This is a genomic window from Phenylobacterium sp. (assembly GCF_004799395.1).
Lineage (GTDB): Bacteria > Pseudomonadota > Alphaproteobacteria > Caulobacterales > Caulobacteraceae > Phenylobacterium.
The window spans coordinates 1-43896 of sequence record NZ_SSMZ01000087.1 but is presented as its reverse complement, the minus strand read 5'-3'; the positions used below and the strand labels follow the sequence as shown (position 1 = coordinate 43896).

Below are 43896 nucleotides of genomic sequence, written 5' to 3'. Positions count from 1 at the left end.
ATGGTCATGGTCATGGTCATGGTCATCGTGAACGTGGTGATCGTGGTCGTGGTCGCAGTGCTCGTCGTGCACGTGCCCGGCTTCGCCGTGGACGGGGTTCAGGAAATCCGGCTCGATCTGTTCGATCCGCGCCAGATCGAAGGATCCGCGGCCCAGCACCTGGTCCAGGGGCACGTTCGACCGCTGAGCGCGGTGGATCGGCGCCAGCGGGTTCAGCCTGCGGATCGCACGCTCGACCTCCCGAAGCTCGGCCTCGGTGACGAGGTCGGTCTTGTTCAGGATGATCTGGTCGGCGAACGCCACCTGCTCGGCGGCCTCCTTCGAGTCGGCCAGACGTAACAGCAGGTGCTTGGCGTCGACCACGGTGGTGACGCTGTCGAGCTCGGTCTTCGCCCGCACGTCGTCGTCGACGAAGAAGGTCTGGGCGACAGGGCCAGGATCGGCCAGGCCAGTGGTCTCCACGATGATCGCGTCGAAGCCGCCCTTGCGCTTCATCAGGCCGGAGACCACCCGGATCAGGTCGCCACGCACCGTGCAGCAGACGCAGCCGTTGTTCATCTCGAAGACTTCTTCGTCGGCGCCGACGATCAGGTCGTTGTCGATACCGACCTCGCCGAATTCGTTGACGATCACGGCGTAGCGCTTGCCGTGGTCCTCCGAGAGGATGCGGTTGAGCAGCGTGGTCTTGCCGGCGCCCAGATAGCCGGTGAGCACGGTGACGGGAATCTTGCGGACCGAGACGTCGTTCATGGCGCGTACTTAGGGGCCGCCTAGTCCTTGAGCAATGCCGCGGCGATCTTCTCGCGGGTCATGGGCAGGTCGCGGACGCGCGCGCCGAGGGCGTGGGCGACGGCGTTGCCGATGGCCGCCATCACCGGACCCTGGCTGACCTCGCCCAGGCCGCAGGGCCGTTGGTCTCGCGTATCGATGAGCTCGATCTCGATGGGCGGGACATCCGAGAAGCGCAAGATCGGATAGTCGTCCCAAGTGGTGGAGGCGATGCCCGCGCCGCCCAGTTTCACCTGTTCCTTGAGCGTCCAGCTGCCGGCCATGATCATGCCGCCCTCAATCTGGTTCCTCGCCCCGTCGGGGTTGACGATCAGGCCGCCGTCGCAGACGCACCACAGATTGAGGAGCTTCACCTCGGTCTCGACGTCGACTTCGGCCGCGCAGGCCACCATCGCGCCGCGACCGCGGTGCCGGTCATAGGCCAGGCCCAGGCCGCGGCCCGTCCCGATCTCCCAGCGCCTCGCCCAGCCGCATATCTCCGAGAGCCGCGTCAGAACCGTGCGGCCACGCGGCTCGGCGAGCATGCCCAGCCGATAGGCCAGGGGATCCTGGCCGGCGGCCTCGGCGATCTCGTCGACAAAGCACTCGCTGGCGAAGGTGTTGGGCGCGCCGCCCAGGCTGCGCAGGGACGAGGAGCGGATCGGCGTCTCGATGACGTGCTCCAGCGTACGCGTCGTCTCGATGGCGTAGGAGGGAGTCGCGTTCAGCAGGCCGCCGGAAAAGCGTGAGCCGTCGGGCATCAGGCGCTGCGGGGGAGGCGGCGGGGCGACGTAGCCGGGAAGCGCGCTCTCGGCGACCGCTGTCCCGCGGGCGCCTGTGTGCGGCGTGTTCCAGATCTCGGCGGTGTAGTCCACGAGCCGGCCCGAGGCGTCCAGTTCTGCGGAAAGCTCCATCAGCATGGCCGTGCCGACCGGGGCGAAGCCGAACTCGTCCTCGCGCCGCCACTGCACGCGGATCGGCTGGCCGGGACGCCGCATCGCGATCAGGGCCGCATCGATCGGCGGATCGTCGGCGCCGTTGTGGCCGTAGCAGCCGGGGCCCTGGCCGTGGATCACCTCGATGGCTTCGGGCGCAAGACCCGTGATCCGCGCCGCCAGGGCGCGCATCGGATAGACGCCCTGGTTGTGCGTCCAGATCGTCAGCCGGCCGTCCTTATACTGGGCCAGTCCGGCTGACGGACCGAGGGAGCCATGGCTGAGGAAGGGTTTGCCGTAAGCGGCGGCGATACGCCGGCGGTTGGACGGCCCAGGCTTGGCCGCCCCGGCTGCAAAGTCCTCATGCGGCAATGTTTTGAGCGCGGCGGCCTCGGAGAGCGCCGGATCCATCGCGCGCACACCTTCCCAGCTGGCGGCGGCCTCAGCGGCGGCGTGGGCGCGGGCCGCGTCGGCCTCGGTGTCGCAGATCAGCGCCACGAAGGCGTGGTCCACCAGGATGTCGACCTCCGGGACGGCGCGCCTGACGGCGGCCTCATCAAGGCTCCGGAGGCGCGCTTGCGGGCTGGGCTGGCGCAAAACCCGTGCGTGCCGAAGGCCGGGCAGGGTCAGGTCGTGCAGGAAGGCCGCGCCGAACAGCTTGGGCGGCAGGTCCATGCGGGGTTCGCTCCGGCCCATGAGCCGCATGCGTTCGGGCGCCTTCAGCGACGCGTCGCCGGTGGCCTCGCGGGCGAGGTCCACCTCACCGGCCAGACTCCAGTAGTCCAGGCCGGTGGCCTGGCCGCCCCTGAGGAAAGCCCCGTCGCGGACGTCGAGTTCGGCGGCGTCGCATCCCAGCCTGCTCGCCGCTGCGGCCGCGAACAGGGCCCGGACTTCGGCGCAGGCGGCGCGGATCGCCGGGCCGGAGAACTCGATCGACATGGAGCCGACCGTGAGGCCCTCGTCGGGGATCTCGCCGGTGGCGGCATGGACGACGTTCAGGCGGTCGAAGGGCACATCCAGCTCGTCGGCCGCCATCTGCGCCAGGGCGGTGAGGACGCCCTGGCCATACTCCATCCGTCCGAAAGCGATGCGCGCGCGCCCGTCGGCCTCGAAGCGGGCCCAGCGGTCAAGTCGCGGGTTGGCGGCGAGCATGGGCGGGATCATGCGCCCGCGCCTTCGCGCATCCGCGCCGCCGCCAGCGCCACGGCGTCCATCACCCGGTTATGCACGCCACAGCGGCAGAGGTGCCAATCCAGCGCCCGGGCGATTTCTGCGCGGGTAGGATCGGGATTGCCATCCAGCAGCGCCTTGGCGCCGATCAGGATGCCGGACAGGCAATAGCCGCACTGGCCGGCCTGCAGCTCCAGGAAGGCGGCCTGCAGGGGATGCGGCGCTTCCGGCGTCCCCAGGCCCTCGACGGTCACGATCCGTTTTCCGGCCAGGGCGCCGATCTCGGTGTGGCAGGCCGCGGCTACCTTGCCGTCGACCAGCACCGCGCAGGCGCCGCACTGGCCGGCGCCGCAGCCGAAGCGTGCGCCGAAGAGGCCGAGCTGGCCGCGCAGCACATCCAGCAGCAGGTCGGACTCCTCCGCCTCCACCGAGGTTGTGAGCCCGTTCAGGGTGAATTGGATGGTCTGACGCACACCGGTCTCCGCTTGGCCTTTGGCAAGTACATCGCCCCGACGGCGGGGTGGCAACCTTGATGCGCCTCAAAGCGCCGCTCGCCTCGGCAGGATCTAGATGTTATAGAATAACACAGCATGACCGCCGCCGACCCCAACTGCGCCCATTCCACCCTCGACGGCTATCAGGCCGACGGCGCCTACCTGGGCGCCGACCATAGCCGCAACGAGCGGCGCACCCGGATCGTGATGGGCATCTGCATCGTCACCCTGATCGCCCAGGTGACCGGCGGCCTAGTGTTCCGCTCCATGGCGCTGACCGCCAGCGGCCTGCACATGGCCGCGCACGTAGCGGCCCTGCTGGTCGCCTCCGGGGCCTATGCGCTCGCCCGGCGACACGCGACGAGCCCGCGCTTCGCCTTCGGGACCGGCAAGATCGGCTACCTGGCGGGGTTCGCCAATGCGGTGGTGCTGGGCATGACCGCCGTGCTGATCGCCGTGGAGAGCATCCAGCGCCTGTTCACCCCGGAGACCGTCGACTATGGCTCGGCCATGCCGCTGGCCGCCGGCGGCCTAGCGGTGACCCTGGTCTGCGTCTGGCTGTTGAAGCCAACCGAGCGCGGCCGCCACGACCTCAACATCTCCGCGGCCCACCTGCACCTGTCAGCCGACGCCATGGTCGGCGGGCTGGCGATCGCCGGCCTGATCGCGGGCCAGCGCCTGGGCTGGGCCTGGGCCGATCCGGCGGCCGGCTTGATCGGCGCGGCCCTGGTGGCGCAGTTCGCCATCAGCCTGGTCCGCCGGGCGAGCGCAGCCCTGCTGGACATGAACCCCTCGCCCGAGCTCACCGCCGAGGTCCGCGCCCGGCTGGAGGCCGAGGGAGAGGAGGTGACGGACCTGCACATCTGGAACCTGGGGCCGGGCCACAACGCCGCCGTCGCGGTGGTGAGCGCGCCCGATCCACGCCCAGCGGAGGCCTATCATCTGCGATTGAAGGGCCTGGAGGGCCTCAGTCACGTCACTGTGGAGGTGCGCAGCGCGAATCCGCGCTAGTTTGCTTCCGATGAGTGGCTTCCTTTCCCGAACCTGGCGTCGCGCGAGCGCGCGGCCGGTCACCCTGCTGGCGACGTCCATCGTCCTGCTGGCCGCGACCTTCGCCGGCGGCTGGTGGGGCGCGGCGCGCCTGACCCCGCAGAAGATCGCCTACACCAAGGGCCCGCCCGCGCCCGTCCGCACTCGCGACGCCCCGCCCGCGCCGGCGGAGCTGCAGGCCACGCTGGAGCGGATCGTCCAGGGCTATGGCGAGCCGGTCGGCATTGCGGTCAGCGACGTGACCTCCGGCTGGACGGCTTCGGTGGCCGGCCGCGAGACCTTTCCGCAGCAGAGCGTCTCCAAGCTCTGGGTGGCGCTGGCGGTCATGCAGGCGGTGGACGACCATCGCCTGTCGCTGGACCAGAACGTCGTCATGCACGCCGAGGACCGCTCCGTCTTCTACCAGCCGCTGGCCTCGCGCATCCGCGGACCGAACGGTCTGACCATCACGCTCGCCGATCTGATGCGCCACGCCCTGATCGAGAGCGACAACGCCGCCAACGACATGCTTATCCGTCAGGTCGGCGGGGCCGGCGTGGTCACCCAGGCGATCGCCGACAAGCATCTGGCGGGCCTGGCGGTGGGTGGCACCGAGCGTGACGTCCAGACCAAGACCGCCGGCCTGGAGTGGCGGCCGGAATACGGGCAGACCTGGATCTTCAAGCAGGCGCGCGCCAAGCTACCGGACGACGTCCGCGACCAGGCGCTGGCCAACTATCTCGCCAATCCGCCCGACGGGGCGACTCCGGACGGCATCACCACGGCGCTGGCGGCGCTGAAGCGCGGCGAGTTGCTCAGCCGTGCGTCTACCGACTTCATGCTCGATCTGATGGGCGAGGCGCGTACGGGCGTCATGCGCCTGCGCGCCGGCGTCGAGCCGGGCTGGAGCCTAGCGCACAAGACAGGCACTGGCCCGGACTGGCGCGGCGCTTCGGTGGGGATCAACGACGTCGGCCTGCTGACCGCGCCGGACGGGCGAACCTATGCGGTGGCGGTGATGGTGCGGGAAACCAAGCAGCCGCCGTCAGCGCGCCATCGACTGATGATCGGCGTCGCCCGGGCCATCGAGGCCTACTGGCGCGACAGCGGCTCCGGCGCGGCGGGCGGACCGTTGCGAGCTTCCGGCGTCGTGCAGACCGATTAGGCCGAGCCGCGGCGTCGAAGGCCTAGCTTTCCACGTGACCCTTCACCAGCTTCAGGTGAACCTTGGTTCCGGTCGGGTCGGTGGTGTCGATTCCGACCTTCGGATCGGTGGGGAAGACCTGGCAGAGGCTGCCGAACAGGCGCGGCTTCGACTGGCTCATGCAGACCTTGTCGTCCTTCACGGTCCACTTGCCGGCGAGCGCGAGACCTCGGCGGCTCTTGCCCGTCCAGCCGCCGTCCGGCTGCAACCAAATCTTCCGCGAGCGTCCGTCCGGATCTACCGAGACGATCGTGTTGCCGAACGCGGAGCCGACGTTGGCGGCGCCTGGCGACGCGCTGGCCGCGAATGCAGGCGAGGAGAGCGCCAAGACGGCGGGAATCAGGAGAGCGAGGGTTTTCATGTCCCGTGAACGCGTGAACCGCGGATTCGGCGCCGGGCTTGATGTTCAATTCACTTAGAGCGCCGCTTTGATTGCAGGCGCGCGGCTACCCCTCGACCTTCTCCACGTGGCCCTTCACCAGCTTCAGGTGGATGGGCGTGCCGGTGAGGTCCTTGGCGTCGATGCCCTTCACGGGATCGGACGGGAAGGTCTGGCAGAAACTGATCGGCAGGGTCGGCGGCTTGGACTGCTTGAGGCAGACCTTCTCGCCCTTGGTCGACCAACTTCCCGCCAGAGGATTACCGCGCCGGCTGAGGCCCGTCCATTTGCCGTCCGGCTGCAGCCAGATCTTCTGCGAGCGGCCATCGGGATAGATCGACATGACGGTGTTGCCGAAGGTGGTCTCGACCTTGGGGGCGGTCTTATCGGCGGTCTTGTCGGCGGTCTTGTCGGCGGGCTCCCCAGCGGTCGCCGCGGTCGCCAGCGCCAGTAGGGGTATGAGGATCGGAAGGCGGGTCATGCGCCCTTCAACGCGCAAATTCCGGATTCGATACGCCATTATTTTCCACCCAAAGCGATCGTCGGCAAGACCGAGGCCTGTTCGGCGTCCAACTGGGCTTTGCGGAATCGGGTGCGCACGCCTGAGTCCTTGCCGAATTCCATCAGCTGGTCGGTGGCCGGCGTGTAGGCGGGCCAGGTCCCGGCGCCGCATTTGGGAACGCTGGTCTTGGCGAAACTGGCCCAGCAGGCGTGCATCAGGTTGGCGACCTCCTGGTCCTTGGCGCTGACCATGCTCATCGGCGTGCGCCGGCCCCAGTAGTCCCAGACGTACTGGATCTCGTCGGCGTGGCTGGCGCGGGTCTTGGTCGCGGGGAACCGTGAGCCGACATAGGAGAAGTAGTAGAGCCAGCTGGGTTTGCCGCCGGAGGTCTCCGCCGCCACCCAGCGCGCCGGGCCGCCCATGACCCGGTCGGTGAACACGGCGCGGGCGAAGATGTCGGGACCGGCCGCGGCCTCGGCCGTGTAGGCGGGCTTCACGGCCTCGGGTATTCGCGTCAGCGCCGCCTCGCCCAGGGTCATCGAGCCCATCAGCGAGTCCTCGCCGGAGTTGGAGCCGATGATCAGCGGGACGTCGGGGACGTGGCCGCGGGCGATGGCCTGGCTGTCGGTCTCCGTCATCAGCTTGCCGTCGATGAACGGGCCGTAGTTTCCGTTCACCGCCGCCAGCTTGTCCGCCGGAAGCGCGCGCAGATCCGCGGCCGTGGCTGTCGGCGGAACGCCAGCCTTGGCCAGCGCCTCGGCGCCGATCTTCTCCTGGTCGGCCAGGGTCGAGGGACTGGTCCAGCCCAGCCCGCTTTCCACGATGGCTTTCTGATAGAGACCCTTGGCTGAGGGTGTGGCCAGAATCGCCAGCGTGCTCATACCCCCGGCGCTCTCGCCGAAGACAGTGACGTTCTTCGGGTCGCCGCCGAAGGCCGCGATGTTCCGCTGCACCCACTTCAAGGCTGCGATCTGGTCCATCAGGCCGTAGTTGCCCAGCGGCTCACCGGGCTTGGCGGCCTTGGTCAGGGCCGGATGGGCGAAATAGCCCAGCGCGCCCAGCCGATAGTTGATCGCCACCACCACCACGCCGTCGCGGGCGAAGTTCTCGCCGCCGTAGATCCAGCCAGCGCCGGTGCGGTGACCCCCGCCGTGGATCCATACCATCACTGGGGCGCCCTTCGCATTTTTCGGGGCGAAGACGTTGAGCTGCAGGCAGTCTTCCGCGGTCGGCCCGTTGGCGCCGCCGGAGTTGGGCGAGCCGTCAGCGTTCATCGGTTGCGGGCAGGAGGGTCCGGCCTCGGCGGCGGGACGCGGCGCGGTCCAGGGCTTCATCGGTTGCGGTGGCGCCCAGCGCAGGGCGCCGACCGGCGGCGCGGCGAAGGGGATGTTGCGGAAAATATCGGCCTTGTCGGCGGCCACGCCGACCACCGGTCCGCTATCGATCTTCACGGTGACCGATTGGGCGCTGGCGGCGCCGGCGACGAGCGCCACGGCGGCGCCCAGGATAGCGGCGATCCGCATCATCGAAGTTCTCCCCGCCGGCATGCGCCGGCCTGACGGCGCGAACCTTCCGGCTCTGCGGAGCGAGGGTCAAGGCGGGCTTTCGGAACTTGACTCTTCGCGTCCCGGTTCTAGAACAAAAGTGGAACGAAAGGAGTCCGCAAAGCCATGTCCGATTTTCGCGGACTCGAAGCCGTCCGGGCGAAGATCGCCGCCATCGAGGCGACCGCGCGGGCGGACCATGGCGTCCTGCCCTTCGGCGAGGCGCAGATCGACGGCCGCCTTCCGGGCGGCGGCCTGCCGCTCGGCCGCTGGCACGAGGTCTGCGGCGACGGCATGGAGGTGGAAACGGCCGCGGCGCCCACCGCCTTCACCGCGCTCATGGTCGCGCCGCTGGCCCGACGGGGCGAAGTAGTCTGGGTGCTGCGCCGCGACGACCTGTGGGCGCCGGGCCTCCTGGGCCTGGGCTTTCCGCCGGAGCGGCTGATCCAGGTCTGCGCCCGCGACGAGGCCGAGGCCCTGTCGGTGATGGAGGATGCGCTCGGAACCGTCGGGGTCGCCGCGGTGGTGGGCGAGGTCGAAGCCGCCGACCTGACCGCCGGTCGGCGTCTGCAACTCGCCTGCGAGAAGCGCCAGGCCACCGGCTTCGTGATCCGTCGGCGGCCCTATGGCGGGCAGGCCAGGCGCGAGGCGACCGGCTCGGCCGCATCCACCCGCTGGCGGGTCGCCTCGGCCCCCTCTGAGCCGCCGGCCGGGGAGTTCGGCTTAGGCGCCCCGCGCTTCCGCGTCGAACTGGAACGGTGCCGCGGCGGACGAACCGGCGCCTGGCTGATGGAAGCGGCGGCAGCTTACGATTCTGGGGCCTATAGCTGGGAGACCACGGATGTCGCGCATCCTCTGCGCCTGGTCGCCGACCTGGGCGATCGCCAACTGGCGCCGGCGCAACGCACCGCTGTCGCAGCCTAATCCTCCACCCTTCGCTCTGCTCGAAACCGTGCGGGTGGTCCGGCGGCTGTCGGCGGTGAGCGTCGAGGCGGTCCGCCTGGGCCTGCGGGCGGGCCAGAAGGCCACCGACGCCGCGGCCCTGGTCCCGGACCTCGTGACCGCCGAGGCGGAGCCGCAGGCCGACGCCGAAGCCCTGGCGGCGCTGGCCGACTGGTGCGTGCGCTTCTCTCCCGCCGTGGCCATCGACGCCCCGGACGGCCTGTTCCTCGACGTGACCGGGGTCGACCACCTGTGGGGCGGTGAGGCGGCCATGCTGACCGACTTCAGCACGCGGCTGGCGGCCAATGGCCTGCCGTTCCGCTGCGCCATCGCCGACACGCCGGGCGCGGCCTGGGCGCTGGCCCACTACGGCCAGGACGGCGCCATCGCCCCGCCGGGCGGCCAGGCCGAGCTGCTGAAACCCCTGCCGCCGGCGGCGCTGCGGTTGGACACCGAGACCTGGGCCCAGGTGGAGCGGTTGGGCCTGCGGCGGCTGGATCAGCTGATGTCGATCCCGCGCGGGCCGTTCGCCCGCCGCTTTGGCCGCGCGGCCTTGACCCGCCTCGACCAGGCGCTGGGCCGCGAGCGCGAGGCGCTGACCTTCCGCCGCCCGCCGACCCCATGGTTCGCCCGCCTGGCCTTCGCCGAGCCGATCAGCGCCCCGGAGGACATGGCCCGGGTCACCGTCGACGTGACCGCCAAACTCTGCGCGCGGCTGGAGACCCAAGGCCGCGGCGCCCGGCGCTTCGAGATCGCCTTCCACAGGGTGGACGGCAAGGCCCTGCCGCTCAGCATCGGCCTGTCGCTGCCCGGGCGCGACCCCACGCGGATCGCCAAGCTGTTCGCACCGCGGCTGGACACCGTCGACCCCGGCTTCGGGATCGAGGTGGTGACGCTCACCGCCCAGGACGTGGAGCCGATCTCCGGACGTCAGGCGCGGCTGGACGCCGCGCGCGAGGCCAGTGTCGAGGAGGGCTTGGCCCCCCTGGTCGACCGGCTGGTCAACCGCCTGGGCGCCGAACGCGTCTGGCGCGCCCAGCCGGTGGAAAGCCATGTGCCGGAGTTGGCCGTGGGTCGCGAGCGGCCTTTCGCCCCGGCCGCCGGCGGCAAGCCTGCCGAGGTCCGGACCTGGAACCGCGAAGCCCCGCGCCCGGCGCGTCTCTTCCGCCGCCCCGAGCCGGTGGAAGCGGTGATGGCCCTCACCCCGGACGATCCGCCCAGCCAGTTCCGCTGGCGCGGCCAGCTGCACCGCGTGCGCCGCGCCGAGGGGCCCGAGCGGGTCGGCGAGGAGTGGTGGAAGGGCGCCATCGAGGACGTCCGCGTCGAGCACGTGCGCGACTACTACCGGGTCGAGGACGAGACCGGCGCGCGCTTCTGGCTGTTCCGCGCCGGCCTCTACGGCGATCCCGACGTCCTGCCGAAGTGGTGGCTGCACGGGGTGTTCGGATGAGCGTCCGCTACGCCGAGCTGCAGGCCGCCACCAACTTCTCCTTCCTGCGCGGCGCCTCGCATCCGTGGGAGCTGATGGTCGCCGCCAATGCCCTGGACATCGAGGCGGTGGGGATCTGCGACCGCAACACCCTGGCCGGCGTGGTGCGCGCCTGGTCGGCGAAGAAGGATCTTCCGGCGGGCTCGAAGATCCGCGACCTGACGGGCTGCCGACTGGATTTCGCCGACGGGACGCCGAGCCTGCTGGTCTATCCCTCCGACCGCGAGGCCTATGGCCGCCTGACGCGCCTGCTTACCGTCGGCCAGCGGCGCGCCAAGAAGGCCGAGTGCGAGCTGCATTGGGCCGACTTCCTGGACCACGCCGAGGGCCAGCTATCACTCGTGGTGGCTCCCGACCGCCTCGACGGGGCCTTCGAACGCGACCTTGGACGGATCGCAGGCGAGCTGTCGGGGAACGTCTGGCTGGCCGCCTCGCGCCGCTATGGCCCACGCGATCTGCAGCGGCTGTCGAAGCTGGCGGATCTGGCCCGGAAGACCGGCGCCCCGATGGTCGCCACCAATGACGTCCTCTATCACGGCCCGGAACGGCGGCCTCTGCAGGATGTGCTGACCTGCATCCGCGAGACCTGCACGATCGCCGAGGCCGGAATGCGCCTCGAAGCCAACGCCGAGCGGCACCTGAAGTCCCCCGACGAGATGGCTCGCCTGTTCGCCAAGTTCCCCGGCGCGGTGGAACGCAGCGCCGAGATCGCCGGGCGGATCGGGTTCGACCTCGGCGAGCTGCGTTACGAATATCCCGACGAGCCGGTGCCGCCGGGCAAGACCGCCATCCAGCATTTGCGCGACCTGAGCTGGGAAGGTGCGGCCTGGCGATATCCAGCCGGCGTTCCCGACAAGGTGAAGAAGCTCGTCGCCTACGAACTCGATCTGATCGAGAAGCTCGACTACCCGAACTACTTCCTGACCGTCCACGACATCGTCCGGTGGGCCCGCGAACAGGACATCCTCTGCCAGGGCCGCGGCTCAGCGGCCAATTCCTGCGTCTGTTTCTGCCTGGGCGTGACCTCGGTCGATCCCACCAAGGAAGACCAGGACCTGCTGTTCTCCCGCTTCATCTCGGAGAACCGCGGCGAACCGCCGGACATCGACGTCGACTTCGAGCACGAGCGGCGCGAGGAGGTGATGCAGTACGTCTACCGCCGCTATGGCCGCGACCGCGCCGCCATCGTGGCCACCGTGATCCACTACCGGCCGCGCATGGCGATCCGCCAGGTGGGCAAGGCGCTAGGCCTCACCGAGGACATCACCGCCGCGCTGGCCAACACCGTCTGGGGCAGCTGGGGCGACAACGTCGCCGACGACCACATCCGCCAGGTGGGACTCGATCCGCAGAACCCGGAAATCCGCCGCGCCACCGCCATCGCCGAGCAACTGATCGGCTTCCCGCGCCACCTGTCGCAGCACGTCGGCGGCTATGTGCTGACCAAGCGGCGGCTGGACGAGACCGTGCCGATCGGCAACGCCGCCATGAAGGACCGCACCTTCATCGAGTGGGACAAGGACGACATCGACGCGCTGAAGCTGATGAAGGTCGACGTCCTGGCGCTGGGCATGCTGACGGCGCTGAAACGGTCCTTCGACATGCTGCCGCCGCTGCCCGATGGCACGGCGATCACCGACATCGCCCACATCCCGCAGGGCGACTCAGGCGTCTACGACATGCTCTGCAAGGCGGATTCCGTGGGGGTCTTCCAGGTTGAGAGCCGCGCGCAGATGTCGATGCTGCCGCGGCTGAAACCCCGAAAATTCTACGACCTGGTTATCGAGGTGGCGATCGTCCGTCCCGGCCCCATCCAGGGGGACATGGTGCATCCCTACCTGCGCCGCCGTGACGGGACGGAAAAGCCGGAATTCCCGGCTCCCTCGCCCGAACACGGCCCGCCGGATGAGCTGAAACAGGTGCTGCTCAAGACCCATGGCGTGCCGCTGTTCCAGGAGCAGGCCATGCGGCTGGCCATCGAGGCGGCCAAGTTCACCGACGACGAGGCCGATGGCCTGCGCCGGTCCATGGCCACCTTCCGCGCCGATGGCAGGCTCTGGACCTACCGCGAGAAGTTCATCGAGGGGATGGTGGGGCGCGGCTATCAGCGTGACTTCGCCGAACGCTGCTTCAAGCAGATCGAGGGGTTCGGGGCCTACGGCTTCCCAGAAAGCCACGCGATCAGCTTCGCGATCCTCGTCTACGTCTCGGCCTGGGTGAAGCATCACCACCCGGAGGCCTTCTGCGCCAGCTTGCTGAACAGCCAGCCGATGGGCTTCTACCAGCCGGCCCAACTGGTCCGCGACGCGCGCGAGCATGGCGTGGAGGTGCGGCCGCCCGATATCGCCGTCAGCGACTGGGACTGCACCTTGGAGCCGGCTTCTGGCGATCCTTGCTCGCCGCGCCGGGCGCTGCGCCTGGGCCTGCGTCAGATCAAGGGCTTCCGGAAGGAGGAGGCCGAGACCTTCATGAACGTCCGCGCCGGCGGTCTCACCACCATCGAGGATTATGTCCTGCGCTCAGGCCTTACGCGGCGCGGCCTGGAACTGCTGGCCGAGGCCGACGCCTTCCGGTCCCTGGGCCTCAGCCGCCGCGAGGCGCTTTGGACGGTGAAGGGTATGGCCGACGAAGTGGGCGCGGAGAAGACCGCCCCGATCATCGCCCGCCAGAGCGTCAAGGAGGCCCAGGTCCTGCTGCCCTTCATGAGCCTGCCCAAGGAGGTGGCCGAGGACTACCGCACCACCAGCCTGTCGTTGAAGAAGCACCCGGTCGGCTTCTACCGCGACGACCTGGCTGCCATGCGCGCCGTCCCCTGCGCGGCGCTCATGGGGATGAGCAACGGCCGCAGGGTTTCCGTGGGCGGCCTGGTGCTGGTGCGCCAACGGCCGGGCACCGCCAAGGGCGTGGTGTTCCTGACGCTGGAGGACGAGAGCGGCATCGCCAACATCGTCTGCTGGAAGGACGTCTTCGAGGCCAACCGCCGGCTGGTCATGGGGGCGTCCTTCCTGGTGGTCCACGGCCAGGTGCAGGAGGCGAGCGATGTGATCCACGTGGTCGCAGAAAGCTTCACCGACCTTTCCGACAAGCTGGGCGAGATGCGCGACCACGAAGACGCTCCCGGCGCCAAGCCTCCGCCGCCCCACGCGCGGGCCGACAACCGCCTGGTCCGCAGCCGCGATTTCCATTGAGGCTTGGCGGCGGGGCTTTGGCCCGCCATGCTCAAGCCATGACGACGGCGAAGAAGCCTCGAGTTCCGCGCGGCCCCAACGCCGAGCGCCGGGCCGCGACCCGGGCCAAGATCATGGACGCCACGGTTCGCTGCCTGGCGGAGTACGGCTATGCGGCCACCTCGACGCCGCTGGTGGCCAAGATCGCCAAGGTCAGTCGCGGCTCCCTGCTGCACCAGTTCCCCACCAAGATCGACTTGATGCTGGCCGTGGCCGAGCACGCCTCGCGGGTGCGCGGCGCCACCGTGCGCGAAAACCTGAGCCCCTATCCCGAAGGCCCCGACAGGTTCCTGCACGGTGTGGACGCCGTCTGGGCGTCGCTGCAGCGGGTCGAAGCCATCGCGCTGATGGAAGTCACCGTCGCCGCACGCAGCGACAAGGAACTGGCGGCCCGCTACCCAGAGTTCGCCGTCGACCTCGACGCTCTGCTGCACCGCGCCCGCGTCCGCATGGCCGAGAACCTGGGCATCCCGGAACGCCAGGAGGAGATCGAGACCCTGGCGCATCTGACCCGCGTCGCCCTTGAGGGCCTGGCCATGAGCTCGGTGTTCATCGGGCGCCAGACGGATGACGCCGCCAGGGTCGTGGCTCTGCTGAAGCGGATGCGCCAGCAGGTGATCGACGGCCTGGTCGCCGAGGCCGCGAAGGCCAATCTCTGATTTGTAGTCTACGTTGACCACAGGATGGGCTGAGGCCTAAGCTGCACGGCGGACGGGGGCGTTCATGAGCCAGGCGTGCGCCCCGCGAAATCAAAGCTGGCGGGGAGCGGCCGAATGACCACGGGGCAATCAGAGTCCAGTCGCAGACACTTGCTGATCACGGGCGCGGCGCTCGCGACAGCGGCCGTGGCTGGGAAGGCTGCCGCCCAGGCGCCGAGCCCGCCCGCCGCCGCACCCTCGGGCCTCGCCGCCGGCGGCGGCTCCTCGAAGATCTTCCAGGTCACCGACACCGCCACCGGCAAGGTGCAGGGCATCGCCAATGGCCCGGTCTGGGAGTTCCGCGGGATCCCCTATGGCGCGCCGACCGGTGGCAAGAACCGCTTCATGCCGCCGCAGAAGCCCGCGCCCTGGAAGGGTGTGCGCGAGTGCTTCGCCTTCACCTCCATTTGCCCCCAGACCCAGGCCGACATCCGCGGCGAATACGGCCAGTTGATCATGTGGGACCGCCAGGTGGGCGGCATGGGCGAGGACTGCCTGTCGCTGAACGTCTGGACGACCAACGTCGACCGCGGCGCCAGGAAGCCGGTTTTCGTCTCGTTCCACGGCGGCGGCTTCGCCACCGGCTCGGGCAACGCCCCGGGCTTCGACGGCAAGGACCTCGCCTACTACGCCGACGCCGTGGTGGTGACGGTGAACCACCGCCTGGCGTGCTTCGGCTACACGAACCTGGTGGGCGCGGGGGCGCCGGACGCCTTCAAGTATGCCGGCGTCACCGGGGTGCTGGACCTGATCGCTTCGCTGGAGTGGGTGAAGGCCAATATCGAGAGCTTCGGCGGCGATCCGAGCCGGGTGATGATCTTCGGCCAGTCGGGCGGCGGGGCGAAGACCTCGACGGTGCTGGCCATGCCGCCGGGCAAGGGCCTCTATCACCGCGCGGCGATCCAATCGGGCGCGGCGCTGCGCCTGGTCACGCCGGAGGCCGGTGCGGCCACGGCGGAGAAGCTCCTGAAGCAGCTCGGCATCTCCAAGGCCAACATGGGCGACCTGCAGAAGGTCTCCTGGCAGCAGATCCTGGAAGCGCAAACGGCGGCGGGCGGCAACTTCTCGCCCGTCATCGGGACGGACGCCCTGCCGCACCACCCCTTCGATCCGAAGGCCCCGGCGGGGTCGGCTGATGTGCCGATCATCGTCTCCACCTGCCTGGAGGACGCCGCGCTCAGCCTGACCAACTTCGACCTCACGGAGGCCGGCCTGAAGTCGCTGTTCGACCAGCGGTTCGGCGGCAAGGGGCCAGAGCTCCTGGCGCTCTATCGCCGCTACGACCCGGGGGCGACGCCGTTCCTGATCCAGGCCCAGGCCTTGACCGATTCCGGCCTGCGCCGTTCGTCCTACACGCTGGCGCAGCGCAAGGCCGAGCTCGGCGCGGCGCCGGCCTACATGTACGAGTGGAACTGGCGCTCGCTCGCCTACGACGGCAAGTTCGGCGCGGTGCACGGCATCGACGTGTCGGCCACCTTCCACTCCTACCGCGACGGATTCTTTGCGGGCTCGACCCCGGCCAAGAAGATGGCCGACCGGCTTGCATCGAGCTGGGCGGCCTTCGCGGCGACGGGCGATCCCAACAACAGCCATATCCCGCCGTGGAAGCCCTATGACGACAAGGGCCGCGCGGTGATGATCTTCGACAACGACACCCGGCAGGAAATGAACCCGCGCGCCGAGATCCGGGCCTGGTGGGACGCCCACCCGCCGGCGCCCGGCGCACGCGGCTGAGGCCGCGAGCCGCGCCGATAAAGGCCAACAAGAAGACATGGGAGACGAACGATGGACCGGAAGAAGACCTCGGAGCTCAGCCGCCGCGACCTGATCCAGGCGGGCGCCGTCGCCGCGAGCGTGGCCGGCGCCATCGCAGCCCCGGCTAAGCCGGCGCTGGCCCAGGCCGCGCCCGCTGAACCGCCCGCGCGCATCCTCGGCGGCGGCGGCGCGCCAGGGGGCGTCTTCTGGACCGTGGAAACCACCTCGGGGAAGGTCCAGGGCATCGCCAACGGGCGGGTGAAGGAGTTCAAGGGCATCCCCTACGGCGCCTCCACCGGCGGCAAGAACCGCTACATGGCCCCCAAGAAGCCGACGCCCTGGGCCGGCATCCGTAACTGCATCGGCTACGGCCCGATCTCGCCGCAGACCCCGGCGGCGCTGGACAGCGACTATTCCATGATGATCGCCTGGGATCGCCACGTCGGTCCGGGCGGCATGGGCGAGGACTGCCTGAACCTCAATGTCTGGACGCCTAGTGTGAACGACCACGCCAAGCGCCCGGTGCTGGTCTCCTTCCATGGCGGCGGCTGGGCGACCGGCTCCGGCAACGGCCCGATGTACGACGGCGCCCAGATGGCCCGGCTGGGCGACGTGGTGGTTGTGACCGTCAACCACCGGCTGGCCGCCAACGGCTACCTGCATCTGACGGGCCTGGGCGCGCCTGCGGAGTTCGCCAACGCGGGCAACTGCGGTGTCATGGATATGGTCGCTTCCCTGCGCTGGGTGCGCGACAACATCGAGCGCTTCGGCGGCGACCCTGGCCGAGTGATGGTCTTCGGCCAATCCGGCGGCGGCTCGAAGACGTCCACCCTGCTGGCCGTGCCGTCGGCCAAGGGCCTGTTCCATCGCGCCGCGGTGCAGTCGGGTTCGACGCTGAAACAGGCGACGCCGGAGGAGGCGACCACCGAGGCTGCCAAGCTGCTGAAGACGCTGGGCATCGCCAAGGGCGATGCGGCGGCGATCCAGAAGGTCCCGTGGCAGAAGCTGCTGGAGGCCCAGGTTGCCTCCAACGGCAACTTCCGGCCGGTGATCGGCGATGCGACCCTGCCGCACCACCCCTTCGATCCGGCCGCGCCGCAGGAATCGGCCGACGTGCCGGTGATCATCTCCACCACCCTGCACGACGCGGCCCTGCGGCTGACCAACTTCGACCTCACGGAGGACGGGTGCGCGGCGCTGTTCCGCCAGCGGTTTGGCGCCAAGGGCGGCGACATCCTGGCCGCCTACCGCCGGGAGAATCCCCGCCAGACGCCGTACCTCACCCAGGCGGAGGCCTTCACCGACGCCACGCGCGGCAACTCCCAGATCCAGGCGCTGCGCAAGGCCGCGCTCGGGAAGGCGGCGACCTACATGTACGTCTGGGACTGGGAGACCCCGGCCTTCGACGGCAAGTTCGGCGCGGTGCACGGCCACGACGTCGAGGCGAGCTTCCATCTGTCGCGCAACCCGATCGGCGGCGCCGGCATGAAACCCGGACGTCAGATGAGCGACCGGCTGTCGGCGACCTGGGTAGCCTTCGCCACCTCCGGCGATCCCAACAACAGCCTGATCCCGCACTGGCCGGCATATGAGAAAGGCCACCGCGCGACGATGGTGTTCAACACCGAGATGAAGGTCGTGGACGACTACCGCGGCGATTTCGTGCGGACGATCGCCGACGCGGTCCCCGGGACGCCGGACCCGCGGACGGCCTAGGACTGGCGTCTTGTTGCGGCGGGTGTCGGATTGGCGTGCTAATCTCCGTCCTTGGTGTGGGAGGACCCCATGACCGAAGCCATTCAACTGCTGGTTGGCACCCGCAAGGGCGCCTGGATCTATCGTAGCGACGCGCAGCGCCGGACTTGGAGCGTCCAGGGCCCGATGTTCCTGGGCAGTATCGTCAACCACCTGGTGCTCGACCCGCGGGACGGTAGGACCTTGCTGATGGCGGCGTCCACTGGACACCTGGGCCCGACCATCTTCCGCTCCATGGATGACGGAGAAACCTGGGCCGAGGCCAAGACGCCGCCGGCCTTCCCCAAGTCCGACGATCCGAGGGCGCGATCGGTGGACCACAGCTTCTGGCTGGAGCCGGGCCACGCCAGCGAGCCGGGCGTCTGGTGGGCCGGGGTTTCGCCGCCCGGCCTGTTCGAGAGCCGCGACGGCGGGGCGACCTGGGCCAGCATCGCGGGCTTCAACGACCATTCGAACTACTGGGACTGGTGCCCGCCGGAGGCCGGGACGCCGGACGGGTCGTTGCTCAACCAGGTGGTCATCGACCCGCGCGATGCCGCCCACATGTACGTCGCGACTTCGAGCGCCGGGGTGTTCGAGACCACCGACCGCGGCGCGACCTGGCGACCACTGAACCAGAACGTCCGCTGCGACTTCCTGCCCGACCCCTATCCGGAATACGGCCAGGACGCCCACTACATCGCGCTTGCCCCCAGCAATCCCGACCGCCTCTGGCAGCAGAACCATTGCGGCGTCTACCGCCTGGACCGGCCCGGCGAACGCTGGGAACGGATCGGCGAGGCCATGCCGAAAGAGGTGGGCGACATCGGCTTCACCGTGGTGCCGCACCCCCGCTGCGCCGACACCGCCTGGGTCTGGCCGATGGACGGGACCGACGTCTGGCCGCGCACCAGCCCGGGCGGACGGCCTGCCGCCTACCGCACCCGCGACGCAGGGAAAAGCTGGGAACGGCAGGACGCCGGCCTGCCCGCCGAACAGGCGTGGATCACCGTCAAGCGCCAGGCCTTCTGCGGCGACCGCTGCGACCCCGTGGGGCTCTATTTCGGCGCCACCAACGGGGAGATCTGGATGAGCGAAGAGGGCGAGAACTGGCGCCAGATCGCCGGCCGCCTGCCGGAAATCTATTCGGTCGTCGCGGCCCCGATCGCCTAGGCGCCATGACCCGCGTGATGATCCCATCCCAGCTCACCGCCTACACCGCCGGCGCCACGCGGGTGGAGGCCTCGGGCGCGACGGTGGGCGCGGTCCTGGCTGACCTCGACCGGCGCTACCCCGGCCTGAGGTTCCGGGTGATCGACGAGCAGGACCGGGTGCGCAAGCACATGCGCCTGTTTGTCGGCCAAGCCGAGACCCGAAGTGTCGCCCAGGCGCTGGGGCCCGGCGACGAACTGCTGATCTTCGGCGCGCTGAGCGGGGGCTAAAACCGCAGGGACCGGGCGGTGCGACAGCGGGGCTTGAGCAACCTCGGGATCTCCGAGCTATCGGGACGGTTTGGCCGTCAAGATTGGGCGATAGCATGGGGAGTCGCATGCACCCTCTGCCATTCATGCGCCTTGTCATGGATTCGAGTTCTTGTTATGTTCACATTAAGCCTATATGCGGCCGAAAGTCGAAGAATTTCGCATGTCAGGACGGCTGGGCGCGCGCGCTTTGGGGTAGCGCGACCTGAAGGCTTCGATCGCGGGGCGAAGCGGAGCCTGTAGGCGGGGCTGCGGTGGTCAGGCAGCGTCGTGACCGAGGTCGTTGCTCGATTCCAGACCCTGGTCGCCTCCAACGGAAGCGTCATGCAGCCGCCGATCGACTGGCGACGCCATCCCCATGATCTGCTCGAAGGAGCTTCCCAGCAGGAACGCTGCAGCGTGGCTGAAGCGCGGTCGGCTCAGAGCGTATAAGACCGACCGCCCGTCACGGCGTGCAGTGACGAGACCGGCGTTCGCCAAGACATTGAGGTTCGCCGACGTTGTGCTCTGCGCTTGGCCGGTCTGGCGAGCGACCTCACCCGCCGGCACACCCTTTGCTCCGGCGGACACCAACAGCTGGAAAATGGCGAGGCGCCCTTCGTGGCCGAGGGCACCGAAAACCTTAGCTGTCCCTGCAGCGTCCATGCAGCGCCCTTCGTCGCCTCTAGATCGAGGCGCAAGGAAATGTAGCGCGCCAGACCTGACTCGTCGAGGCAGGCGGAGGGCCTGGCGTTCTGGAGTCCTGGTCGGTCGGCGGCACACAGATCGTCATGGCGAAGCGAGAGCTCCCCAGGATAGCCGCGAGATCGCGAAGCTATATCACCCGCGGCACCCATCCCGGCCGCGGGTCCTTCGCATATGGCGAATCGAACGGCCTGATCTGGAGCGTCTCACGGACTTGGTCGATGCGGGCAGTCCACAGCGGCTCCCAGGAGACCAGGAGCAGCAGTTGGGTGGCGCGGCCGTGCGCCCAGCCCTTGAAGAAACAGTCCAGCAAGACCTCCACATTTGACGGATGGTTCGCCGCCGCCGAGGTCAAAGTAACGGCGCTGGCCAGCGCGGAATAGTGGTGGCCCACCTGACCCATCAAGAAGCCGCCGAACGCCACCCGGTCGAGCCCGCGAGACGTGTAGCCGGCGACCAAGGCCCACAGCGGCATGGATTGGATGACCTCCACATTTATGTAGTTGAGCGGAGGCGGCATGTGTCGAAGGTAGGGCAGGACACTCGACCAGTAGGGATCGAACAGAGGGCTGCCCGCCCTCATAAGCTCTTCGCTCAGCGCGTAGCCCAATGCGGCCGGCGGGAAACGAGAAAGCCATTCGACGTCGTGGGGGGCGGCGTTTCCCTTGGCGGCGGCCTCCATGACGCCTGGAAACTTCAGGGCGGCTGCGGCCATGCGATTGTTTATGCGCGGGTCCAACTCACCGGCCAGTTCCATCATCCTTTGCGCGTACCGACGACGAGCGCCCGCGGCCGGCGTGGCGATATCCCAAAACGCACTCCACCAAGCCGGCGATAAGACAAGCGGCTCAATCGTCTGGGTCGGTGCCGGGTAAGCCTCTCCGCCGAGCCAGCCGGCTGCGGCCGCATCGTAGATGGCGGTCATGCGCTCGGGCGCCGCTGCGGCGACGTGCACCGCCGTGGCCGCCAGGGCGCGCAATCCCTCGTCGGTCACGCTCTGGCGCAGGTCACGCGCCAGCGCACGGGCATCGCCTGGGCCGACTGCCGCGATTTCTGCGAAAACGTCTCTATCGATTTTTGCCAAGCCGCTCTCCAGCCTACGCCATTAGCGTACGACAAAGTGCGCACAGTCTAGCCTCTCAGACGCCAACCTCCGTGGCGCAAAGGCGGACGTTGCGAAGGCCCGCTTTCAGGCACCGCCCATACTGCGGGTCATCGGGCGGCGCCATCAGAACCGCAGCGCCCGGGCTTCCTTGACGTGCGGCAGGGCTTGGATCTTGCCGATCAGCTCGTCGCTGGGCGCCTGGTCGACGCCGACCAGCGCGATGGCGTCGTCGCCGGCGGAGACCCTCCCTAAGTTGAAGGTGGCGATGTTGACGTCGGCCTCGGCCAGCAGGCGGCCGAGATTGCCGATGAAGCCCGGCTTATCGAGGTTGTTGACGTAGAGCATGGTCGGGCTGAACGGGCTGTCCAGGTCCATGCCCTTGACCTCCACGACGCGCGGCGTGCCGGCCAGGACGGAGCCGGCGAAGGAGCGCTTGCCCTTCTCCGTGGTGACGGTGATGCGGATCAGGCTCTCGTAGATCGGGCTGTCGTCCTGGCGGCTCTCGGAGACGGTGATGCCGCGCTCCTTCGCCACCGCCGGCGCGGAGACCATGTTGATCTCCGCCAGCATGGGCCGCATGACGCCGGCCAGGGCCGCGGCGGTCATCGGCTTGGCGTTGAGCTCGGCCACGTCGCCCTCGTAGGCGATGTCGATGGCCTTGATGCCGAAGTCGACCATCTGGCCGGCGAAGGCGCCGAGCTTTTCGGCGAGCGCGATGAAGGGCTTCAGGCGCGGGGCTTCCTCGGCGGTGACCGATGGGCTGTTCAGCGCATTGGTCACCGCGCCGGTCAGCAGGTAGTCGCTGATCTGCTCGGCCACCTGCAGGGCGACGTTTTCCTGGGCCTCGTTGGTCGAGGCGCCGAGGTGCGGGGTGGCGACGAAGTTGGGCGCACCGAACAGCACGTTCTCCTTGGCCGGCTCGGTGACGAAGACGTCGAAGCCTGCGCCGCCGATGTGGCCGCTCTCGAGGCCGGCGCGCAGGGCCGCTTCGTCAACCAGGCCGCCGCGGGCGCAGTTGACGATCATCACGCCCTTCTTGGTCTTGGCGAGGTTCTCCGCCGAGAGGATGTTGCGGGTCTTGTCGGTGAGCGGGGTGTGCAGGGTGATGATGTCGGCCCGGGCCAGGAGCTCGTCGAGCTCGACCTTCTCGACGCCCAGCTCCTGGGCGCGCTCCTGCGACAGAAAGGGATCGTAGGCCACGACCTTCATCTTCAGGCCCAGCGCGCGGTCGGCGACGATGCCGCCGATGTTGCCCGCGCCGATCAGGCCCAGCGTCTTGGCATAGAGCTCCACGCCCATGAACCGGCTCTTTTCCCACTTGCCGGCCTGGGTGGAGGCGTCGGCGGCGGGCATCTGGCGGGCCAGCGCGAACATCATCGCGATGGCGTGCTCGGCGGTGGTGATTGAGTTGCCGAACGGGGTGTTCATCACCACGATCCCAGCGGCGGTGGCAGCGGGAATGTCGATGTTGTCGACGCCGATCCCGGCGCGGCCGATGACCTTCAGGTTGGTGGCCGCGGCGATGACGTCCTTGTTGGGCTTGGTATCGGAGCGGACGACGAGGCCGTCGTAGTCGCCGATGACCTTGATCAGGTCTTCCTTGGAAAGGCCGGTCTTCACGTCGGCGTCGACGCCGCGCTGGCGGAAGATCTCGATGGCGGCGGGGCTGAGGGAATCTGCGATGAGAACGCGGGGCATGGGAATATCCTTTTCATGGACCGCTCATCCCGGCGAAGGCCGGGACCCAGATGGAATGGCTGGAAGCTGGCTCTATGAGCTCTAAGCCAAGCCCTTCAGCCTCTGAGTCTCGAGATCTGGGTCCCGGCCTGCGCCGGGATGAGCGGAGATTTTGGGAGGCCTCGATCAGGCCGCGGTGAGTTCGGCGGAGACCGACGCGAAAGCCCAGTCGAGCCAGGGCGTGAGCGCGTCGAGGTCGGACGTATCCACCGTGGCGCCGCACCAGATCCGAAGACCCGGAGGCGCGTCGCGGTAGCCGCCGACGTCGAGGGCCACGCCCTCCTTTTCGAGGAGCGCCGCCAGCTTCTTAGCGAATTCCGCCTGCGCGTCTTCGGAGAGCGACGTCACCACCGGGTCGATGACCTTCAGGCACACCGAGGTGTTGGAGCGGATCGCGGGATCCGCGGCCAGGAACGAGACCCAGCCGGTCTTCTGCGCCCAGGCTTCCAGCACGCCCAGGTTGGCGTCGGCGCGGCGCTTCATCTCCGCCAGGCCGCCGATGGAGGCGGCCCACTTGAGCGCGTCGACCGCGTCTTCCACGGCCAGCATGGACGGCGTGTTGATCGTCGCGCCTTCGAAGATGTCGAGGGTGACCTTGTTCGCCCCGTCCTTTTTGGAGGTCATGCGGAACAGCTTCGGCATCGGCCAGGCCGGCGTGTAGGTCTCGAGGCGGGCGACCGCGCGGGGCGACAGGATCAGCACCCCGTGGGCGGCCTCGCCGCCGAGAGCCTTCTGCCAGGAGAAGGTCACCACATCGAGCTTGTCCCAGGCGAGGTCCTGGGCGAAGGCGGCGCTGGTGGCGTCGCAGATGACGATGCCCTCGCGATCGGCGGCGATGAAGTCGCCGTTGGGCACCCGAACGCCGGAAGTCGTGCCGTTCCAGGTGAAGACCAGGTCAGCGTCCTTGCGGACCTTGGTCAGGTCCGGCAGTTCGCCGTACGGCGCATCGAGCACCTCGGCCGCGATCTTCAGCTGCTTGGTGACGTCGGTGACCCAGTCCTTGCCGAAGCTTTCGAAGGCCAGGAGCTGCACCGGCCGCGCGCCCAGCATCGACCACATGGCCATCTCCACGGCGCCGGTGTCGGAGCCGGGGACGATGCCGATCAGGAAGTCGTCGGGGACCTCAAGCACCTCGCGGGTGCGGTCGATGGCCTCTTTGAGGCGCGCCTTGCCGAGCTTGGAACGGTGCGAGCGTCCCAGGACGGCGTTGCGCAGATTTTCGGGGGTCCATCCAGGACGCTTTGCACAAGGTCCGGATGAAAATTCAGGGCGCGCCGGCCGCATGGCCGGCTTCGCGGGGATCGTCATAGCAATGTCTCCCATCCTTACAGATGGACTGCGCCCCGTTGGGAGGGCGTGGCCCGCGGGCCAAAAGCCCCCGTTCCCGCCGCAGCGCAAGAGAAGATTTCTGATGCGACCTTTAGCGCCGCGCGGTCAGGCGGGCGCCACTGCGTCTCGCCGCCACGCCAGCGCGGTGCCGATCGTCAGGCATCCGAGGATTGCGAAAAAGACGACATCGTTGACGATCACATGGAGCATGTCCCGGGGCCGCTCCAGCACGAAGTAGTAGGCGTGGAGGCTGAACTGCATGGCGTAGAGCAGCATGACGGCGCCTTGCCAGAAGCTGGCGTAGCGCACCGCCACTCCGAGGAACGCCAGAGCGGTCAGGGCGTCGATGACCAGATTGGCGAGCTGATCCTGAAACCGGGTCTCGTTCACGATGTAGGCGAGCGTATTCGCCAGAATGATGGCCGCCCCGATTCGCTCCGCCCGTCCGCCTTTTGTGAAGGCGAACACGCAGGCGAACACCGCGAACAAATCGGTCAGGGCGGCAGACAACATGCTGCACCCCTTAGCTCTCTAAGGGGTGCAGCAATAGTTAAAGTGCGGAATTGTTGGGTTTAGCGGACTGCGCGAAGCGTCGTTTCGGTCGTGTCGACCGCACTCGGCGGCTTCTCGCCGGCCATCTGGGTGCGGACACCCAGGCGGAGTTTGGCTTCGTTCAGTTCGTTGTGCACGGCGACCATAGCCGTGCGGGCTTCGCTGAGCGCCTTCATGGCGTCCATCAGCTTCACTTGCACGTCGTCGGCGAACACCATCGAGGTGTTCACTTCCTTGCGCGCCATGAGCACTTCGCTCATCAGTTCGGCGGCTTCCGAGAGTGCGCCGTCAACAGCGGCTTCGGTTACGAACAGCTTCTTGGCCACTCGCTGCGCCACAAACGCTTTTTCCATTAGGATTCCCCAAACAAGGTGAACAACCACAATTCACGGTAAATAGAAGGTTAAGCTTCGCGCAACCGATTCATGGGTTGTTAACCATAATTTCCTCCCCGGACGGTTGTATCTGTGTCTTCGAGGTAACAGTTTCGCCGACCCGAGGTATGGGACCGGGGTCAGCGATCGGTCTGCCGGGAAGCGAAACGTTAGGATTGTTGGTCTAGAGCGAGGGTCCCCGTGCGGCCCATCGCGAGAGTCATGACCCCGACGAACGGCACATCCGGCGCTGCGCCGACCGCCACCTTCCACGCCCGCGTCGCCGGGGTGGGTCTCGTCACGACCCTCGTGGTGCTGGTGGCGGCGTGCCTGACCTTCATGCTGCAGCAGTGGGCGGTGGCGCGGACCCAGTCGCACCAGATGTACGCCAGCCTGGCGCAGATCACCGCCACCACCGAGGCGCCGGCGATCGCCAGCGGCGACAAATCCTCCATCCAGGCCGCGCTGCAGGCCCTGGCCGGCAGCAAGAAGATCGCCGCCGCCCGCCTCACCGCCCCGAACGGCGCGGTCCTGGCGAGCTTCCAGCGCCCGGCCGGCGCGGCGGCGCCCAAGTCCGCGTCGGCCGCTCCGGGGCCGATCGAGGTGATCCGCACCGACGTCGTCGCCAACGGCCGCACCGTCGGACAGCTGGCGCTCAGCGTGTACAGCCCGACGCTCGGCGCCCTGCTCCCGCAATTCATCGCGCTGACCGCCGCCCTGCTGTTCGGCGGCGTGGGCGTGGCGCTGTTCCTGGCGCGCGGCATGGCGCACCGGGTGATCGCCCCGGTGCAGAGCCTGTCGGACGCCATGCATCAGGTCGCCGCCGGCGGCAATTTCGAGCCCATCGAGGTCAAGGCGCCGGACGAGCTGTTCCGCGGCCTGACCTCCAGCTTCAACCACCTGCTCGGCAAGCTGGGCGAACGGGAAGAAGACCTGAAGGGCGCGATGCGCGACCTGGAGGCCGCCCGCGACGCCGCCAACGCGGCCAATGTACTGAAGACCCAGTTCCTGGCCAACATGAGCCACGAGATCCGCACCCCGCTGAACGGCGTCCTGGCCATGGCCGAGGTGATGTCCATGGGCGAGCTGGCCGATGTTCAGCGCGAACGCCTGGGGATCATCCGCCAGTCGGGCAGCCTGCTGCTGGCGGTGCTGAACGACGTGCTCGACCTGTCGAAGATCGAGGCCGGCAAGCTCAGCCTGGTGAGGGAAGATTTCGACATCGCCGCCACGCTCTCGCCCACCGCCGAGACCTTCCAGGTGCTGGCCCAGGGCAAGGGGCTGGAGTTCGGCTTTACGATCAGCGACGCGGCCAAGGGCTGGTGGCGCGGCGACGCCGACCGGCTGCGCCAGATCGTCGGCAACCTGTTGTCCAACGCCGTGAAGTTCACGCCGCAGGGCTCAGTCAGCGCCGCCGTCGAGGTGACCCCGCAGGGCGACACCCTGCGTCTGGTGGTCCGCGACTCCGGCGTCGGCATCGCGCCGGAGAAGCTGCCGGCCCTGTTCGAGAAATTCACCCAGGCCGATAACTCCGCCACCCGCCGGTTCGGCGGCACGGGCCTGGGCCTGGCCATCTGCCGCGAGCTGACCCAGATGATGGGCGGCTCCATCGACGTGGAAAGCCGCGAGGGCCACGGCTCGACCTTCACGGTCGACCTGCCCCTGACCCGCGGCGAGGCCGCCGGCGCGGCCCAGGCCGAGGCCGCTCAGACCGACGGCGACCGCAACATCCGGCTGCTGGCCGCCGAGGACAATCCCACCAACCAGCAGGTGCTGGCCGCGGTGATGGAGTCGCTGGGCATCGACATCGACATCGTGTCCGACGGCAAGCAGGCGATCGACGCCTGGCGGGTCGGCGGCTACGACCTGGTGCTGATGGACATCCAGATGCCCATCATGGACGGCATCGAGGCCGCCCGGCAGATCCGCGCCACCGAGCTGGACGAGCAGCGCAAGCGCACCCCGATCGTGGCGCTGACCGCCAACGCGCTGACCTATCAGGTCGAAGAATACATGGCCGCCGGCATGGACGGCCACGTGGCCAAGCCGATCGAGATCGCCAAGCTCTATGAGGCGATCAGCGCCGCGCTCACAGCCGCGGCCACCGGCGCCTCCGGCCGCACCCCGGCCGCCGCCGCGACCCAGGTCGCCTGAGACCCATCGCAGGCTGAACGCCGGACAACGCGGCCCTCAGGTCCGCGTCAGCCGGCGCATGTTCCTATCGGCTCCATGGCGACTGGAGCGCCATCCCCCGGCCAAGGCTCGGGCGGCGCGCGCGATGCGACCCCCGAGCCGGTCCGGCGTGCCGGAGCGCCCCGGGGCCGGATAGAAGCCCCGGGGCGTTTTCGCGGTGCGGGTTAGGGCCCGACCCGCAGCGTTCCGTCCAGCACCGTCACCGCCTGGCCGCGCAGCAGCACACGCTCGCCGGCGAGTTCGCAGTCGAGGTCGCCGCCGCGGCCGGGGTAGGCTTGCAGGAACTTGACCCGGGCCCGGCCGAGCTTACCGGCGAAGAGGGGCGTGAGAATGGTGTGCAGGGAGCCGGTCGCCGGGTCCTCCGGGATGCCGGAGCCGGGGGCGAAGAAGCGGTCGACGACATCATAGGGCCGGCCCGGATCGGCGAGGGCGGCGATGCCGACATTACCGCGCCCGCCGGTGGCGCCGCTGGAGACGGCCTCAAGGGCCACGAGGTCGGGCGCGCAGGCGTGCACGGCGGCCTCGTCCTTCAGCAGGGCGACCAGATAGGTCGAGGCCCAGACCTCTGCCGGCTCGACGCCCAGGGCCTCGGCCAGGCCCGCCGGCGCCGCGACCTTCGTCGGCGGCTGGGCGGGGAAGTCCATCTCATAGCCTTTGCTGACGCGGTGCACGGTGAGCGGGCCGGACTTGGTGTCGAAGGTGATCGTCCCGGCCGTCACGCCCAGCTCGGAGAACAGCACATGGCCGGAGGCCAGGGTGGCGTGGCCGCACAGCGGCACCTCCAGCGCGGGCGTGAACCAGCGTAGTCCGAAGCGGGCCGGATCGTCCGTCTTCAGCAGGAAGGCGGTCTCGGCCTGATTGTTCTCCGCCGCTAGCGCCAGCATCCAGGCCGCATCCGGCCAGGCGGCCATCGGCTCGAGCACGCAGGCCTGGTTGCCGCGGAAGGCGGCGGCGGCGAAGGCGTCGATGGTCCACTGGCGCATGGCGGGCTCCGAAAAGGCGGAGCTTGCCAATAGCGGCCTGCCGGAAAGAAGCAAGAAGGAATTAGTCGATTGGCTAATTGATTATCTGAAGCTCGGGCCAGCGGGCGGCAGCCGCCGCGGCGGTGCGGGCGAAGCCGGCGGTCTGGCGGATCGGGTTGGGCCGCAGGCGCAGCGCGAACAGGTCCTCCAGGCCGAAGGGCGCGGCGACGGTCAGCCGGCCGTCCTTTTCCAGGCGCACCCCCACCGAGAAGGTGGCGCTGGTGAACCGCTCCAGCGCCTCGGCGGTACAGCCGAGCGACGCATAGGGCTCGCCGAATTTGCCCTCGAACCACAGATGCACGCGGGCCTGGTTGCGCACCTCGACCAGCTCCCGCAGCGGCGGCTCAAAGGCGGCAGCCACCCGCCGGATCACCGCGTCCTCGGCATCGTAGGAGACGTCGGAGGCGTCGTGGTAGCCGAGATCGTAGTCCTTGATGCCGTAGTCCAGGTCGCGGCCGGTCAGGTGATTCAAAACCCGCTGGTAGACCGCGCCTGAGAAGATAAGCCAGTCGGGCAGGTCGAGGTCGCGGGCGGTCTCCAGCACCTGCATCAGGCGCGGGCCGCTGCGGACGATGGCCTCCAGGCGCAGTTCGAGGCTTTCGCTCACGCCCTGCCCCGTAACGGCCAGCCGTGGTCGAGCGGACCCTGGCCGCCGCCGAAGCCTGGCGCACGCGCGATGGCCTCCTGCACATAGGCCCAGGCCAGCGCCACCGCCTCGGTCAGCGGCAGGCCCTGGGCCAGGCCCGCCGCGCAGGCCGAGGCCAGGGTGCAGCCGGTGCCGTGGGTGTGGCGGGTCACCTGCCGCTCGGCCTCGAACACCGTCTCGCCGCTGGCGGTCAATAGGATGTCCACGACGCGCTCGCCTGGCACATGGCCGCCCTTCATCAGCACGGCCTGCGCGCCGGCCCTCAGCAGGGTCTCGCCCGCGCGGCGCAGGTCGTCGGTCGTGGCCACCGTTTCGCCGGTCAGGGCCTCGGCCTCGGGGGCGTTGGGCGTCAGGAGGGCCGCGCGTGGGATGAGCAGGCTGCGCATCGCGCCGGTGGCCGCCGGCGACAGCAGCGCCGCGCCGCCCTTGGCGATCATTACCGGATCGACCACCGCCGGGACGTGGGCTGCCGAGTCCAGCAGTCGCGCCACGGCCTCGACCACGGAGAGATCGCCCAGCATGCCGGTCTTGATGGCGTCCGCGCCGAGGTCGTCCAGCACCGCACGGCCTTGCGCCTCCACGATCTCCGCCGGGATCGGATGCACGGCGCTAACGCCAAGGGTGTTCTGCACCGTGACCGCAGTGATCGCCGTGGCCGCATAGCCGCCCAGCGCCGTCACCGTCTTGACGTCCGCCTGGATCCCCGCGCCGCCGCCAGAATCCGAACCGGCGATGATCAGGACTCGGCCCAGGGAGGTCATGGCCCCGGATAGCGCGGCTCCGCTCGATTTGCACCGCTCAAACATATCCCTTGACGGTTATATATCCAAATGCGAATATATTGACATGACGCCCTTCGAAGCCATCGCCGAACCCAGCCGCCGGCAGATCCTCGACCTGCTGCGCGGCGGCGAACGGCCGGCAGGCGACCTGGTGGAGGCGACAGGCCTCAGTCAGCCCGGGGTATCGAAGCATCTGCGGCTGTTGCGCGAGGCGGGCCTGGTCAGCGTGCGGCCGGACGGCCAGCGCCGGCTCTACCGCCTCGAACCCGGCGAACTGGCCGAACTCGACGCCTGGCTGAAACCCTTCCGAGCATTCTGGGCCGAACGCCTCGACGCCCTCGAAGACCACCTGGAGAAAGAACAATGAGCACCGCACCTAACCTGATGCCGAAGCCCCTGCTGAGCGACGCGCCCCTGGGCGAGGTCACCCGCCAAGGCGACGCCCTGCAGCTGATCTTCCGCCGCCGCTACGACAAGCCCATCGAGAAGGTCTGGGCCGCCCTGACCACGCCGGAACGCCTGGCCGACTGGTTCGCCACCGCCGAAGTCGACCTGCGGGTCGGCGGGATCATCCGGCTGGGCTGGAACGGGGTCCACAAGACCGATGTGACCATCACGGTGTGCGAGCCGCCACGGGCCCTGGCCTGGCGCTGGACGATCGGCGAGCGCGACACCCTGGTGCGTTTCGACCTCGCGCCGGAGGGTGATGGCTGTGCGCTCACCCTCACCCACTCGGGCCTCAGCCCAGACGGCGCGCGCGACGGCGGCGTCCGGGCCGGCTGGCACGCCCACCTCGAGGCTCTGCCCGACGCGATGGAGGGCCGCGCCACGTCCTGGGACACCAAGACCGCCCGGGAGGAAGCCCTGGCCGCGGCCTACCCGAAGCCGCCGGCGTAGCGACATGACCGCCGTCGAACCCCTGGGCCAGGTCCGCCGCACCGGCGAGACCTATGAGCTGGTGTTCGAGCGCCGCCTCGCCCGGCCGATCGAGAAGGTCTGGGCGGCGCTGACCACGCCCGAGCGTCTCGCCGACTGGCTCGCCAACGCCGAGATCGAGCTGAAGGTGGGCGGCCGGCTCGAGCTCTATTGGGAGGCCCACGACTATCGGATGCGTGGGACGATCACGGAGCTCGATCCGCCCTATCTGATCGCCTGGACCTGGCCCGCCGACCAACATCCCGCCTCGGTGGTCCGTTGGGAACTGACGCCTGACGGCGACGGCTGCCGCCTGCGGCTCATTCAGAACAACCTGAATGGGCCCAGCCTGCTCGGCGTCGCCGGCGGCTGGCACACGCACCTGGAGTGCCTGCCGGGAGCCGCCGACGGGCTCAACACCCCCTGGCGCGCCGAGCGCGAGCGGGAGATCGCCAAGCTCTACGCCGACGTGGTCCCCGCCTGAGCGATGGCGGCCCAGACGCGCAAGGCCTGCAAGGTCTCGCGCACGTCGTGGACCCGCACCGCGGCCACGCCGGCCGCGGCGCCGGCCAGGGCGCCGGCGATGGAGCCGCCGAGACGCCGATCCGCCGCCGCGTCGTTGTCCAGGGCGCCGATGAAGCTCTTGCGGCTGACGCCCAGCAGGACCGGAAATCCCAGGGCCACGATCCGGTCGAGGCCGGCGATGAGCGGCAGGTTGTGGCGGATGCGGTGCTTGCCGAAGCCCACGCCGGGGTCGAGCCAGATGCGGTCCTGCGCTACGCCAGCGGCCATGGCCTCGGCGGCGCGCCTGGCCAGGAACGCGGCGACCTCCTCCACGACATCGTCGTAGTGCGGCTCGGCCTGCATGGTCCCGGGTTCGCCCTGCATGTGCATCAACACCACATCGCAGCCGAGCTCGGCGGCCACGGCCAGGCTGTCGGGCGATTGGCGGAGCGCCGTCACGTCGTTCCACATCGTCGCCCCGGCCTCGATGGCGGCGCGGGCCACGGCCGGCTTCACGGTGTCGATGGAGACCGGGATCGCGCTCTCGGCGCGGATCGCCCGGATCAGGGGGACGACACGCTCGATCTCGGCGGCCTCGGCCACCGGCTCCGCGCCCGGCCGGGTGGACTCCCCGCCCACGTCCAGCATGTCAGCGCCCTCGGAGATCAGCCTTCGCGCCTGGGCCAGCGCCGCCTCAGGCGCAGCGAACCGCCCGCCGTCGGAGAAGCTGTCCGGCGTGACGTTGATCACGCCCATCACTTTGACAGGCTGGGAGGCGGTGGGGATCATCGCTGCGCTGGATAACGAAAAAGGGCGGCCCCGTCGCCGGCGGCCGCCCCAATTCGCATCGTCTCTGGGCTGGAGCCTTACGCCGGCTCCGGCTTCGGCGAGATCGGCACCGCCACGGCGGGACCCATCGGCCGCTTGGCGTCGGCGTCCTCGCGGTTCGGGGCGACGCCCTTCAGCGCGCCGATGATCTCGTCGCCGCTCAGGGTCTCGTACTCGAGCAGGGCCTTGGCCAGGATGTGCAGGTCCTCGAGCTTCTCGGTCAGGATGCGCTTGGCCTCGTCGTAGCCGTTCTGCACCAGGCGCTTCACCTCGGCGTCGATGACGTTGGCGGTGTCTTCCGAGACGTTCTGGGTGCGCGACACCGAGTGGCCAAGGAAGACCTCTTCCTGATTGTCGCCGTAGGAGACCAGGCCCAGTTTGTCGGAGTAGCCCCAGCGCGTGACCATGTTGCGGGCCAGACCGGTGGCGGCCTGGATGTCGCTGGAGGCGCCAGACGTTACCTTGTCCTTGCCGAAGATCAGCTCCTCGGCGACGCGGCCGCCCATCATGATCGCCAGACGCGAGGTCATCTGCTCGAAGTTCATGGAGTAGCGGTCGCCTTCCGGCAGCTGCATCACCATGCCCAGAGCCCGACCGCGCGGGATGATCGTGGCCTTGTGCACCGGGTCCGCCGAGGGGACCGTCAGCGCCACCAGGGCGTGGCCGCCCTCGTGGTAGGCGGTGTTCTTCTTCTCTTCCTCGGTCATGACCATCGAGCGGCGCTCGGCGCCCATCATGACCTTGTCCTTGGCCTCTTCGAAGTCGCGCATGGTGACCATGCGGCGGTTCTTGCGCGCGGCCATCAGGGCGGCTTCGTTGACCAGGTTGGAAAGGTCGGCGCCCGAGAAGCCGGGGGTCCCGCGGGCGATGACCTTGGTCTCGACGTCGGCGGCCAGCGGCACGTTCTTCATGTGCACGCGCAGGATGCGCTCGCGGCCATTCACGTCCGGGTTCGGCACCACGACCTGGCGGTCGAAGCGGCCGGGACGCAGCAGCGCCGGGTCCAACACGTCGGGACGGTTGGTGGCGGCGATCAGGATGATGCCTTCGTTGGCCTCGAAGCCGTCCATCTCGACCAGCAGCTGGTTCAGCGTCTGCTCGCGCTCGTCATTGCCGCCGCCGAGGCCTGCGCCACGATGGCGGCCGACGGCGTCGATTTCGTCGATGAAGATGATGCAGGGGGCGTTCTTCTTGGCCTGCTCGAACATGTCGCGCACGCGGCTCGCGCCGACGCCCACGAACATTTCCACGAAGTCAGAGCCGGAGATGGTGAAGAACGGCACGCCGGCCTCGCCGGCGATGGCGCGGGCCAGCAGGGTCTTGCCGGTGCCGGGCGGGCCGATCAGCAGCGCGCCCTTGGGGATCTTGCCGCCCAGGCGCTGGAACTTCTGCGGGTCCTTCAGGAAGTCGACGATCTCGACGACCTCTTCCTTGGCCTCTTCGACGCCGGCCACATCATCGAAGGTGACTCGGTTCTTGTTCTCGGTCAGCAGGCGGGCCTTGGACTTGCCGAAGCCCATGGCGCCTCGGGCGCCGCCCTGCATCTGGCGCATGAAGAAGATCCAGACGCCGATCAAGAGCAGCACCGGCAGGCTCTGCAGGAGGAAGCCCACGAGCGTCATGCCGCCGGCGGCCTTCACCGAGATGTTGGCGCCCTGGCCTTCCAGCCGGCGCACCAGCTCGTCCTGGTTGTTCGGCGTCACCGCCGTGAAGGACTTGTTGGTGTTGTCGGTGACGATCACCTGGCTGCCGCGGATCTCCGCGGTCCGCACCTGGCCGGAGTTCACCTTGCTGAGCAGCTGGGAATAGGTGATCTCGCCGGCGTTGGCGCCCTTTTGGCCACCGCCGGTGACCATCGAATAGAGGCCGATCAGGACGACGACGATAACGCCCCAGATGGCTAGATTGCGCAGGTTCATTGGTATGGACCGCCTCGAAAAGGGCTTGGCGCCGAAACTCCCAAGATAGGAGCCTTGCCGCCGTTTCACCAGTTGGCCGGACGACGCGCGACCTAAGACCGCGCCTTCGCCGTAGTTACGACCCCAAATACGAAGGGCCGCGCCTGAGAGACGCGGCCCCTAGATAGGCATGACTTTACTGAATTAAGCGCTACCGAAGGCCCTTAAGAAACCCTACCGCGTCGGCGCAGGCTTCTTCGGCGCGGCGATCAGGCCTTCGCGCTGAGCGCGTTTGCGGGCCAGCTTACGCGCCCGGCGCACGGCTTCCGCCTTCTGGCGGGCGCGCTTTTCCGAGGGCTTTTCGTAATGGACGTGCCGCTTCATTTCGCGGAACGAGCCTTCGCGCTGCATCTTCTTCTTCAGCGCCTTCAAGGCTTGGTCGACGTTGTTGTCGCGGACGAAAATCTGAACCAGGGTTCTCTCTCCTGTTGATCGCTGGGCGCCCGGCCCCCTCAGTCCCGGCTAGGGGCGGCGGCGAGCGAACAAAAAGGCCTATTTTAGAACGATTTCGGGTCCCCAAGGCTTGTGGCCTTCGGGATTGAGCGCGGCGAGATATCAGAAGAGACCCTGGATGTCCACGCCGCACACGAGGGTTTTCGCCTTCGCGCCGAGGTGGCGTAAGAGAGCGACATGGCCCGATCCGCCTCCAAGCCCGCCCCTGAAGCCGCCAAGGCCGACTGGGCCGAGACCGCCGAACAGCAGGTGCTGGACGCCGCGCTGAAGATCGTCGCGCACGAGGGTTGGACCTCGCGGCTGGCCGTCATGGCCGGCAAGTCGTGCGGCCTTTCGGCGGGCGAGACTGAGCTGTTGCTGCCGCATGGCGCGGCTGATCTCGCCGCCCTGCTCTCCCGGCGGCACGACGCCGCGGCGATGACGGCCCTGGCCAAGATCGATCCGAAGACGCTGAAGATCCGCGAGCGCATCGCCCGCGGCGTGGAAGCCCGGCTGAACGCGGCCGACGCCGACGAGGCCGCCGTGCGCCGCCTGGCGGGCTTCCTGGCCCTGCCGCCGAACCTGACCCTTGGCGCGCGCCTGACATGGGAGAGCGCCGACGTCCTCTGGCGCTGGGCCGGCGACACCGCCACTGACGAGAACCACTATTCCAAGCGCGCGCTGCTGGCCGGCATCCTGACCGGCGCGCTCGCCGTGCGCCTGTCGTCAGGACCCGCCGCGGCGCTCGCCTTCACCGACCGGCGCATCGAAAACGTCATGGCCTTCGAGACCTGGAAGCGGACGACGAAGTTCAAGCCGTCAAAATTCCTCGACGAAGCAGCAGCGGCGATGGGTCGGATCAGGTATCGCTGAGGTCGTCCCTCCTCTTCAGGCGAGGGTGGACGAGGCGAAGCCTCCGACGGGTGGGGGCCTGCGGGGCCAGGGCTCCGATGTCCGCGCTTGAACGCGACTTCCCCGCCCTGGCCGCTTCGCGGCCTGTCCCTCCCCTCAGGAGGAGGGATGAGTCCTAGAGTGGTTTCACCCGGTTGATGTGGCCCATCTTGCGGCCAGGCCGGGCGCCACGTTTGCCATAAAGGTGGATGCGGGTCTCGGGCTCGGCGGCGTATTTCGCCCAGCCGTCAGCCTCGTCGCCCAGGAGGTTGAGCATCTCCACCTGGGCGATGGCGTGGGTGGGGCCCAGCGGCCAGCCGGCGACGGCGCGGATGTGCTGTTCGAACTGGTCGACCTCGCAACCGTCCTGAGTCCAGTGGCCGGTGTTGTGCACCCGGGGCGCGATCTCGTTCACCAGCAGCCGCCCGTCGGCCATCTCGAACAGCTCGATGCCGATGACGCCCACATAGTCGAGGCCGGCCAGGACGCGCGCGGCGATCCGTTCGGCCTGATCGACTATGGCCTGGCTGGCGCGGGCAGGGGCGATGGAGCGGCGCAGGACGCCATTCTCGTGGTGGTTCTCGGCCAAGGGGTAGACCGACGTCGCCCCGTCGCGACCGCGCGCGGCGATCACCGACAGCTCGCGCACGAAATCGGCGGCGGCCTCCAGGATCACCGGGGCGCCGCCCAGGGCCGCGAATTCCGCCGCGGCGTCAGCGGCGTGCTCTACCCACCGCTGGCCCTTGCCGTCGTAGCCCTCGCGCCGCGTCTTCATCAGCGCCGGGACGCCAACGCTGGCGGCCGCCTGGACGGCCTCCTCAGGCGTGCCGGCAGGCGCGAAGGCGACGGTCGGCGCGCCGTGGGCGTTGAGGAAGCTCTTCTCCTCGAACCGGTCCTGGGCGACGGCCAGCGCGCGGGCGCCGGGAGCGACCTCGATCCCGCGCTCGGCCAGCCAGGCCACGGAATCCGCCGGCACGTTTTCGAATTCGTAGGTGACGAGACCCGTCGCGGCGGCCAGCTCAGCCAGCGCCGCCTCGTCCGTATAGTCGCCGACGATCAGCTTCACCGCCACACGGCCGGCGGGACTGTCGGCCTCGCGCTCCAGCACCACCACGTCGAAGCCCAGGCGCGCGGCGGCCAGCGCCAGCATGCGGCCGAGCTGGCCGCCGCCGAGGATGCCGATGGTCGAACCGGGCGCTAGCGGGTTCACGCGTCCTCGACGGTCTCGGGGATGCTGTCGGTCTGGCTGACGGTGAAAGCCGCCAGCCGCTTGGCGATGGCCTCGTCGGACAGCGCCAGGATCTTGGCCGCCATCAGGCCGGCGTTCTTGGCTCCGGCCTCGCCAATGGCGAGCGTTCCCACCGGGATGCCGGCCGGCATCTGGACGATGGAGAGCAGGCTATCCATCCCCTTCAGCGCCTTCGTCTCGATCGGCACGCCCAGCACCGGCAGCTCGGTCAGGGAGGCGGTCATGCCGGGCAGGTGCGCGGCGCCGCCGGCCGCGGCGATGATCACCTTGAAGCCCGCCGCCTTGGCGCCCTTGGCGAAGGCGTACATCCGATCCGGCGTGCGGTGGGCGGACACCACCTTGGCCTCATAGGCCACGCCGAGGGCGTCGAGCATCTCGGCGGCGTGGCGCAGGATCGGCCAGTCGGATCGGCTGCCCATAATGATGGCGACGGGCGCTGACGCGGCGCTCATGTCGATCCGACCCCCATATACGAAGGCGGCGGAGTATAGGCGCCGACTTTGCAGGGGCAACCAAGGACAGCTAGATTCACCAAATCGTCTGCTGCGTTCTTGATTCCACCGTCCGCTCGGGAAATTGGCCATGAAGATCACCGGCGCACGCAACGAGCCCTTCTCGGCCATGAGGCGCCGCGCCCTGGCTCAGGCCGGCGCCCAGGTGCGCCCCTCGATCCCTGTTGATTCCGCAGAGTTTCTGGGCATCTCCGAGGTGGAAATGACGCCCGCGGTCAAGGCCGCGATCCAGGCCCTGATGAGCGAGATCGACGACCTGCGCGGCGAAGTCGGCCGCCTGAAGGGCCGACTGGCGGAGACGGAAGAACTTGCCGACCGCGACGCGCTGACGCCGCTTTTGAACCGCCGGGCGTTCGTGCGCGAGCTCGGCCGCATCCGCACCTTCGCCCAGCGCTACGGCTCGCCAGCCAGCCTGGTCTACATCGACCTCGACGATCTGAAGGGCGTCAACGACCGCCTGGGCCACGCCGCCGGCGACGCGGCGCTGAAGGCGGTGGCCGACCGCTTGCTGTCCCAACTGCGCGAAAGCGACATCGTGGGTCGCATGGGCGGCGACGAGTTCGCCGTGATCCTGGCCCAGGCCGATCAGGCGACCGCCGAGGCCAAGGCCGCCGCGCTGGCCCGCGCCGTCGAAGCCGAGCCCCTGCAATTCGGCGAGTGGTCGGCGCCCCTGCACATTTCGTGGGGCGTGCGCGAGATCACCCAGGACCTCGAGCCCGAAGGCCTTGTGGCCGATGCGGACGCGGCCATGTTCGCCCGCAAGCGGGAGCGGAAGAGCGCCTAGAGTTCCTCCCCTTCGGGGGAGGCGGCCCGATGGGCCGGAAGGGGCTTCTGCTCAAACCCAGGAGCCCCCCCCTCAGTCAGCTTCGCTGACAGCTCCCCCGACGGGGAGCAACTGGTTCACGCAATGATGTCCGGGTTCAGCTGGTCCTCGATGCGGGCGATCTCGTCCTTCAGGGCCAGCTTGCGACGCTTCAGCCGGGCGACCAGCAGCATGTCGGGGAGCGGCGACAGCGAGATCGCCTGCACCGCGGCGTCGAGATCGGCATGCTCCTGACGAAGCTCGGTGAGCCTCGCGTTCAGGGCGGCTTCGGAAAGGTCGTCGTTCATGGGCGCGCGAGGTTCTAGCCCAAGGCCGCGGCGAGCGCAGCCAGCGCGTTGGCGGGCGCAGGCGTTCCCCAGGCGCCCGAGGCGGCTTCCAGGGCGGCCAGGGCGTGGGCGCCGCCGTGCTCGCCGGTCATGGCTTCCAGCGCCTCCATCAGCACCCGCTCGGTGCGCAACTCCACGGCCTTCACCTCCTCGCGCAGGCGCACCCGCTCGCCGTCGTCCACTCCGTCGAAGGCCGGCTTCAGCGCGCGGCGCAGGTTGCGGATCGGGACCAGCGCCAGCGCCTCCCAACGATGCGCCAGGTCGGCGGCGCGGGCCAGCACGTCCGGATCGGCGGCCTCCGCCCAGACGGCCCACAGCAGGAACGAGGTGTTCTGGCCGTGGTCGTCCTGCAGCGAAAGACAAGCTTCGGGCGCGCCAGGCCGGGCGTAGGCCTTCAGCGTCCAGTCCCACAGCGACATGCTTCAGCTCTCCGCCTGCAGCGGCCCGACGTCCCGGCCCCACCGCTTAACCGGCGTCCATGACAGTCCGAAGAGATCGAGGGCGCGTCCCACCGACTGATCGACCATGGCCTCTAGGTTGGCGGGCCGGGCGTAGAAGGCCGGCATCGGCGGCGCGATCACCGCGCCCATCTCGGCCAACCGCACCAGGGTGCGCAGATGACCCAGATGCAGCGGCGTCTCGCGCACCATCAGCACCAGCGGCCGCCGCTCCTTGAGGGTCACGTCGGCGGCGCGGCTCAGGAGCGACGAGGTCACCCCGGTGGCGATCTCGCTCATGGTCCTGACCGAACAGGGCGCCACGATCATGCCGAGCGTCTTGAACGAGCCTGAGGCGACGGACGCGCCGATGTCGGAGACCTTGTGCGCCACGTCGGCCTTGGCGCTGACGTCGGCGGGCGAGAGCGCGGTCTCTTGCGACAGCGTGAGCGCCGCGGCCTTGCTCATCACCAAGTGGGATTCAATCCCCAGTTCGCGGCAGGCGTCGAGCGCGCGCAGGCCGTAGACGATCCCCGAGGCGCCGGAAATCCCCACCACCAGCCTTGGTTTCTCGGCCCCCGGCATAAAATCGCCCCTAACGCGCGAACGGCGGCCTTCGTCTCAGCTGCGCCGGCTGCAAACATATGTGATCTGACAGCCGCGCATAGCGGGTGTTCACTGGCCTCTCCAACAGCAAGGAGGTCACTCGTCATGGCGTTGGAAGCCCGGATCCGCGAACTCGGATCCCGTCACCAGTCCCTTGAAAACGCGATTCAGGACGAACTGAGCAGGCCCGCCGCAGACGACATCCGACTGAAAGAACTTAAGCGACAGAAGCTGAAGCTGAAGGAAGAAATGGAAGCCCTGCGCGAGCAGATTCACTAGCGCTTCCTGGGACGATCCCTCCCTAACCGGGAGAGCAGACGCCAACGGTGCGTTGGCAAGGGTGGGAGGTCCCGCAAGGACGCTCCCACCCGTTCTGTGCGCGCTAGTCCTCGTCGTCCTCGTGATCGTGATCCTCGAAGACCGAGGCGGCGGTATGCTCGTGGTGATCGTCCTCGGGCTCCTCATCGGCGATCACGCCGGTCTCGGAGGCCGGCATCAGGGTCGGGCCTTCCGGCTCGACGATGCCTTTGCGCTTGTCGTCGCGGGCCTTCTTCTCGGCGGCCTTCTTGACCACCGCGTCCAGCTCCATCTGGGTCGAGAGGCCCAGCGTCACCGGATCGACCGGCTTGATGTTGGCCGAGTTCCAGTGGGTGCGGTTGCGAACCTGGTCGATGGTCGCCTTGGTGGTGCCGAGGATGCGGGCGAGCTGGGCGTCGGCCACTTCCGGATGGTTGCGCAGGAACCAGGCGATGGCGTCCGGGCGATCCTGGCGGCGCGACACAGGCGTGTAGCGCGGGGCCTTCTTCTGCGGCTTCAGATATTCCGCGTGGCGGCTCTTGAGCGCCACCAGCTTGTGCTTGGCGTTCTTCTCGGCGAGGTCGAGCTCTTCGCGGCTCAGCTGGCCGTTGGCGATCGGGTCGGCGCCGCGTATATCGCGCGCCACTTCGCCGTCGGCGATGCCCTTCACTTCGAGCGGGTGCAGGCCGCAGAACTCGGCGATCTGTTCGAAGGTGAGGGAGGTGTTGTCGACCAGCCAGACAGCAGTCGCCTTCGGCATCAGGACATCGGTGCTCATGGTGTTATCTTTTCGCGTCTTTTCCGTGGGTCGGAAATGAAGGCGCCCGGCCTTTCGGCCGGGCGGTGAGGGGCGATCTATAGGCCCGATCAGCGGTTTGGGAAACTTAGATTGTCGCCGCGCCGCGCGCGGCGCGCACGCTGGGGCGGTCCGGCCGCTTCGCCCGACGGCCGCCGCCCGCTAGAGCGGTTCGCGTCCCAGGATGCGGAGACCATAGCCGCCGGACCCCGGCAGGACGGTCTGGGACGAGGTCAGCAGCTTCATGTCGCGCACCCCCAGGTCGATGAGGATCTGGGCGCCGACGCCATAGTCGCGCAGCACGTTCTCGGTCTGGCTGGCCTCCGGCTGGCCGTAGCGTTCCGAGAGCCAGGCCGGGTTGCTGTCGCGGATGAACACCGCAGCGCCGGCGCCGTCATAGGCGGCGATGGCGGCCAGCGCCCGCGGCACATAGTCCCGCCGGGCCTCCACATGGCCCAGCATGTCGGCGGCCATGTCGACGCGGTGCATGCGCACCAGGGTCGGCTTGTCGGGATCGATCTTGCCCTTGGTCAGGACCACATGCTCGGTGCCGTCGAGGATGTTGCGGTAGATCACCATCCGGAAGCGGCCGCCGTAGGAGGAATCGAACGGCGTCTCCAGCACCCGCTCCACTTGCCGCTCGGTGCGGCGGCGGTAGGCGATCAGGTCGGCGATGGCTCCGATCTTCAGGCCGTGCAGCTGGGCGAAGGCGACCAGATCGGGAAGCCGGGCCATCGACCCGTCATCCTTCATGATCTCGCAGATCACGCCCGCCGGGTTCAGGCCCGCCATGCGGCTGATGTCGACGGCGGCCTCGGTGTGGCCGGCGCGGACCAGAACGCCGCCATCCTTCGCCACCAGCGGGAAGATGTGGCCAGGCGAGACGATGTCATCCGGGCCCTTCGTCGGATCCACGGCGACGGCGATGGTGTGGGCCCGGTCGTGGGCAGAGATGCCGGTGGTCACCCCCTCGCGCGCCTCGATGGAGACGGTGAAGGCCGTACCGTGGCCCGACTGGTTGTCGCTGGCCATGGGCGGCAGGCGCAAGGCCCGGGCGCGCTCGGCGGTGATGGAGAGGCAGATCAGGCCGCGGGCGTGCTTGGCCATGAAGTTGATCTGCTCGGGTGTGGCGAACTGGGCGGGGATGATGACATCGCCCTCGTTCTCCCGGTCCTCGGCGTCCACCAGGATGTAGGGCCGCCCGTTGCGGGCGTCCTCGATGATGTCCTCGATCGGCGAGATGGCCGAGGAGAAGGCGTCGGGATCGGGCGGGACGGGACCGGCCCCTACGTCCTTGGCGGACGGCACGAGGTACGGGCGCTTCATCTGTCGGCTCCCTGCAGTTGGGCGCGGCGCATCTGGGCGAACTCCATCACCTGGTCGGCGACCGTGGCGATCTGGCCGGCGTCCCGGGTCTCAAGGCATTCGCCCGACGCGTCGAACAGGTTAGCCGCGCTGAGCGCAGCCCCATAGGGCGTCGGCCAGCCCCGCATGGCATGTATGATGCCGCGCACCGCCATCAAGGTGGCGCCGCCGGCCTGAGGGCCCGCCGCGGTCACAATGACGCCCACCGGCAGGCCGTGAAAATAGGGGCGTTCGTCGCGGCTGGTCAGCTCCAGGGTGTCGAGCGCGTTCTTCACGACCCCCGACAGCGAGCCGTGATAGCCGGGCGTCGCCAGGATGATCCCGTCGGCGTCGCGCACCGCCTGGGCGAGCTCCGCCTGCTCGGCGCTGGGACCGGCCGGTCCGGGGTTGAAATGCGGCAGGCGCTCGAGGAACTCCCCACTGAACAGCCGCGTGCGCGCGCCGCCCGCCTCCGCCTGGCGCAGCGCCAAAATCAGCGCCCGCTCGGTGGCGGAGCCTGCGCGCGGCGTGCCGCCTATTCCCACGATGAGGGGGCCGCTCATGCGCTCTCCGTCTGCGGTGCGAACACCTTCTTGAGCTCGGTCTTGACGATCTTGCCGTTGGCGTTGCGGGGCAGCATTTCCGGCCAGAAGACCACCTTCACGGGAACCTTGAAACCCGCGAGCCGCGCGCGGACGAAATTGCGCAGCTCGGCCTCGGTGGCGGTCTGGCCGGGCTTCAGGTGCACCACCGCGCCGGGCTCCTCGCCCAGGGTCTTGTGCGGAATGCCGACGATCGCCGCGTCCATCACCGCCGGATGCTCATAGAGGGCGTTCTCCACCTCCACGCAGTAGATGTTCTCGCCGCCGCGGATCAGCATGTCCTTGGCCCGGTCGATGATGAACAGGAAGCCCTCCTCGTCGATCCGCGCCAGGTCGCCCGTGCGCAGCCAGCCGTCGACGAAGGTCTCCGCCGTCGCCTGCGGCTTGTTCCAGTAGCCCTTCACCACCTGCGGGCCCTTGCACCACAGCTCGCCGACTGCGCCCACCGGCAGGATCGTCGCGCCATCGGCCGGATCGCGGATCTGCATCTCCCCCACCGGCGCGGCCGGCCCGGCGCTATCCGGCCGGTTCTCGTAATCCTTACCCAGGTGCGAGGTGAAGGTGGCGGTGGTTTCGGTCATGCCCCAGCCGTTGCCGGGCTGCGAGCCGGGGAACGTCTCGGCGATCTTGCGAACCAGCTCCGGCGCCGAGGGCGCGCCGCCATAGGTCACCGCCACCAGGGACGAAAGGTCGTACTTGCTGCGCGCGGGATGCTCGATCAGCTGCCAGGCGATGGTCGGCACGCCGCCGGTGGAGGAGACCTTCTCGCGCTCGATCAGCCGCATGGCGGGCTCGGCGTCCCAGCGGCGCATCAACACGATCTTGCCGCCGGCGTTCATGGTCGGGCCGAGCGTCGCCGACAGGCCCGTGGCGTGGAAGAACGGCACCACCAAGAGCGTCACCCGCTGCGGCAGCTTGTGCGGGTCGCTCTCCGGCAGGGGCTCGCCGGCGCGGACGAAGTTGCGCACCGCTGAAATGCCGCCCGCGCCGACGTTGGAGGTCATGTTGCGGTGGGTGCCGAGCGCGCCCTTGGGCTTTCCGGTGGTGCCGGAGGTGTAGAGGATGGTGGCGTCGTCGTCGGGACCCATGTCCACGTCGGGCAGCGGCCGGCCGGGCAGATCCTTCCAGCCGTTCACCGAGCCGATGACGTCTTCCAGGCGTGCGAGCTTGGGGTGCGACAACGCTTCGGTCGCCCTCGAAACATAGACGCGGCCCAGCTCGCCCAGGCTGTCGAGGTATTCGGAAACCCGGCCCAGCCGCTCATCGTCGACGATGGCGACCTTGGTCCCGGAATCCGCCAGGCCGTACTCCAGCTCCGGTCCGGTCCACCAGGCGTTCAGCGGGGTGACGATGGCGCCCGCGAGGATGCCCGCGAAAAAGGCCACCGGCCATTCCGGCAGGTTGCGCATGATCACCGCCACCCGGTCGCCCTTCCGGACGCCGTCGACCTGCAGCTGATGGGCCAGCGTGATCGTGGCGCGGGCGAAGGCCTCGTAGGTGGCGCGGTCTTCGTCGTAGACGAGGAACTCGCGGTCAGGGAATCCGCGCGCGTTCTTGAACACCTCGCGCAGGGTCGGCGGCGCGTTCTTCCAGACCCTGGT

At 69.0% G+C, this 43896-nt stretch carries 44 protein-coding genes; 17 read left to right on the top strand and 27 right to left on the bottom strand.

Annotation, left to right across the window (positions count from 1 at the left end):
• The 3 genes from E8A12_RS06360 to E8A12_RS06350 form a co-directional block, all read right to left on the bottom strand.
• The coding region (locus E8A12_RS06360) for a GTP-binding protein (protein WP_293367076.1) at nt 1-750 on the bottom strand (750 nt) is incomplete at its 3' end.
• Nucleotides 751-770: 20 nt separating this feature from the next.
• Nucleotides 771-2867 (bottom strand): molybdopterin cofactor-binding domain-containing protein, encoded by a 2097-nt coding sequence (locus E8A12_RS06355; RefSeq protein ID WP_293367074.1) that lies wholly within the window; start codon nt 2865-2867, stop codon nt 771-773.
• Nucleotides 2864-3346 carry a (2Fe-2S)-binding protein gene (locus E8A12_RS06350; protein ID WP_293367072.1) on the bottom strand — a complete coding sequence of 161 codons (483 nt, stop codon included), beginning with the start codon at nt 3344-3346 and terminating at the stop codon, nt 2864-2866. The genes E8A12_RS06355 and E8A12_RS06350 overlap by 4 nt, the downstream gene beginning before the upstream one ends.
• A 117-nt stretch (nt 3347-3463) precedes the next feature.
• Between E8A12_RS06350 and E8A12_RS06345 the strand changes: the two genes are divergently transcribed.
• Nucleotides 3464-4378, top strand: coding sequence for a cation diffusion facilitator family transporter (locus E8A12_RS06345; protein ID WP_293367070.1), 915 nt, complete (start codon nt 3464-3466; stop codon nt 4376-4378).
• A 10-nt stretch (nt 4379-4388) separates the two neighbouring features.
• Nucleotides 4389-5561, top strand: a complete 1173-nt coding sequence (locus E8A12_RS06340; RefSeq protein WP_293367068.1) for a serine hydrolase — start codon at nt 4389-4391, stop codon at nt 5559-5561.
• A gap of 22 nt (nt 5562-5583) precedes the next feature.
• On the opposite strand, the gene E8A12_RS06335 is transcribed toward E8A12_RS06340, so the two are convergent.
• The 3 genes from E8A12_RS06335 to E8A12_RS06325 all read right to left on the bottom strand — a co-directional run bounded on the left by E8A12_RS06335 (nt 5584) and on the right by E8A12_RS06325 (nt 8007).
• Nucleotides 5584-5961: a hypothetical protein gene (locus E8A12_RS06335; RefSeq protein ID WP_293367067.1), complete on the bottom strand. Its 378-nt coding sequence runs from the start codon at nt 5959-5961 to the stop codon at nt 5584-5586.
• An 85-nt stretch (nt 5962-6046) separates the two neighbouring features.
• The gene (locus E8A12_RS06330; RefSeq protein ID WP_293367065.1) at nt 6047-6460 is read right to left on the bottom strand and encodes a hypothetical protein; all 414 of its coding nucleotides are present in this window, start codon (nt 6458-6460) and stop codon (nt 6047-6049) included.
• Between the two features lie 38 nt (nt 6461-6498).
• Nucleotides 6499-8007, bottom strand: a complete 1509-nt coding sequence (locus E8A12_RS06325) for a carboxylesterase family protein (RefSeq protein WP_293367064.1) — start codon at nt 8005-8007, stop codon at nt 6499-6501.
• Between the two features lie 144 nt (nt 8008-8151).
• Between E8A12_RS06325 and E8A12_RS06320 the strand changes: the two genes are divergently transcribed.
• From E8A12_RS06320 to E8A12_RS06285, 8 genes are all read left to right on the top strand, one after another.
• Nucleotides 8152-8949, top strand: a complete 798-nt coding sequence (locus E8A12_RS06320; RefSeq protein WP_293367062.1) for a protein imuA — start codon at nt 8152-8154, stop codon at nt 8947-8949.
• Nucleotides 8867-10417 (top strand): DUF6504 family protein, encoded by a 1551-nt coding sequence (locus E8A12_RS06315; protein WP_293367060.1) that lies wholly within the window; start codon nt 8867-8869, stop codon nt 10415-10417. Before E8A12_RS06320 ends, E8A12_RS06315 begins: the two co-directional genes overlap by 83 nt.
• Nucleotides 10414-13644, top strand: a complete 3231-nt coding sequence (locus tag E8A12_RS06310; protein WP_293367059.1) for an error-prone DNA polymerase — start codon at nt 10414-10416, stop codon at nt 13642-13644. Before E8A12_RS06315 ends, E8A12_RS06310 begins: the two co-directional genes overlap by 4 nt.
• 38 nt (nt 13645-13682) lie before the next feature.
• Entirely contained in the window at nt 13683-14342 is a 660-nt protein-coding gene (locus tag E8A12_RS06305; RefSeq protein WP_293367057.1) for a TetR/AcrR family transcriptional regulator, read from the top strand.
• Between the two features lie 186 nt (nt 14343-14528).
• Nucleotides 14529-16115 carry a carboxylesterase family protein gene (locus tag E8A12_RS06300; protein ID WP_293367056.1) on the top strand — a complete coding sequence of 529 codons (1587 nt, stop codon included), beginning with the start codon at nt 14529-14531 and terminating at the stop codon, nt 16113-16115.
• A gap of 51 nt (nt 16116-16166) precedes the next feature.
• The gene (locus E8A12_RS06295; protein ID WP_293367054.1) at nt 16167-17852 is read left to right on the top strand and encodes a carboxylesterase family protein; all 1686 of its coding nucleotides are present in this window, start codon (nt 16167-16169) and stop codon (nt 17850-17852) included.
• Nucleotides 17853-17921: 69 nt separating this feature from the next.
• Nucleotides 17922-19043 carry a sialidase family protein gene (locus E8A12_RS06290; RefSeq protein WP_293367053.1) on the top strand — a complete coding sequence of 374 codons (1122 nt, stop codon included), beginning with the start codon at nt 17922-17924 and terminating at the stop codon, nt 19041-19043.
• 5 nt (nt 19044-19048) lie between these two features.
• The gene (locus tag E8A12_RS06285) at nt 19049-19312 is read left to right on the top strand and encodes a MoaD/ThiS family protein (protein WP_293367051.1); all 264 of its coding nucleotides are present in this window, start codon (nt 19049-19051) and stop codon (nt 19310-19312) included.
• Between the two features lie 297 nt (nt 19313-19609).
• Here the strand turns inward: E8A12_RS06285 and E8A12_RS06280 are convergent, their stop codons facing one another.
• From E8A12_RS06280 to E8A12_RS06255, 6 genes are all read right to left on the bottom strand, one after another.
• Nucleotides 19610-19996: a metalloregulator ArsR/SmtB family transcription factor gene (locus tag E8A12_RS06280; protein ID WP_293367049.1), complete on the bottom strand. Its 387-nt coding sequence runs from the start codon at nt 19994-19996 to the stop codon at nt 19610-19612.
• Nucleotides 19997-20165: 169 nt separating this feature from the next.
• Nucleotides 20166-21119 (bottom strand): hypothetical protein, encoded by a 954-nt coding sequence (locus E8A12_RS06275; protein WP_293367048.1) that lies wholly within the window; start codon nt 21117-21119, stop codon nt 20166-20168.
• A gap of 144 nt (nt 21120-21263) precedes the next feature.
• A complete protein-coding gene (gene serA, locus E8A12_RS06270) occupies nt 21264-22844 on the bottom strand; it encodes a phosphoglycerate dehydrogenase (RefSeq protein WP_293367080.1) in 1581 nt (526 codons plus the stop codon).
• 159 nt (nt 22845-23003) lie between these two features.
• The gene (locus tag E8A12_RS06265; RefSeq protein ID WP_293367046.1) at nt 23004-24185 is read right to left on the bottom strand and encodes a phosphoserine transaminase; all 1182 of its coding nucleotides are present in this window, start codon (nt 24183-24185) and stop codon (nt 23004-23006) included.
• 126 nt (nt 24186-24311) lie between these two features.
• Entirely contained in the window at nt 24312-24719 is a 408-nt protein-coding gene (locus tag E8A12_RS06260) for a hypothetical protein (RefSeq protein WP_293367044.1), read from the bottom strand.
• A 59-nt stretch (nt 24720-24778) separates the two neighbouring features.
• Nucleotides 24779-25111, bottom strand: a complete 333-nt coding sequence (locus tag E8A12_RS06255; protein WP_293367043.1) for a hypothetical protein — start codon at nt 25109-25111, stop codon at nt 24779-24781.
• Nucleotides 25112-25354: 243 nt separating this feature from the next.
• On the opposite strand from E8A12_RS06255, the gene E8A12_RS06250 reads away from it, so the two are divergent.
• Nucleotides 25355-27286, top strand: a complete 1932-nt coding sequence (locus E8A12_RS06250; RefSeq protein WP_293367041.1) for an ATP-binding protein — start codon at nt 25355-25357, stop codon at nt 27284-27286.
• Nucleotides 27287-27489: 203 nt separating this feature from the next.
• On the opposite strand, the gene E8A12_RS06245 is transcribed toward E8A12_RS06250, so the two are convergent.
• The 3 genes from E8A12_RS06245 to thiD all read right to left on the bottom strand — a co-directional run bounded on the left by E8A12_RS06245 (nt 27490) and on the right by thiD (nt 29754).
• Entirely contained in the window at nt 27490-28308 is an 819-nt protein-coding gene (locus E8A12_RS06245) for a PhzF family phenazine biosynthesis protein (RefSeq protein WP_293367040.1), read from the bottom strand.
• Nucleotides 28309-28381: 73 nt separating this feature from the next.
• Entirely contained in the window at nt 28382-28954 is a 573-nt protein-coding gene (locus E8A12_RS06240) for a nucleotidyltransferase family protein (protein ID WP_293367038.1), read from the bottom strand.
• On the bottom strand, nt 28951-29754 hold the full coding sequence (gene thiD, locus E8A12_RS06235) for a bifunctional hydroxymethylpyrimidine kinase/phosphomethylpyrimidine kinase (protein ID WP_293367037.1): 804 nt from the start codon (nt 29752-29754) through the stop codon (nt 28951-28953). The genes E8A12_RS06240 and thiD overlap by 4 nt, the downstream gene beginning before the upstream one ends.
• A gap of 85 nt (nt 29755-29839) precedes the next feature.
• Here thiD and E8A12_RS06230 point away from each other — a divergent pair, with 85 nt between their 5' ends.
• The 3 genes from E8A12_RS06230 to E8A12_RS06220 are packed head-to-tail and all read left to right on the top strand — an operon-like array spanning nt 29840 to nt 31174.
• Nucleotides 29840-30142: a metalloregulator ArsR/SmtB family transcription factor gene (locus E8A12_RS06230; protein WP_293367036.1), complete on the top strand. Its 303-nt coding sequence runs from the start codon at nt 29840-29842 to the stop codon at nt 30140-30142.
• A complete protein-coding gene (locus tag E8A12_RS06225) occupies nt 30139-30672 on the top strand; it encodes an SRPBCC family protein (RefSeq protein ID WP_293367034.1) in 534 nt (177 codons plus the stop codon). Before E8A12_RS06230 ends, E8A12_RS06225 begins: the two co-directional genes overlap by 4 nt.
• 4 nt (nt 30673-30676) lie before the next feature.
• Nucleotides 30677-31174 (top strand): SRPBCC family protein, encoded by a 498-nt coding sequence (locus E8A12_RS06220; protein WP_293367033.1) that lies wholly within the window; start codon nt 30677-30679, stop codon nt 31172-31174.
• Here the strand turns inward: E8A12_RS06220 and folP are convergent.
• From folP to rpsU, 3 genes are all read right to left on the bottom strand, one after another.
• Entirely contained in the window at nt 31150-31983 is an 834-nt protein-coding gene (gene folP / locus E8A12_RS06215; protein WP_293367031.1) for a dihydropteroate synthase, read from the bottom strand. The two genes, E8A12_RS06220 and folP, sit on opposite strands and share 25 nt — an antisense overlap.
• Nucleotides 31984-32060: 77 nt before the next feature.
• Nucleotides 32061-33941 (bottom strand): ATP-dependent zinc metalloprotease FtsH, encoded by a 1881-nt coding sequence (gene ftsH / locus E8A12_RS06210; protein WP_293367029.1) that lies wholly within the window; start codon nt 33939-33941, stop codon nt 32061-32063.
• A gap of 213 nt (nt 33942-34154) precedes the next feature.
• The gene (gene rpsU / locus E8A12_RS06205) at nt 34155-34394 is read right to left on the bottom strand and encodes a 30S ribosomal protein S21 (RefSeq protein WP_293367078.1); all 240 of its coding nucleotides are present in this window, start codon (nt 34392-34394) and stop codon (nt 34155-34157) included.
• A 216-nt stretch (nt 34395-34610) separates the two neighbouring features.
• On the opposite strand from rpsU, the gene E8A12_RS06200 reads away from it, so the two are divergent.
• Nucleotides 34611-35285: a COQ9 family protein gene (locus E8A12_RS06200; RefSeq protein WP_293367027.1), complete on the top strand. Its 675-nt coding sequence runs from the start codon at nt 34611-34613 to the stop codon at nt 35283-35285.
• A 154-nt stretch (nt 35286-35439) separates the two neighbouring features.
• On the opposite strand, the gene E8A12_RS06195 is transcribed toward E8A12_RS06200, so the two are convergent.
• Both E8A12_RS06195 and purE read right to left on the bottom strand, forming a co-directional pair.
• Nucleotides 35440-36513 carry a 5-(carboxyamino)imidazole ribonucleotide synthase gene (locus tag E8A12_RS06195; protein WP_293367026.1) on the bottom strand — a complete coding sequence of 358 codons (1074 nt, stop codon included), beginning with the start codon at nt 36511-36513 and terminating at the stop codon, nt 35440-35442.
• The gene (gene purE, locus E8A12_RS06190; protein ID WP_293367024.1) at nt 36510-37004 is read right to left on the bottom strand and encodes a 5-(carboxyamino)imidazole ribonucleotide mutase; all 495 of its coding nucleotides are present in this window, start codon (nt 37002-37004) and stop codon (nt 36510-36512) included. The genes E8A12_RS06195 and purE overlap by 4 nt, the downstream gene beginning before the upstream one ends.
• Nucleotides 37005-37134: 130 nt before the next feature.
• Between purE and E8A12_RS06185 the strand changes: the two genes are divergently transcribed.
• Nucleotides 37135-37848: a GGDEF domain-containing protein gene (locus E8A12_RS06185; RefSeq protein ID WP_293367023.1), complete on the top strand. Its 714-nt coding sequence runs from the start codon at nt 37135-37137 to the stop codon at nt 37846-37848.
• Nucleotides 37849-37964: 116 nt separating this feature from the next.
• Here the strand turns inward: E8A12_RS06185 and E8A12_RS06180 are convergent, their stop codons facing one another.
• Genes E8A12_RS06180 through E8A12_RS06170 form a run of 3 tightly spaced genes read right to left on the bottom strand, consistent with a single transcriptional unit; the run spans nt 37965 to nt 39235 of the window.
• Nucleotides 37965-38174 (bottom strand): DUF465 domain-containing protein, encoded by a 210-nt coding sequence (locus E8A12_RS06180; protein ID WP_293367021.1) that lies wholly within the window; start codon nt 38172-38174, stop codon nt 37965-37967.
• Between the two features lie 14 nt (nt 38175-38188).
• On the bottom strand, nt 38189-38632 hold the full coding sequence (locus E8A12_RS06175; protein ID WP_293367019.1) for a TIGR02444 family protein: 444 nt from the start codon (nt 38630-38632) through the stop codon (nt 38189-38191).
• A 3-nt stretch (nt 38633-38635) separates the two neighbouring features.
• On the bottom strand, nt 38636-39235 hold the full coding sequence (locus tag E8A12_RS06170; protein WP_293367017.1) for a UbiX family flavin prenyltransferase: 600 nt from the start codon (nt 39233-39235) through the stop codon (nt 38636-38638).
• 126 nt (nt 39236-39361) lie between these two features.
• Here E8A12_RS06170 and E8A12_RS06165 point away from each other — a divergent pair, with 126 nt between their 5' ends.
• Nucleotides 39362-39535: a DUF465 domain-containing protein gene (locus E8A12_RS06165; protein ID WP_293367016.1), complete on the top strand. Its 174-nt coding sequence runs from the start codon at nt 39362-39364 to the stop codon at nt 39533-39535.
• A 103-nt stretch (nt 39536-39638) separates the two neighbouring features.
• On the opposite strand, the gene E8A12_RS06160 is transcribed toward E8A12_RS06165, so the two are convergent.
• The 4 genes from E8A12_RS06160 to E8A12_RS06145 all read right to left on the bottom strand — a co-directional run.
• A complete protein-coding gene (locus E8A12_RS06160; RefSeq protein WP_293367014.1) occupies nt 39639-40331 on the bottom strand; it encodes a cell cycle transcriptional regulator TrcR in 693 nt (230 codons plus the stop codon).
• 180 nt (nt 40332-40511) lie between these two features.
• The gene (ribB, locus tag E8A12_RS06155) at nt 40512-41675 is read right to left on the bottom strand and encodes a 3,4-dihydroxy-2-butanone-4-phosphate synthase (protein WP_293367012.1); all 1164 of its coding nucleotides are present in this window, start codon (nt 41673-41675) and stop codon (nt 40512-40514) included.
• Nucleotides 41672-42256, bottom strand: coding sequence for an NAD(P)H-dependent oxidoreductase (locus E8A12_RS06150; protein WP_293367010.1), 585 nt, complete (start codon nt 42254-42256; stop codon nt 41672-41674). Before E8A12_RS06150 ends, ribB begins: the two co-directional genes overlap by 4 nt.
• The coding region (locus E8A12_RS06145) for a class I adenylate-forming enzyme family protein (protein WP_293367009.1) at nt 42253-43896 on the bottom strand (1644 nt) is incomplete at its 5' end. The genes E8A12_RS06145 and E8A12_RS06150, both read right to left, overlap by 4 nt.

Bases quoted from the DNA above. Each gene is read 5' to 3' on its own strand.
- E8A12_RS06250 (WP_293367041.1), top strand. From the start codon at position 25,355: ATGACCCCGACGAACGGCACATCCGGCGCTGCGCCGACCGCCACCTTC.
- E8A12_RS06335 (WP_293367067.1), bottom strand. From the start codon at position 5,961: ATGAAAACCCTCGCTCTCCTGATTCCCGCCGTCTTGGCGCTCTCCTCG.
- E8A12_RS06245 (WP_293367040.1), bottom strand. From the start codon at position 28,308: ATGCGCCAGTGGACCATCGACGCCTTCGCCGCCGCCGCCTTCCGCGGC.
- E8A12_RS06150 (WP_293367010.1), bottom strand. From the start codon at position 42,256: ATGAGCGGCCCCCTCATCGTGGGAATAGGCGGCACGCCGCGCGCAGGC.
- E8A12_RS06170 (WP_293367017.1), bottom strand. From the start codon at position 39,235: ATGCCGGGGGCCGAGAAACCAAGGCTGGTGGTGGGGATTTCCGGCGCC.
- E8A12_RS06230 (WP_293367036.1), top strand. From the start codon at position 29,840: ATGACGCCCTTCGAAGCCATCGCCGAACCCAGCCGCCGGCAGATCCTC.
- ftsH (WP_293367029.1), bottom strand. From the start codon at position 33,941: ATGAACCTGCGCAATCTAGCCATCTGGGGCGTTATCGTCGTCGTCCTG.
- E8A12_RS06355 (WP_293367074.1), bottom strand. From the start codon at position 2,867: ATGATCCCGCCCATGCTCGCCGCCAACCCGCGACTTGACCGCTGGGCC.
- E8A12_RS06265 (WP_293367046.1), bottom strand. From the start codon at position 24,185: ATGACGATCCCCGCGAAGCCGGCCATGCGGCCGGCGCGCCCTGAATTT.
- E8A12_RS06310 (WP_293367059.1), top strand. From the start codon at position 10,414: ATGAGCGTCCGCTACGCCGAGCTGCAGGCCGCCACCAACTTCTCCTTC.
- E8A12_RS06165 (WP_293367016.1), top strand. From the start codon at position 39,362: ATGGCGTTGGAAGCCCGGATCCGCGAACTCGGATCCCGTCACCAGTCC.
- ribB (WP_293367012.1), bottom strand. From the start codon at position 41,675: ATGAAGCGCCCGTACCTCGTGCCGTCCGCCAAGGACGTAGGGGCCGGT.
- E8A12_RS06345 (WP_293367070.1), top strand. From the start codon at position 3,464: ATGACCGCCGCCGACCCCAACTGCGCCCATTCCACCCTCGACGGCTAT.
- thiD (WP_293367037.1), bottom strand. From the start codon at position 29,754: ATGACCTCCCTGGGCCGAGTCCTGATCATCGCCGGTTCGGATTCTGGC.
- E8A12_RS06325 (WP_293367064.1), bottom strand. From the start codon at position 8,007: ATGATGCGGATCGCCGCTATCCTGGGCGCCGCCGTGGCGCTCGTCGCC.
- E8A12_RS06255 (WP_293367043.1), bottom strand. From the start codon at position 25,111: ATGGAAAAAGCGTTTGTGGCGCAGCGAGTGGCCAAGAAGCTGTTCGTA.
- E8A12_RS06320 (WP_293367062.1), top strand. From the start codon at position 8,152: ATGTCCGATTTTCGCGGACTCGAAGCCGTCCGGGCGAAGATCGCCGCC.
- E8A12_RS06290 (WP_293367053.1), top strand. From the start codon at position 17,922: ATGACCGAAGCCATTCAACTGCTGGTTGGCACCCGCAAGGGCGCCTGG.
- E8A12_RS06225 (WP_293367034.1), top strand. From the start codon at position 30,139: ATGAGCACCGCACCTAACCTGATGCCGAAGCCCCTGCTGAGCGACGCG.
- E8A12_RS06260 (WP_293367044.1), bottom strand. From the start codon at position 24,719: ATGTTGTCTGCCGCCCTGACCGATTTGTTCGCGGTGTTCGCCTGCGTG.
- E8A12_RS06295 (WP_293367054.1), top strand. From the start codon at position 16,167: ATGGACCGGAAGAAGACCTCGGAGCTCAGCCGCCGCGACCTGATCCAG.
- purE (WP_293367024.1), bottom strand. From the start codon at position 37,004: ATGAGCGCCGCGTCAGCGCCCGTCGCCATCATTATGGGCAGCCGATCC.
- E8A12_RS06305 (WP_293367057.1), top strand. From the start codon at position 13,683: ATGACGACGGCGAAGAAGCCTCGAGTTCCGCGCGGCCCCAACGCCGAG.
- E8A12_RS06175 (WP_293367019.1), bottom strand. From the start codon at position 38,632: ATGTCGCTGTGGGACTGGACGCTGAAGGCCTACGCCCGGCCTGGCGCG.
- E8A12_RS06200 (WP_293367027.1), top strand. From the start codon at position 34,611: ATGGCCCGATCCGCCTCCAAGCCCGCCCCTGAAGCCGCCAAGGCCGAC.
- E8A12_RS06185 (WP_293367023.1), top strand. From the start codon at position 37,135: ATGAAGATCACCGGCGCACGCAACGAGCCCTTCTCGGCCATGAGGCGC.
- E8A12_RS06285 (WP_293367051.1), top strand. From the start codon at position 19,049: ATGACCCGCGTGATGATCCCATCCCAGCTCACCGCCTACACCGCCGGC.
- E8A12_RS06280 (WP_293367049.1), bottom strand. From the start codon at position 19,996: ATGGACGCTGCAGGGACAGCTAAGGTTTTCGGTGCCCTCGGCCACGAA.
- E8A12_RS06340 (WP_293367068.1), top strand. From the start codon at position 4,389: ATGAGTGGCTTCCTTTCCCGAACCTGGCGTCGCGCGAGCGCGCGGCCG.
- E8A12_RS06315 (WP_293367060.1), top strand. From the start codon at position 8,867: ATGTCGCGCATCCTCTGCGCCTGGTCGCCGACCTGGGCGATCGCCAAC.
- E8A12_RS06330 (WP_293367065.1), bottom strand. From the start codon at position 6,460: ATGACCCGCCTTCCGATCCTCATACCCCTACTGGCGCTGGCGACCGCG.
- E8A12_RS06180 (WP_293367021.1), bottom strand. From the start codon at position 38,174: ATGAACGACGACCTTTCCGAAGCCGCCCTGAACGCGAGGCTCACCGAG.
- folP (WP_293367031.1), bottom strand. From the start codon at position 31,983: ATGATCCCCACCGCCTCCCAGCCTGTCAAAGTGATGGGCGTGATCAAC.
- E8A12_RS06220 (WP_293367033.1), top strand. From the start codon at position 30,677: ATGACCGCCGTCGAACCCCTGGGCCAGGTCCGCCGCACCGGCGAGACC.
- E8A12_RS06160 (WP_293367014.1), bottom strand. From the start codon at position 40,331: ATGAGCACCGATGTCCTGATGCCGAAGGCGACTGCTGTCTGGCTGGTC.